This window comes from uncultured Bradyrhizobium sp. (genome assembly GCF_964252615.1).
GTDB lineage: Bacteria > Pseudomonadota > Alphaproteobacteria > Rhizobiales > Xanthobacteraceae > Bradyrhizobium.
Window position 1 is genome coordinate 1 of the sequence record NZ_CAXUNQ010000038.1, and the last position, 46,941, is coordinate 46,941.

Below are 46,941 nucleotides of genomic sequence, written 5' to 3' on the forward strand. Positions count from 1 at the left end.
AGCGGGGATAGGTATACATTCACAAGTGCGTGAACGCCGCTTTGAGCTTCACAAGGCGGATCAGCGTCTCGATCGTAACACCTCAACCATTAAACCCTCTCTCGTCATGCGCGGGCTTGACCCGCGCATCCATCCATCTTCGCAAGAGTCGTTTCGAAGGCGATGGATTGCCGGGTCAAGCCCGGTAATGACGGCCGAGATATGTGCATATGGGTCAAGCCCGGTAATGACGATGAGATGTGTGAATCCAGTAGGGTCAAGCCCGTCAATGAGGCCGAGATGCGCTACGCCGCCGGCGCTGCGGTCTGCTGCATGCGGTGGAAGCGCAGCACCTGCTGGGCGGTGGAGGTGCGCAGCCGTTCGTAGGTTTGCCGGCAGGCTTCCAGGTTGGCGCGGTCCATGCTCGACAGCTCGTCGCGCATGTTGATGATCGCCTTCACCGTCGACCACGACATCCCCGACACTTTCGCCAGGATCAGCAGGCCCTCGGAGCGGGATTCCACCATCATGGTTTCGGCCACCGCGATCGGCACGCTGGCGAGCGCCGCGATCGCCGCGTTGGCTTCGTCGAACCGGCCGGCCTGGGCAAACGCCGCCACCTGATGTTCGTCGAGCCGGCCGTCTTCGTACAGCGATTTGACGAGCGCATGGGCGATAGCGGTTTCCCGCGTGATCGCCGATGGCGCCGAACGCGCGCGCCGCGTCGCCTCCTTCACCGCGGCCGAAACGTCGCCCGCCAACGGCGGATGGGCCGCCTCCAGCCGCGCCCGCACCGTGGCCGAGGCTTTCGCGATCAGTTTCAGATAATGGTGCCGCGGAATCGAAGGCCGCAATCCGATGCAGGTCGCCAGATTGTCGTCGCCTTCGGCGCGCGCCACCAGCCGGCCATATCCGCGCTCGGTGAATTGCGCCCCCGGATTGTTGACGGTGCTCCGCACCACGTCGTCGTCGCCGCGCAGGATCAGCACGTCGGTGACCGCGCCGCTCAGGCTTTTGCGCGTCGAGATCGCCATCAGATGCGCCTGGCTCTTGTTGCGGGCGGTTTCGATCAGCGCGTCGTCATCGAGCCGCTCCGACTGCGACAGCACAGGTGCCGCGACATCGATGAGATCGTCGAACGCCAGCGCGCGGATGGTCAGCGGCGGCGCGGTGCTGACCGGGGCGAGGCGGTCGGCCAGCAGCGCCTTGGCCGATGCCTCGATGTGCCGCATCAGGCAGTTGAACACGTCGTCGAACAGCGCGATCTGTTCGTCGCCGTAATCGACGGCGCCATTGAGGAAAAGATCGGTGACACGGCGCAGCGTTTCCACGCGGCGCGCGACGGTGCCGTGCGCAAGCGTGGTCTGCAGCTCGTCGAGCAGATCGGATGATGCGTGGGCGGATTTCGAACTCATGACTCGGTCCCGGGATTGAAGGCGGTGAATCAGGCGCTGGCGATGCGGTTGCGTCCTCGCGCCTTGGCGGCGTAAAGCGCGCTGTCGGCGCGCGCGAGAAGGGCGTCCGGGGCTTCGTTTGCGGCCAGGGTCGCGACGCCCGCGGAAATCGTCACGCGCATGCCCGCCGCAAACGCGCTCCAGTCGAGATCCGCGACGATCTCGCGCTGGCGGTCGAGAATGCGCGCGGCGACATCGTGAGGCGTATCGGGAAGGATCAGCAGGAATTCTTCACCGCCATAGCGGCCAAGCCGGTCGATGTTGCGGATATTGGCGAACACGGTGATGGCGAAAGTCCGTAACACTTCGTCGCCGGTCGGGTGCCCGTAGGCGTCGTTGACGCGCTTGAACCAGTCGAGATCGATCAGCGCCACCGAAAACGGAGTCTTGGTGCGATGGGCGCGGGCGATCTCGTCGTCCAGCATCCGCATGATGCAGCGCCGGTTGAACGAGCCCGTCAGTTCGTCCAGTTCGGCCAGCTCCTCGATCCTTTTGTAGGCTTCCTTCAGTTGCAGGCCGCGCTTGTACAGCGATTCACGCAGCGAACTGGCGAAGATGCCGAGAAACATGCAGCGTCCGATGGTGAGGACGAACACCAGCATGGTGGCGAACCGCTCGAGATAGGTTCCGTGCGGCATCGATATCGGCTTGTCGGTCAGCAGAAACAGCGCCGCCAGGCCGAACGCCATTGCGGCGAAGGTCATCGCGGTCTGCCGCGGCGTCGATCGCAGCGCGCTGAAGCTGAATACGACGAAAAGCGTGCAGAGAAACAAAAAGCCCGCCTCGGGCACGAGATAGCTGAACGCCAGCATGATCGCGAGGCTGGCGATCGACTGCTGCACGATGAAGTAATGATCCTTGAAGCGGTCGTTGACGCCGGCTTCGGACAGCGCCACGAAGCAGGCGACCGATCCGAGGCCGCAGATTCCAAATGCCGGCCCGATGGCGACCGCGACGGTACCGGCATAGGCGTACAGCAGCAGGATCGCGGCATCGATGACGTAGCTGACGCCGATCACTCCCAGCATCTGGCGTCGTTGCCTGGCGCGGCGGGCAAGCACTTTTGGCGTCGGCAGGCGATCGGCGCCATCCAGTGCGCCGGCAATCGGATTGGGGAAAAAGGAGACGGTCGTGCGCATCATTTCGCCGGGGCTGAACTGGACTGGGAACTTTAGGGAGAAAAGCCTTTAGGTTTGGTATCTTCGACCGTCATTGCGGCCGTCGAACCGCCGGTGGCAGCGTTGCACAACCAGATTCCTTGATTCGGGTTCAGTGTTATGATACCTTCGTATGTTCTGCCTGTATCTGTATCGTCTCGCTGGAGGGGCAAATCCGGCCGGTTTGGGAAGAAATTTGCCGTATTGTCGAACCTTCGGGCATGCCAACCCGACTACACTTGCGAGCCGACATTGAGCGCGACCCAAGCGGCGCTGGACCACGTCCTGGTCGCTCCGATCGCCAAGGCGACCGGCTCGCCATGCCGGTCCTATACCGGGGGCCCCCTGTCAGGATGACAGGTTCGGGGTGCGGCTTGCGCGGAACGAACAGAGCGCTGAAGCCTTATCAGCGAGGTTTCCCCGATGGCTGGCGTCAAGCGGACAAATTCGAAGGCGATCTGCCGCTTCCCCTGGCTGCCGGCCGCTACGCGATACGGCAGCCGGCGCCCAACGAGGTTGGCCATGATGGCGATGAACAAGAAAATTCTGAAGCAGGGGCCCGAAGAAATCGAGGCGCTGCTGCCGTGGCACGCCGCCGGCACGCTCGGTGCGCAGGACGCCCGCCGCGTCGCGGATGCACTTGCATCCGATGCATCGCTCGCCAGTCAGTACGCAGCGGTTCAACAGGAATATGCCGAAACCATCGCGCTCAATCAGAGCCTCGGCGCTCCTTCCGCGCGCGCGATGCAGAAGCTGTTCGCCGCGATCGATGCGGAGCCCGCGCGCAAGCCGTCGATATCGTCGCCCGGTATCTCCACGCGGATCGCGGCGTTGTTCTCCGGCCTGTCGCCGCGCGCGCTGGCTTATTCGGCCGTGCTGGGCGCGCTGGCGCTGCTGCTGCAGGCCGGCGTCATCGGAGCAATTCTGGCGAAGCTGCCGGCCGGTGCCTTTCTGACCGCATCGCTGCCGGGTCCAATGGAAGCCATTACGCGTGCGCCCGGACAGCAAACCGGTCCCCGCGCGTTTGTCAGGTTCGTTCCGGATGCGCGCATGGCCGACGTCACGGCATTCCTGAATGCGAATCAGGCTGCGATCCTCGACAGCACGGCGGGCGGCCTGTTGCGCCTGCAGTTCGGTAACAAACCGATGTCGCGGCAGGAAATCACAAGCCTGATGACCCGGCTGCAACGTGAAAAGATCATCGATCTGGCGGCCCCGGCGCAGTAATCCGCCGCAGCTATCGCGGCTGTCCAGGCCTTAGGCGGTACCGTGGCTTCGGAACGGCCTGCCGTCGGCGACGCCGGCCGGCCGCCGCTCAGTGTGCTTCGATGGCCGATCGGGCCGAAATCGCCGGGCAAAAAAGTCAAAAAAATTTGCGGTCGGTTTGAACGTCCGACGCCTTGCCGCGACCAATAGAGGTGGGAGCGGAAATCCCTCCCCAACGAGGCTATGTACGGCGCGAGCGCCCATCCACCCCAGCGCTTATATAGCTTGACCCGCCCGGTTGTCCCCCCGGGCGGGTCTTCTCGTTTGAGGAGACAATACGCGGCGACGTTGCGGACCAACGGATTTCCGCGCACCCCGCAATTCCTCTCCATGGCTGACTGGAATTGGGTGGAAAAGGCCACACCTGCAGCGCTTTCTGTCGATGGCCGCGCCGTTATTCGCGCCGTCGCTGGACAACGAAAAAGTTTTCCACAGAATATCGATCGAAACTGGAGTGATTCGTTGCGTCTGCGTCCGTTTTTCTCCTGGCGGACTTTTTCATGGCACGACGACCGAACGCCGCGCGCGGTCAGGAAATCCTCGACCGCTGGTGCGCGCTCGCCGAGCAGCGGCTTGAGCATCTGACCGAACTGTTCGAGAGCGGACGCTGGCGCCGTTATCACAGCGAAGCGTCGCTTCTGGAAAACATCCAGGAGGCGAAATCTGCCGTCGAAACCTGGCGCAGGCTCGCGACGCGCGAGGCGTCCCTCGACAATTCGGCTGTCGACATCTCCTGGCTTGACAGCCCCAGGCCGGTACCGCCGCGCCGAAATCCGCTGTCGAACTATTATGTCCTGCCACCGCCGCGGCGTGTTGAAGCCCGCGCCAAACCGGTCGCTGCCGCTCCGATCGGGGCCGAGATGGCGGTTTTGGTGTATATTCCGGAGCAGGCTGCGCCGCCACAGCAGCAAACAAATGCACAAGATGCCGCCATGGAAACCGTCACGCCCGCGGCGCCGATCGACGACGGCTGGCGGCAGGCGCTCGATCTCTCCGCGATGAAGGAGCGCTATCCGCTGCTGAGGAACGCGCTGTAACGCAGGCGCGTCGCCCCGGCCATCCACGTCTTTGCTTCACGTCAGAAAGAAAGACGTGGATGCCCGGCACAAGGCCGGGCATGACGGCGAGATGTGTGCATCCAGTAGGGCTTGACCCGGCAATCCATCCCTTCGAACGACTCTTCCGAAGATCGGTGAATACGCGGGTCAAGTCCGCGCATGACGCGATATGTGCATACGCTCGCGCGAAGGCGGAATCCATGATCTCTTGGACGCCATGTTCAACGTCGGCGGTTGCAAGAAAGCATTATCGCCGCACCGCATTGGTCCCTACTACGACCTGCGCGAAACGCTGGGCGCCGTCGGCGCTAAGATCGGGCGTCACCGGCCGCGCGTGATCGAGTCCGACCACGGCGCCACGCGGTGCCTGCGAAATCATGTTGTTGTTGACCAGGGCCGAGCCCGCGCCCGCCATCACCGAGACGCCGATGCCGACGAAGGCATTGCGGATCACGTTACCCGTGATGGCCACGTCGCGCAGGTATTTGCCCCAGCCGGCGACGATGCCGAACGACGGTGCGTTCTCGATGACGTTGCCGGTCACCGAGGTATCGGCCTCGACATAGATGCCGATTCCGGCGTCGTCGTCGGGCGCGGTGCCGATCGGACGCTTCGGCCTGAGGTTGCGGATGATATTGCCCTGCACCACCGCGATCCGGCCGCCTTCGTTGAAATTGCAGACCGAAACGCCGAGCGCCGCCCCGTCCACGCTGTTGTTGGCGATCACGGCGCCCTCGAACGAGAATTCGGAATACAGCGCCACCTCGCGAACATCGCTTACGCTGTTGCCGGTGATCTGGATGTTGGATGCAGAATTGCCGCGCACCGCGGAATAGTCGCAGTTGCGGATCCGGTTGCCACGCACGATGACGTTGCCGGCCCGGAACGCGTTGATGGCATTGCCATATTGCCCGGAGCCGCCGGGACCGGCCTTGATGTCCTCGATGCGGTTGTCGAGCACCATCGTGCCGTCGTCGCCGATCGACGTGCGCAGGATTTCGATGCCGTTGTCGTTGGTGTCCGAAATGGTGTTGTGCGAGACCAAAAGACCCTGCGCGTCAAATGACGTGATCGCCGTGACCGCGATCTTTGAGATGATGTTGCCGCGGATGTCGCCGGAGACGTTTTCCAGCCAGATGCCGTTGCCGCCGCTGCCGGTGATTTCGCAATCGGTGACGCGGATATCGCGGCCGGCCAGGCAGTGCACGAGGCCGCGCCGGTCCGGCAGCTTGATGCCGCCGCCGTCGAGCGTGAGGTTGGCCAGCCCGATGCTGCCGGCGCCTTCGCCCAGCAGCATCGACGGCCCGCCGGTGAAGACAAGTCTGGTCGCGCCGCGCACGCCGACCAGCTGGGTGCCGTTCGAGAGGCGCAGCATTCCGGTGCGATAGACCCCGGGCGGCAGCGCGAGCGGCATCTGCGCGCGAGCGGCATCGTCGATCGCGCGCTGCAATGCCCGGGTCTGGTCGTCGGGGCTGCCGGGCCGCACGCCATATTGCGAAGCGTCCCGTCCGAATGCCGAGGCCGGCGGCGCCGCGCGCGCGGCGTCCGGCGTCATCGCCAGCGCACCGGCAACGCCGGCCGCGGAGGCCCCCATCAGATGCCGGCGATTGACGTCCATGATTGCGCTGTCCTCGCGAGTGGAGCGCCAAGACGTAACGCAGAATTGCGGCCACGCATGGTGAAGGAAGGCAGTGCCAGGCCGATTGTTGCGAGTAGGGTTAATCGTTGACCAGTCTGCAGGGCGGGTTGGCGCCAAAGGCGCGTAACCCGCCTGCCGAATTCGCTGCGAGTCCATGACCGGTTACGGCGCTTCGTGCCTGACCCATCCTACGGACCAAGCATCGCTTGCCTTGTCAGTTTCACGGTCTCCAGCAGCATCGCTTCACCGGCGTCGGCCAGCTGTTCCAGCGTGATGCGGGGCACCGCGCCCTTGCGCGGCGATGCGCCGTCGCGCGCGACCGCGGGCACGTGGACGAATGCAGCGAGACGGGGGCCGCTGTCGCTGCCGACAGCCTCGATCGCGCGCCAGCTCAGGTAATTGCAGAGATAGCTGCCGGCGTCGCGCGAGGCGCGGGCATCGACGCCGGTCGCCGCAGCGGCGCGCAGCAGTTTTGCAGTATGCGGGCCGAACATTCTTGCGTCGGCATCGCCCGCGATCGAGCCCTTGCGCACGGTTGCATGGGCAGCGTCAGGCCATAGCAGGGTGACGGCGTTGCGGGCGCGGGTCTCGATCCGGACATGGGGCGTGCGGGTGGCGAGGCCGAACATCAATAGCGCGTGCGGCCGGTGCTGGGCCAGCAGCCGCGGCAGATCGCGATCGACGGCCTGGTACGTCACCGGAAAAATATGCCCGGTGAATTCGACGCCGGCGAAAGCGGGACGGCGCAAGCGCAGCAGCCGCGCGACCAGCGGCATCGTCGGATTGAACGGCGCGCCGGGAAACGGGCCGAAGCCGGTGATGAGGATGCGGAGGCGGGATTTTGTCATGGCCGGGGCAGGCCCCTACTGGATTTATACATCTCGTCATACGCGGGCTTGACCCGCGTATCCATCCATCTTTGCAAGAGTCGTTTCGAAGGGGATGGAGTGCCGGGTCAAGCCCGGCAATGACGGCGAGATGTGTGCGTATGGTAGGTCAAGCCCGGCAATGACGATGAGATGTGTGCATCCAGCAGGGGCAGGTCCGGCCAGGACGGTGAAAGAGAGGCTCACCGCAGCAGCTCCGCAATCTGCTCGGCGGCAAGCGCCGGCGAAATGCGGCCCTCCGCCACCTCGGCTTCGGTCTTTTTCACTTTCGCGCGCACGGCCGGATCGGCGCGCAACCGCGCCATCGTTCGCTGCTCCAGCATCGACCACATCCACTTCACCTGCTGCTCCCTGCGGCGCGCGGCAAAATCGCCGGACGCCTTCATCGCGCTGCGGTGATCGAGGATCTTTTGCCATAGCGCGTCGACGCCGGTTCCGGTCAGCGCCGAATAGGTGAGCACCGGCGGGTGCCAGTGTTCCGAGCGCGGCGACAGGATATGCAGCGCGCCGCGATATTCGGCCGCCGCGAGATTGGCACGCTTGACGTTGTCGCCGTCGGCCTTGTTGACCGCGATCATGTCGGCCAGTTCGACCAGGCCCTTCTTGATGCCCTGCAGTTCGTCGCCGGCGCCGGGCAGCATCAGCGCCAGGAAAAAATCGGTCATGTCGCAGACCGCGGTCTCGGACTGGCCGATACCAACGGTTTCCACCAGCACCACGTCAAAACCCGCCGCCTCGCACAACAGCATTGCCTCGCGGGTTTTGGCGGCAACGCCGCCCAGCGTGCCGGACGCCGGCGAGGGGCGGATGAACGCGCCGTCCGAGGTCGACAGCCGGGCCATCCGCGTCTTGTCGCCGAGGATCGAGCCGCCGGTGCGCGCCGACGACGGATCCACCGCCAGCACGGCGACCTTGTGGCCGCGCTCGATCAGCGACATGCCGAGCACGTCGATGGTGGTGGATTTGCCGACGCCGGGCGAACCGGTGATGCCGACGCGGATACCGTGGCCGGTGTCGGGCAGCAGCGCCTGCACCAGATCACGCGCCGCGGCCTGGTGATCGGCGCGCCGGCTCTCGATCAGGGTGATGGCGCGGGCCAGAGCGGCGCGGGAGCCTGCGCGGAGGTCGGCGGCGAGGGCGGTAATGTCGTGGGGAGCGGGGAGCGCGGCCATTGGTGTCGCTTCTAAAGATCGACGCGGGCGCGCGCCATAGAATGCTTAGTCTCTGCTGGCTTTGTTTCGGCTCTCCGCGAAAGCTTTCAGCGCGGGCAAATCGTTTTGAACGATATCCCAAACGGTATCTGCTTTCGTTGAATGATAAGCGTGCCGGAGAAGATTACCGAAATCGATTATCTCCCGCCAAGGAATACCTGGATCAAGCTGCTTGATGTCATCCGGCAGCTTCCGCGAAGCCTCGCAGACGATTTCCAACAATCGTTCGGTGATAAGGCGGATCGGGCGCTCTGAAAGAAATTGCTCGCGGGTCTTTCCGGCCAATGTTGATTCGATTTCCGCAATCGCCTCGAGGATATCAAGTAGCCGATCCTCCACACTTGGCGGCATTCAGAACACCTCGGTCAAATCGTCGGCGATGCGCTCAGCCACTCGCGGTTTCAACGAATCGCGGATCGCGACCTGGACCGGAAGACCGGTCGCATCCTGGCACATAAGGCTAACTCCGGTCAGGTTTTTCCATCCAAAAGTTGCGGAGGAATCGGTCTCGATCAGGACGTCAAGATCGCTGTCAGGCCGCGCGTCGCCGCGCGCGCGCGAGCCGAAGATTGCCAGCCTTGTAACGCCCTCAGCCTTGATCGCGGGCGCAATCTCGCGCAGCCTGGCGATGATTTGCTCTAATGTGATGTCGGCAATGTCGTCCATGGTTCGATAGTAGCACATTTACGCGAGACGCATCCTCACTCCGCCGCCTCGCTGTGCCCCAGTCTCGCATTGAGCTTGCGGATCAGCTCCTCGGCGGCGTCCGCAATCACCGTGCCCGGCGGGAAGATCGCCTCGGCGCCGGCCTTGTACAGCGCCTCGTAGTCCTGCGGCGGCACCACGCCGCCGATGATGATCATGATGTCGTCGCGGCCCTGCTTCTTGAGCGCGGCCTTTACTTCCGGCACGGCGGTGAGGTGGGCTGCCGCCAGCGACGACAGCCCCAATATATGCACGTCGTTCTCCACCGCCTGCCGCGCCGCCTCGTCGGCGGTGGCGAACAGCGGCCCGATATCAACGTCGAAACCGACGTCGGCAAAGGCCGAGGCGATCACCTTCTGGCCGCGGTCGTGGCCGTCCTGGCCGATTTTTGCGACGAGAATGCGGGGACGGCGGCCTTCGGCATCCTCGAAGGCGTCGATCAGCGCCTGCACTTTCTCGACGCGATCGGACATGGTGGACGCCTCCCGCTTGTAGACGCCGGTGATCGATTTGATCTCGGCGCGGTGCCGGCCGAACACCTTTTCCATCGCATCGCTGATTTCGCCGACGGTGGCCTTTGCCCGCGCTGCGTCGATTGCGAGCGCCAGCAGATTGCCGTTGCCGTCGCCGGCACTGCGGGTCAGCGCTGCCAGCGCCGCATCGACCCCGGCCTGGTTGCGCTCTTTCCGCAGCCGCGACAGCTTGTCGATCTGCAGCCGGCGCACGGTGGAGTTCTCCACTTTCAGCACGTCGATCGGCGCCTCATCGACCGGCCTATATTTATTGACGCCGATCACCGCCTGCTTGCCGGCGTCGATCCGCGCCTGGGTCTTGGCGGACGCTTCCTCGATACGCAGTTTCGGCACGCCAGCCTCGATTGCCTTGGCCATGCCGCCAAGCGCTTCGACTTCGCTGATATGACCCCACGCCTTTACGGCGAGGTCGTGGGTCAGGCGCTCGACATAAAATGAGCCGCCCCAGGGATCGATGATGCGGGTGGTGCCGCTCTCCTGCTGCAGGAACAGTTGCGTATTGCGCGCGATCCGCGCCGAGAAATCCGTCGGCAGCGCCAACGCTTCGTCAAGCGCGTTGGTGTGCAGCGACTGGGTGTGGCCTTGCGTCGCCGCCATCGCCTCGATGGTGGTGCGCATCACGTTGTTGTAGACGTCCTGCGCGGTCAGCGACCAGCCCGAGGTCTGGCAGTGCGTGCGCAGGCTCAGCGATTTCGGATCCTTCGGATTGAACTGCGTCAAGAGCTTCGCCCATAACAGCCGCGCGGCGCGCATCTTCGCCACTTCCATGAAGAAGTTCATGCCGATCGCCCAGAAGAACGACAGCCGCGGCGCGAAGCGGTCGACGTCGAGGCCGGCGGCGAGCCCGGCGCGAAGGTATTCGACGCCGTCGGCCAGCGTGTAGGCCAGTTCGAGATCCTGGGTCGCGCCGGCTTCCTGCATGTGATAGCCGGAAATCGAGATCGAATTGTATTTCGGCATTTTTTGCGAGGTGTAGGCAAAAATGTCGGAGATGATCCGCATCGAGGGCGCCGGCGGGTAGATGTAGGTGTTGCGCACCATGAACTCTTTCAGAATGTCGTTCTGAATCGTGCCCGAAAGTTTTTCCGGCGGCACGCCCTGTTCCTCGGCGGCCGCGACGAACAGCGCCAGAATCGGCAGCACCGCGCCGTTCATGGTCATCGACACGCTCATGCGGTCGAGCGGAATTCCGGAGAACAGCGTGCGCATGTCGTAAATGGAATCGATCGCCACCCCGGCCATGCCGACGTCGCCGGTGACGCGCGGATGATCGGAATCGTAGCCGCGATGGGTGGCGAGATCGAAGGCGACCGAAAGGCCTTTTTGGCCGGCGGCAAGGTTGCGGCGGTAGAACGCGTTGGAATCTTCCGCCGTCGAGAAGCCGGCATATTGCCGGATCGTCCATGGCTGGTTGACATACATGGTGGGGTAGGGGCCGCGCAGATAAGGCGCGATGCCTGGCCAGGTTTCAAGGAAGTCAATGCCATCAAGGTCGGCTTCGCCGTAGCCGGGTTTTACCAGGATGCCTTCGGGCGTAAGCCAGGGTTCGGCATTGCCGCCGGCCACGGCCGGAGCGGTTTTCTCGAACGCGATTTCAGCGAAGTCGGGTATGCGGGTCATCTATTTCTTCCGTCATGGCCGGGCTTGTCCCGGCCATCCACGATTTGTTTTCCTGAAGCCAAGAAAGACGTGGATGCCCGAGACAAGCCCGGGCATGACGCGTCTATATTTCGTGCCGACAATATCATGATTTCGACCCGCTCAGTCATGGTCCGGATGCTGGTAGTTGGCGATTTCACCGAGCTTTTCCGGGCCGTAATTCTGCAGCGTGGTCTTGCTCGGCAGGTTGACGATGGTGCCGATCCAGCCGAGCCGCGACTCGGTCCCATATTGCAGCGTAGGCACCACCATGTCCGGCCGGTCGAACGCGCCGGTCATGATCTCGATCCTGGATCCGCTTATGCGGCGGAAACTGAGCGGCGTTCCGCACGCCGCGCAGAAATCACGCTCGGCCATCGACGACGACCGGAATGCCGCGGGCTTGCCGCGGGTCCAGGCAAACTGTTCATTCGGAATGTCGGCGAATGCGGCGAACGGCGCGCCGCTCGCCTTCTGGCACATCCGGCAATGACAGATACTTATTCGGACCGGGGCGGCCGACAATGCAAAGCGAACGGCGCCGCACTGGCAGCCGCCGGTCAGAACGGGTTTGGCGTCCGATGCCATGCTCACTCCATCCGTTCGTAAGCCGCCCGCAGCGTTGCCAGCGCATCGCCGCCCGCGAAGATGAAATCGTCGACGCCGGCGGCGCGCAACGCGGCTTCCTGCGCGCCGGGCCGTCCCGCCAGATAGATATGTTCGCCGCCGGCGGCTTGAAGGGCTTTCGCCGCGGCGGGCGCCTGCTCGGTATAGACCTTGTCCGAGGAGCACAGGCAGGCCATTGCGGCGCCTGAGGCCTGGAACGCGGCGGAGAGGGCGGCCGGATCGGCGAATCCCTCCGTATCCATGGCCTCGATGCCGCCGGTTTCGAAAAAGCTTTTGGCAAACGTCGCACGCGGGGTAAAATCTGCAGGCGTGCCGAGACTGGCGAGAAAGATTTTCGGCCGCGCCCCGGTTTTTTTCAGAATTTGGTCGGACCTGTCACGCAACTGCTCGAACGGCGCGGCAAGCCGGATCGGCCGCAGCGGGTCGAACCTGATCCCGGCCTCGCCGGGGCGTTCCATCGCAACCGGCTTTGCATCCAGCACGGCGACGCACGCCTCGTGAAGATTGGGAAATTCGCTGGCGCCGGTCAGGACTTCCTTGCGCCGGGCGATATCAGCCTCGCGGATCGCGCGAGTCGCTGCGACCTTGCTCTGGATCAGGTTCTGTTCAAGCGCCGCGACGATGCCGCCGGTCTTTTCGATCTCCTGAAACAACGCCCACGCCGCTTCGCAAAGCTGCCGGGTCAATGTCTCGATGCCGCCGGCGCCGGCGGCCGGATCGGCGACCCTGGCGAGATTGGATTCCTCCAGCAGCACCAACTGGGTGTTGCGGGCCGCGCGCCGCGCAAATCGGTCCGGCAATCCCAGCGCCAGCGTATGCGGCAGCAAGGTGATACTGTCGGCGCCGCTGAGCCCGGCGGCGAATGTCGCGACGGTTGCGCGCAGCATGTTTACATAGGGGTCGCGGCGGGTCAGCATCCGCCACGCCGCCTCCGCGGCGATGACCGGGTTGGCGGGCGCGAGGCCGCAGCTTTGTTCGACCCGCGCCCACAGCAAACGCAGCGCGCGGAATTTTGCCATGGTCAGGAATTGATCGGCGTCGGCGACCAGTCGGAAAGATATCGCTGCACGGGCAGCATCCAGCGCGATGCCGCCGGCCTCCAGCGCGCGCAGAACCATGACCGCAACGGCAAGCGTGAAAGCGAGTTCCTGCACCTCCGATCCGCCGGCGTCATGGACAGGACGGCCGTCCGCCAGCGCGAACGGCCCCTTGAAGCCGCGGTCCATCAGGACGTGGATCATTTTTGCGAAAGGGGCCGCCATTTCCGGCCACGGTGCCGGCGCCGCGCCGCGCACGGCCATGGTGCTTAGCGGTTGATAGTTGAATCGTATGTCGACGTTTGCAGGGTCGAGGCCGCGGGCCTCGACGAGATCGGCGAGGTTCATGCCGGCATTGTCGCGGCCCAGCACCGGATTGAGCGCAATGGCTATCCCGGCGTCGAATATGATGCCGTCGAATACGAGCGCCAGCGTTTCCCTGGTCGCGTCCGCAATGCCGAAGCCGCGCGCACCCGGCCCGCCGGCAAATTCGAGCTCTAGCCCATTGGCTCCGTTTTCGAGGTCATGCAGCGCCTGCGCATTGGCTTGTGCCGCATCCGGATGATCGATGCGCTGCATGATCAGCCAAGGCGCCGCGGCGGCGGCAATCGGCGCGGCGTTGCGGGCGCGCGGATAAATCGGCTGGATCGCCAGGCCGTCATAGGTCCGGGCGACGAGTTTCTCGAACGGCGCGCCCTTTAGCACACCATCGACCAGCATGCGCCAGTCGTCATAGCTCGCAGGCTGAAAGTCGGCGGCCAGCCGCAGGTCGTCAGGTCCAGATGTCATTCGGCGGGTCGCTCCCGGAGCGAGGTTTGCTCTCAACTCTCTGTTGCCCGGAAATTGCCACGTGAGGGCCGCCAATACAATGTCAGCCGAGGCCGGGCAGCCGCTCGATCCCCTCCGTTGAAAGATGCATAAGCGCTTCCCGCACGGTGCGCCCCGCAATGACACGGTCCGGCGCAATCTCCGCCAGCGGCACCAGCACGAAGGCGCGCTCGAACCAGCGAGGGTGAGGCAGTGTCAGTTCCGGCCTGTCGAGGACGACGTCGTCGTAGGCGATCAGATCGAGGTCGAGGGTGCGCGGACCCCAGCGCTTTTCCTGTTCCCGGTCGCGGCCGAACTTTTTCTCGATTCTGTGCAGCGTAAACAGCAGCGCGTGGGGATCGAGGGTGGTTTCGATCTCGATGCAGGCGTTGATGAAGCCGGCCTGCCGTTGCTCGCCCCAGGGCGGGGTTGCGTAATCGGAAGAGCGCGCGAGCAAGGCCGCCTGCGTCATGCCGCAGATGTGGGCGATCGCCTTGCGGAATGTGATGCGGACATCGCCGACATTGCCCCCAAGCGCGATCAGGACGTCGGCCATGCCGGTTATTTTCGCGTACGGGTCAGGACCACGCCGACGTCGTCGAAGATTGCCGCGATCGGCGCGTGCGGCTTGTGCACGGTGATCTTGACCATGCTGACGCGCGGAAATGCCGCCAGAACGGCGTCGGCGACGGCGCCGGCGGCGCGTTCCAGCAGCTTGTAATTGGCATTCTTGAACGCCGCGGTCGCGGTCGCCACCACGCTGGAATAAGAAACCGTATCGATCAGGCGGTCGGTGCGCGACGAATCGGAAAGGTCGATCGCCAGTTCGAGGTCGATCACGAAGCGTTGTCCGACCTCGGTTTCGTGGTCCATCACGCCATGACGTGCGTGGATCACGACGCCGGTGATGAAGATCGTATCGGTCATCGTCGGTCCTCGATCGCCTGCGCCACCCGAAGCGCCTGTACGGTTTCCGGCACATCGTGGGTGCGAATGATCCGCGCGCCGTTCCTCGCGGCCAGCACATGCGCGGCGATCGAGCCGCCGAGCCGCCGATGCGGCTCCGAAGGCGCGATCGTGCTGATGAAGCGCTTGCGCGACGCCCCCACCAAAAGGGGTAAACCGAATCTGCGCAATTCGTCGAGCCGGGCCAGCGCCGTCATGCTTTGTTCCGGCGTCTTGCCAAAACCGATGCCGGGATCGAGGACGATATGGCTGTCGGGAATCCCGGCCTGCGCCGCGATCTCGAGCGAGCGGGCAAAAAAGCCGGCGATATCCTTCATGATGTCGATGGTCGGGTCGGCGCGGTCGCGGTTGTGCATCACGATGACCGGCACCCCGTACGCCGCGACCACCCTGGCCATGTCGGGATCGCGCTGCAGGCCCCAGACATCGTTCGCGATCGCAGCGCCGGCCGCAAGCGCCCACGCCACCACCGCGGACTTCATGCTGTCGATCGAAACAGGGGCGCCAAGGGCGATCACGCCGTCTAGCACGGGCTGCAGCCTTTGCAGTTCTTCCTGCGCGGAAATCGGCCGCGCGCCGTAGGGCCGGGTCGATTCGGCGCCGATGTCGATGACGTCGGCGCCCTCCGTGATCATGTACCGGGCCTGCTCCAGCGCCCGCTCCGGTACGACAAACTGCCCGCCATCCGAAAAAGAGTCCGGCGTGACATTGAGCACGCCCATCACCGCCGGAATGGGCCGCGACAGCAGCGCGGTCAGCACCGGATGATCTGCCGCGGCAGGTCTGGAGGTGGTCGCGATCATAGCGGTCGCTTTGCGCGGTCCCACCATCGGAGTCAAGGCGCTGACAGCGCGGAGCGGTGTGCGTTCACCGCTCCCGCCCGCGGGGAGAGGCCGGATCGCATCGATGGATGTGATCCGGGTGAGGGGACCCTCAGCGAGTCCGACTGCCGGGAGAGTCCTCCTTATCCGAAGCCCTCGCTGCGCTCCGGCTTCGGCCTCTCCCCGCAGAAGGGCGGGATAAGCCATCCACGGCGCTTCGTGCCAACTCGATTCTCTAATAGGTGATCTTCGGCTGCAGCTTGCGGGCCTTCTGGATGATTTGCTCGACCGACTTTTCCGAAGGCAAGACGTGAACCAGCTTGCGCTTGGTATTCACGTCCTTCATGTTTTGCGCCAGGCGTGCCGGATTGCGCAGTCCTAGTTCGCGTACGGTGGTCACGCCGGCGGCGCGCAGCAGTCCGGTCTTGGCCTTTCCCATGCCGGGGATGCGCATGTAGTCGCAAATATTGGCCCATTCGAGTAGTTGCTGCTCGCCGATTCCGGTGGCTGCCGACAGCTCCTTGCGGCCCTTTACCGTACGCGCGGCTTCAAGCAGCGCTTCCGTCGTGCGAATGCCGAGCTTTTTCAGTTTGGATGCGGCGAAGGCGGTCATACCTTCGATCTGCGAGAGCGGATATGTCATGATGCTCGATATGATAAGGTGCTTAGATAAACGTGCTTGAAACAAGGTGCTTCAGGCGAACTGGCTGAGGCCCGGCGTCCCCGAAATGATCTCGCCCATCTGATCCGCCCCAATTTTGTCGCGGCCGAACTTGAAAAGTTCACGGGCGACGTTCTGGATTTCGCCCATGTTTAGACCTAGCCCCATCAGCCTGCTGCCGAGCGCCATCAGGCCGCCGCCCATCAGTCCACTGAGACCGCGGCCGCTGTTCGAAGCTTCTACCGCACGTTCCGCGCCGGGAATCTCGTCGATCAATGCCTGAACCTTGTCGGAGGGGCCCTCTCTGCGGAGGAAACCCAGAACGATACCGATGGTTTTTTCAGCGACAGCTCTATCGATGCCGGCCCTTGCAGCCAGCTGCTCCACCAGTTCGTCCATATTGGCCCGCCCTCAGCCGGTTGTTACCGGGATCCTTGTTTGTATTTTTATCTTGGTCTTGTGCGATCCGAATTACAAGCGACCAGCGTACGGGGACGCAGATTCATAATCGATCGCGCCGCGAGTGTTGCAGCGATGCAAGAGCGATCACGAAATTCATGCTGGTTTTGCCGCGGCGAGCGAGCGTGAAAGCCGTTGACCGGTTTCGCCGGGCTTGCAAGATGAGTTATGGGTGACGGCGCCTGATGACCGAAGCTCCTCCTGCACGCGATGAGGCGATCGATGGCAACGACCGAGACAAAAACCGGCGATACCGCCGAGAAAATTTTCATAGGCAAGGGCGAACAGCCGGCCTGGCTGACGCTCGGGCTTGCAAACCGGCACGGTCTCGTGACCGGAGCCACCGGAACCGGAAAAACCGTCTCGCTTCAGGTGATGGCCGAGGGATTTGCCCGCGCCGGAGTTCCCGTGTTCGCCGCCGACATCAAGGGCGACCTCTCCGGCATCTCCGAAGCCGGGGAAGCAAAAGACTTTATCCTCAAGCGCGCCAGGGAAATGGGCCTCAGCTTCCAGCCTGACCAGTTCTCGACGGTGTTCTGGGACGTGTTCGGCGCGCAGGGCCATCCGGTTCGCGCAACGGTTTCGGAAATGGGACCGCTGCTGCTCTCGCGCATGATGGATTTGAACGACGTTCAGGAAGGCGTGCTGAATATCGCCTTCAAGGTCGCCGACGAGCAGGGACTGCTGCTGCTCGACATGAAGGACCTGCGCGCTATTCTGTCGTTTGTCGCCGAGCATGCCGCCGATCTCACCACGCAGTATGGAAACGTCTCGAAGCAGACCGTCGGAACCATCCAGCGCCAGCTCCTGGTGCTGGAAAACCAGGGCGCCGACAAATTTTTTGGCGAGCCGGCGTTGTCGCTGAAGGATTTCATGCGCACCGACGGCGACGGCCGCGGCATGATCAACATCCTGGTAGCCGACAGGCTGATGCAGAGTCCGCGGCTCTACGCCACCTTTCTGCTGTGGATGCTGTCGGAGCTGTTCGAGGAGCTTCCCGAGGCGGGCGATCCGCCGAAACCCAAGCTGGTGTTCTTCTTCGACGAAGCGCATCTGCTCTTCAACGACGCGCCGAAGGCGCTGATGGACAAGATCGAGCAGGTGGTACGCCTGATCCGCTCCAAAGGCGTCGGCGTCTATTTCGTCACCCAGAATCCGGTCGATGTGCCGGACAAGGTGCTGGCGCAGCTCGGCAACCGCGTGCAGCACGCCCTGCGGGCGTTCACGCCGCGCGACCAGAAGGCAGTGGCGGCCGCTGCGCAGACTTTCCGGTCCAATCCGAAGCTCGACACCGCGAAGGTCATCATGGAGCTCGGCAAGGGCGAGGCGCTGGTGTCGTTCCTAGAAGGCAACGGCACCCCGGCGATGGTCGAGCGGGTCATGATCCGGCCGCCGACCGGGCGGATCGGGCCGATCACGCCGGAGGAGCGCAAGGCGATCATGGCCGGGAGCCCGGTGAAGGGCAAATACGACACCACCATCGATTCCGAATCCGCCTACGAGGTGCTGCAAAAGCGGGTCGCGGGAAGTGCGGCAGCGGCGGATGGCGCCGGCGGAGGCGTTCTCGGACAAATCGGCGCCATCGTCGGGACCATCTTCGGCACCAACGTCTCGCGCGGCAAGTTGTCGACCGGGCAGTTGATCGCCCGCAGCGTCACGCGCTCGGTCACCAACAAGGTGGTCGGCGGCGTGGTTGCCGATCTCGGCAAATCGGTGGGCGGCTCGCTCGGCAGTTCGGTCGGCCGCTCTTTGGTCCGCGGCGCGCTCGGCGGGCTGCTGCGGCGATGAATTCTATAACCTCTCCCCGCTTGCGGGGGAGGTGCAGGACCGTACCGCAGGTCAGCCCTAAGGCGTGGTCACGATCGTGCGCAGCTCGTTGACATAGCCGGTCCGCGCCACGAAGGATTCGTTTTCCTCCACAATCACGATCTTGGCGTCGCGCAGATGCGCGACGTCGGCGTCCTTCAAGTCGCGTTGCAGTTCGCGGTAGGGCGAGCCTCCGAAACGGCCGAGCCGCATGTAGTAATAGACGTTCAATCTGGACAGGCAATTATCCTCGATCAGAATTTGCCCGGGGAGATGGCTGAAGCTCGAGCCGACCAGGGCGGCGTCGATCGATCGTGCCGGATGATCGGCGCACGAAACCGCGGTCTGGAACTTCACCTTCGGCGTCAGATAGGACAGCGGCGGAAAGAACACGTTGAGCAGATCGACGAGGTCGCGGTCGACGCCGCTGGCGACGCCGGACAGGGTGTAGGTGAAGCTGAAGGGCGGCACCAGTTCGCGGCCGGCCTGCCGGTTGACGTCCTCGACCACGGCGGTTGCGGCCCGCGCCCCGCCGATGTCGTTCCAGTGCACGCCGCCTTGCGGAAACAGCTCGACCTCGTATTTTCCTTTGAGCGAATGGATCAGGCCCGCGGTATCGACGACGTCGATGCCGGCCTGCCGCAGCAGGCCGACATATTGCGGAACGAGCTGCGTTCGCGCCGCCGGCGTGCTCGGGCAGGGCACCCGGTCGACAAAGTATTCCGGCAGGTGCGCGGCTTTTGACGGCGTCACCAGATACAGGAAGATGGCGCCCCGCGCGCGATAATAGTTTTGGATGTCCTTCAGCTTCGGGATGATATCGGCGGCAAATCTCGCGGCCTGGTCGTCGGTACGCGCGCAGTATTCCTCCAGGTAGGATCGCTCGATCAACTGGCCGTTGGCGCCCCTGACCACGTAAGGCGCGGTCAGTTCGCCGAACAATTCCAGACGAATCTCATTGTTGATCCGGATCAGAAGCGGACGAACCGGCATCGCGTCGGTGACCCGGCCTGCGACCGCCTTCTGGAAACTGCCGTCGCGCAGCGATGCCCATGACAGCATCACGGGCGCCTCGCGGGTGACTCCGCCGAGCTTGGGTCCGATCCGGATCGCGAGCGACGGATGGTTCGGCGCCACCGCGAGATTCCAGGCGCTCGCCAGCGGCAGCGCGAGCAGAAACAGGCAGAACAGCGCGCGCACGAGGGGATGAGAGAAGGAAAGCCGGCTCATCGTCAGAACCTGAAATAGATGAAAGGCTGGAACGGCACCGTCACCGCCCGCGCGATCGCCAGCACGTAGATCACGACCAGAGCGGCGACAGTCGTCCCGCGCAGCAGGGTCCGCATTTCATGGGCGTGCGCCAACGGGCCGTACAGTCTAGTCGCGGGCAGCAGCGAAATGAATACGCCGAGGATCAGCGTGAACGGCACTTCCGCGGGGATTTCCAGCGCGGCTGCCCCTTGCGACCGACCGCCCAGCGCGCTCAGAAACGAAACCAGGTGCGCCGGAGAATCGGAACGGAAAATCGCCCAGCCGATCATGACGATGAAGAGTGTGATGGCAGTTGCGATCGTGCGCCCGCAGCGGGCCATCGCATCGCGCAGAAACAGCCGGTCGAGGGTGAGAAACAGGCCGTTATAGGCGCCCCATAGTATGAAATTCCAGCTTGCGCCGTGCCACAGTCCGGAGGCCAGGAAGCAGACCCAGAGATTGAAATAGGTACGCGCGCCGCCGCGCTGGTTGCCGCCGAGCGGCACATACAGATAATCCCGGATCCAGGTCGTGAGCGAAATGTGCCAGCGCCGCCAGAACTCCGTCATCGACTGCGCAATGTAGGGCGCGTTGAAATTCTCTTTCAGGCGGAATCCGAACATGCGCGCCAGCCCGATGGCCATGTCCGAATAGCCGGCGAAATCGAAATAGATCTGCAGCGTGAAGCAGGCGAGGCCAAGCCAAGCATGGCCGGCGCTCAAGGTCGCGGGATCGGCCGCGAAAATCTGGCTGACGAAGGAGCCGAGCGGATCGGCGATCAGCAGCTTGCGGCCGAGACCGCGGGCGAAGCGGAGAAATCCGGTCTGGAAATCGCTCCATCGGATCGCCGGGGGTGCGGCGATCTGGTGCTTCATCTCGTGATATTTGAGGATTGGTCCGGCCAGCAACTTTGGAAAGAACAGCACGAATAGGCAATAGTCCGCAAATGACGCCGCGGGCCGCGAAACTCCACGATACGTGTCAACCAGATATGTGATCTTTTCGAACACCACAAACGACACGCCGATCGGCAGCGCCAGGTGCAGCAGCGCGATCCGGCCGGCGCCGGCGGGCGCGAGCACGGCATTGATATTGTCGGCGAGAAAGTCGGCGTATTTATAGACGATGAGAATGCCGAGATTATTGGCGACGCCCGCGGCCAGCGCCAGCCGCCGCGTGCGCGCCGGTGCCGGATCGCTCAAGTAGAACGACAGCGCATGGTCGATGGCGGCGGATGCGAACAACACCAGCACGAACAGCGGTTCGCCCCACAGGTAAAACAGCGTGCTGGTACCCAGCAGCGCGGCTTTCTTGGCCGAAGCGCCTGACGCCAGCAAATAGAATGCATAGACCGCCGGAAAGATCGTCAAGAATAGCGGCTCGTAAAAAAGCATATGAAACCGGCGTGTTATCCCGGCGAAACCAGCGATCAGCGGCGCGACAGACGATCATGGGTGAAGCAGAATTTTCCGTGCAAGTCCAGTTGAGCACGCCGTCGCGCGGTTGGTTTGCAGCCCGTTTCCTTTCTGCTAACGGAAGGCGACGGCAGGCGCTGCTGCCTGTTCATGGCGGGAAGACCTCGTGCTCAGATGGCCATCGCTGCGACGACCGCTCGACGTGCTATTCCTCGTCGCCTGCATCGCGCTGACCGCCGATGTGCTGGTCCCCGAAATCTGGGGCAACGGCAAGACCAAGGATTATCCGCTGTGGTTCTGGGCCGGGCAGCAGGTGCTGCAGGGCAAAGCGCTCTATCCCGCCGATCCCGCCGCTACCTTCGAATTCATCTATCCGCCATTGCCCGCGATCCTGCTCGCGATACCGAGCTGGTTCGGGAAAATTCCGCTTTATCTGTGCCTGTCGCTTCTCAACGCCGCGGCGTGGTGGATGACGAGCCAGTTGTCGAACGCCATGACCGGGTCGGGCAGGATTCCCGGCCCGTGGGTAGCCGCACTTCCCGGCTTCGCCACGGTGACGTTCGTGTTCGACATGTTCGACCTCGGGCAGCCCAACCTCGTCCTGCTCGCGATGATGCTGCTGGGATTCTGGTGGCTGCAGAACGGGCGGCCATGGGCGGGGGGATGCATGTTCGCGCTGGCCACGGCGATCAAGGTTTTTCCGGTGGCGGTGCTGCCCTATCTGCTGTGGCGGCGGCGCTGGGCGACCGCGGCGAGCATGATTGCATTCGTCGGTATTTTTCTGTTCCTGGTTCCGGCCCCGGTCCGCGGCTTCGAGCGCAACATCGCCGAACTGTCGACCTGGTACCGCGGCATGGTCGGAACGAGTTCGGAAAAGGGATTCGGCCAGCGCGGCGAGCAGAACTGGTCGTGGGTCAATCAATCGATCATCGCGGTGACGCATCGGCTGACGCGGCCGGTCAATTATAACCAGGACGATCCGGCAAAACCGCCGCGCACCATGAACCTGATCGAGCTGGATTTCAGAACCGCGAACTGGGTCGTGCTTGCGGTGTCGCTTCTGATCGGGCTTGGATTCGTCGCGGTGTTGCCGCCGGCGTCGCGCGTCACCCGCCTGTCGAATGCCGAGGAAGTGGCAATCCTGTTCTGCCTGATGACGGTGGCGTCGCCGCTGGCGCGTCAATACTATTTCATGTGGCTGTTCCTGCCCGTGACCGTGCTGATCCACCGCGCCGTGGTTGATCCGCGGCCGGCGGCGCGCGCGGCGACCTGGGGAATGCTGGCGCTCGCGGGCGGCCTGATGTGCCTGTCGTTTCCCGTCTTTTCGGTTTATCTTCAGGCGATCGGAAACAACCTCGCCGCGACGGCCGTGCTGGTTGTGGGCCTCGTCTGGTACATCAAAAATCCGCCTGCGGTGAATAGTGATATTACGGATAGCAGAACCTAAACCATCATCATGGCCGGGCTTGTCCCGGCCATCCACATCTTGCCTCGCCAATAAAGAAAGACGTGGATGCCCGGCACAAGGCCGGGCCTGACAAGCAGGAAACAGGAACGACAAAATGTCCAGTTCGCAACTTCAGCCGGTCCTCGACCGCATCGACGCCGATTTCGACAACAGCCTCGAACGCCTGTTCGCATTGCTGCGGATCAAATCAATCTCGGCCGATCCGGCCTTTGCCGGGGATTGCAAGGCTGCGGCCGATCATCTTGCCGGAATTATCGCCGCGCTCGGATTTGCGGCCGACGTAAAGCCTACCGCCGGTCATCCGGCGATCGTCGCCAGGAACAACGGCAATGGCGGCCACGGCGCGCGGCCGCATGTGCTGTTCTACGGCCATTACGACGTGCAGCCGGTCGATCCGCTTGAGCTGTGGCACCGTCCGCCGTTCGAGCCGGCCGTTGCCGATCATGCTGACGGCCGCAAAATCATCGTCGCGCGCGGCGCCGAGGACGACAAAGGCCAGTTGATGACCTTTGTCGAAGCCTGTCGGGCCTGGAAAACCGTCACGGGTTCGCTGCCGTTGGACGTGACCATCGTGATCGAGGGCGAAGAGGAAATCGGATCGAAAAACTTCGTGCCGTTTCTGGAAGCGAACAAGAAAGATCTCAAGGCCGATTTCGCATTGGTGTGCGACACCAGCATGTGGGATCGAGATACGCCGGCGATCACCACGTCGCTGCGTGGCCTTGTCTATGACGAGGTGCGGATCAAAGCCGCCAACCGCGACCTGCATTCGGGTATTTTCGGCGGCGGCGCCCAAAATCCGATCCGTGTGCTGACCCGCATCCTCGGAAGCCTGCATGACGACGACGGCCGTATCGCAATCCCCGGCTTTTACGACGGGGTAGAGGATCTTCCGCCGGACATTCTTGAGCGGTGGAGGAATTTGAACCTGACGCCGCAGTCCTTCCTCGCGCCGATCGGACTGTCGATTCCCGCCGGAGAAAAGGGCCGGCTGTTGATCGAACAGGTGTCGTCGCGTCCGACCTGCGATATCAACGGCATCGTCGGCGGCTACACCGGAGAAGGCTCCAAGACCGTCATCCCGGCGCAGGCCTCCGCAAAAGTGTCGTTTCGTCTGGTCGAAGGCCAGGACCCGGCGAAAATCCGAAACGCGTTTCGCGAATACGTCACCGCGCGGCTACCCGGCGATTGCAAGGCCGAATTCACCGACCATTCCAACGCGCCGGCGATCGCACTGGACTGGAACATGAGACCGCTTGCCGCCGCCCAGCGCGCATTGACCGACGAGTGGGGCACCGAGGCGGTGTTGATCGGCTCGGGCGCCTCGATCCCGATCGTTGCGGATTTCAAGAAAACCCTCGGGCTCGATACGCTGCTGGTGGGCTTTGGTCTGGATGACGACAACATTCATTCGCCGAATGAAAAATACGACCTCAGGAGTTTTCACAAGGGCATCCGCTCGTGGGCGCGGATTCTGGGCGCGCTGGCGGAGGGCCCTGCGAAGACGGACGGATACGCGGGTCAAGCCCGCGTATGACGGGGTGTGTGGATTCGGCAGGACTCGGCCCGGCGTATGCACCGATCTCCGCGTATGCACACGTCTTGGCGCACACACGTCTCCGGCGCCATTGCCGGGCTCGACCCGGCAATCCATCCGCCTCGCAATGACGCCGCGGTAGTGGCAGGGCGGATTAGCGAATCATAAAAACGCCGCCCGGAATTGGGCGGCGTTTTGGATGGAAGTGCAGAGGTCGTGTGGACGGCACTCTACACGAAATCTCAGGTCCTGTAACCGGGATCGATCCGGTCGAGCTTGCGCAGCAGCGGCGGCCATACCAGGGTGGTCGAGCGCAGTTCGGCACGATCGGGATTGCTGAACAACGCTTCGTTCTTGTCGATCACCGATTGCTCGACCGGGTAGGCGGCCGGGCCGAGCATCCGGGTCCGAACCTGCATGGTGCAGGCCCGTTCCAGATGGTACATGCGCTCGAAGGCCGAGGCGACCGAGCGACCGACCGTCAGCGTGCCGTGATTGCGCAGCAGCATGTGGTTCCTGTTGCCGAGATCCTTCTGCAGGCGCGGACGTTCGTCGTGATCCAGGGCGATACCTTCATAGTCGTGATAGGCCAGATCGTGAGTCACCAGTTGCGCCGTCTGGTTCATCGGGAGCAGGCCTTCCATGCAGCTCGCCACCGCGGTGCCGTCGGGCGTATGCAGGTGCAGCACGCAGCCGGCATCCTCGCGCGCTTCGTGGATCGCCGAATGAATCGTAAAGCCGGCGGGATTGATGCTGTAGTCGCTGCGGGTGAGCTGGTTGCCGTCGAGGTCGACCTTGACCAGGCTTGACGCGGTGATTTCGTCGAACATCAGGCCGTAAGGGTTGATCAGGAAATGATGCTCCGGCCCGGGCACCCGTGCCGAGACGTGGGTGTCGACCAGATCGTCCCAGCCATAATGCGCGATGAGGCGATAGCAGGCGGCGAGATTGACGCGCTGGGCCCATTCGGCATCCGCCATGTCGGACGGCACTTCCTTCAGGCGAGCTTCCGCTGGTGACATGGCCGTGTTTCTCCCGTGCCGAGACCGTTGATGATCGTGGCGATTCTAGTCCTGTCTCCGGCGGGCAGCAAGACGCGGGCGCCGCGTGGCAGTCATGCCTGCCGAGGCGGCTACGGCGCGGGAATTGCCAGCAGGCCGGAAATGCTGCGGCCGCGGATATCGTAGACGCGCGCGAAGACCACGTCATCGCGCTTGATTTCCACCATCACCGGCGCGGTGAGCCCCTTGCAGTAGAATTCGCCCAGGGTCATGGCGAAATCCGCGGCATTGCTGTCCCAGCCGATGGTGAAATCCGGGCCGAGCGCCACCTGCGCGGGCCGCTGCGGCCCGCATACCGCGACTTTCCATTTACGGCCGCGGGGCGCGACTTCCTGTCGCTCCACGAGTTCCTCGCGCAGGCCGTCCGACGCCTGTTTGAAGGCGAGACCCCAATAATCCAGCATGAACAGATCGTCGGCGCCGCGAACCGTTCCGGCGATATGATTGAAATGCGTGTACTGGTAAGGGTGCAGCCGGATCATTTCGCCGAGCGGCAGCATCAGGCCGAACGCGAAGGCCGCGACAACCGCAGGCTGCCAGTTGCGATGGCGTTCTCTCAGCCAGTCCATCAGCCAGGCGAATGCGACGCCGGCGAGGACGGTCATCGGCGGAATAACGAAAATGAAATGGCGGATGCCGTTGTAGAGCGCCGGACGCTTCACCATCGCCACCACGAGCGGCAAGGTGGCGGCGAGTGTCAGCATCAGCAGGATGGTCTTGCGGCGCGCCGTCACGTCGGCGCGCGACAGCGACATGAACGTACCGACGATGCCGGCAAGGGTGAGGCCAAGCAGGATTTCCGGAAGCTGCAGCGCGAACAGCGTCGGCAGATATGACCACGGCATGTCCGGTACCGACACCAGCGCGCCGTCGAACATCTCCTTCCAGGGCTTCTCGAAGAAATGCGAAAAATAGGTCAAGGCCTGGAATGGATTGCCGGGCTCCATGATCGACCACGGCCAGATCAGTCCCATCACGAGATAGCCGAGGATCAGGCCGGGCAGCAGCACGTAAACCATGTGCGCGAAGCGGTGCGCGGCTTCGCGCGCATTGTGGGTGTGAATTTCCTCGAAAAACAAGGGTAGAAAACCTGCCACCGCATAGATCAATGCGAGGCCGCCGAGGATGCGCGAACCGATCGAGAGCCCGGCCCCCAGCCCGACGATCAAAATCGTCCGCGGCGAAGGCGAAGGATACTCCTCGGCGAGACGAACGAGGCCGAGCATCAGGATGACCATCGCCACCGCGAACGGAGCATCCTTCGGGTTCATGAACATATGCCCATAGAAGGTGGGGCAGAGCGCCAGCAGCAGCAGGCTGGCAAGACCGGCGAGCGGGCCGCCGACGCGCCGTCCCAGACGCCATGTCACCGCAAGCCCGATAAAACCCACGACGGCGCCGAGCAGGCGGCGGGTTTCGAACAGTTCGAGCGGAATGATCTTGTGCAGCAATGCGGCCGCCATGTCGAAGCCGCCGCCATACATGTAAAGATTGGCGAACGACAGCGCGGCGGTATCCTTGAAACCCGAGCCGTACATGCGCAGCAGCAGATCGGCATATTCGGCATGGGTATAGTCGTCCCAGCCAAGACCGTAGTCGCGAAACGTGAAGCTTGCGATCAGACCGACCGCAGCCAGTGTCATGATGGCGAGGTCGTCGCACGTCCGCGCCACCGAGCGCCGCACAGGCGTGTCGATGCTCGAAGTTGTTATGGATGACATGGCTATTCGGTAACCCGGTGTCCCCTGTGGCCCAGCGTCAGCGCTTTTGAGCCTCGTTTCCCCGGCATCCATATAGCGCAGTTCCACCGCCAAGTAATTGCGAATTGTGGCCGAATTTTCTGACGCAATGCAGCATATGGAACGGCGGATAACGACTCCTGGACGCCTTTCGAAGTGGCTTTATCTCACCGCCAATATGAACACAGTCTGAAGCCGCTGCCGTGCGGAATCGCAATGGCGATATCGGCAATATGACGATATCGTAACGTCGGTGCTGTGACTCGCTTGCGCGGGGTTGGGGGATTTGACGATGACTTTGATTGCCGGGATTGGCATTCTGGTGGCTGGCCTTGTAGCGATCGGCTTTGGAATTCAAGACAAGGAGTTCGAGGTCGGCAAGACGCTCATTCTTGCCGGGACGGTGGTGGCCTGCACCGGCGGCGTCATGCTCGTCCTTGCCGTGGTGGTCCGCGAGCTGCAGAACATTGCGCGGCGTCTCGGCCCTGTCTCGGCCGCAGCCGCGCGCGCCCAAACCGAACCGCAGCCTTCTGCGGCGGCGACCGGCAATCAAGCGGGCCCGGGTACGTTGGACGCCGCAGAGCCGATGGCAACGCCGGCGCCGCCTTCATCGCCGGCATCGTGGCCGGAGGAGGTCGCGGCGCGGGACACTGCACACCTGCGCGGCGACGGCGCCTCGGAGCCGGCCATGCCGGGGTCCGCAGCGGCCACCAAGCCGCGGCGCAATCTGCTGTTTTCGTCATCGTCCCGCCGGGAACGTGAACGCGCGATGGCGCGTGCGCCCGAGGCGCCCGCCGCCGATGCCGGGTCCGCGCCTGTCGCGGCGCCGACGGCGAAAGAAGCTGCATCCGCCACGTTCGAAGATGCATGGCCGCAATCGGAGCGGCCGCGGTCCGACCCGTTACGGCGCCCCCGCACGCCTTCGACGTTCGCCGAACCGGCTACCGCCGCGAGCACGCCGGAACGCGCTGCGGCGATGGTTCGGAACGAGGAGCCACCTCCGGTGACCGTGCTCAAATCGGGCGTGGTCGATGGCATGGCCTATTCGCTGTATTCCGATGGTTCGATCGAGGCGCAAATGCCCGAAGGCATGATGCGGTTTGCATCCATCGATGAATTGCGCTCGCATCTCGACCAGCGCCCGTAATATCTGACGTTCCCGGAATCCTGCTGCGAAATAAAGCGTGGTGAAACCGGCGCTGTTCTTGTCATGTTCAGAGCAATTCGCCCATACTGGCAAGTAAAGGCGGGCGCCGTCCGTAGGCTGTTCCTGCGAGATACTTTTTGATCCTCGTTGTTTACGAACGGACGATCTTCGAAAGATACACATCATGACCGAACCTGCTGGCAAGAACTTCATCGATCTGACCGCGAACATCGTGTCAGCCTATGTCAGCAACAATCCGACGCCGGCTTCCGAACTGCCGGCGTTGATCGGTCAAATTCACGCGGCGCTGCTGCGGGTGTCGGCGGGCCGTACCGAGCTGGCGCTTGAACCGGCCAAGCCCGCGGTTCCGGTGAAGAAATCGATGACCGCCGATTACCTGGTGTGTCTCGAGGACGGCAAACGTTTCAAATCGCTGAAACGGCACCTGCGGACCCAGTACGGTATGACGCCGGAGCAGTACCGCGACAAATGGAACCTGCCGGCGGATTATCCAATGGTCGCGCCGAATTACGCGGTGGCGCGCTCCCAATTGGCCAAGAAAATGGGCCTGGGACAGCAGCGGCGCCGCCGCAAATAGCCGGTTGCGTTTGATATTCCAGCCCTTTTTAGCGTCAGGGAACCGATCAAAAATTTTTTAGGATTACTATCCCCAGGGGTAGAATATCGGATAAGTTGTGGAAACATGTTTCTACAACCGGAAAGCTCCTTCGATGCTGCAGCACAGTCCTCTCGATCTCCCTCTCGGGAATTCATCCGCCCCCACGCCGTCCACGCCGGAACGGACCTGCCACTGGGTCGCGTTCTGCGTGGCGCGAGATTTTGGTTTCGACATGGTCGCGTTGTTCGCGCCGACGCGGGGCACGCCGCGCGTGGCTTTTGCAAGACAGGTCGCGATGTACCTGGCCCATACCGGCTTCGAGCTCAGTCTTGAAACGATAAGCCGGGTTTTCGACCGCGACCGAACCACCGTTTTTCATGCCTGTCATGTCGTCGAGGATGGCCGCGACGACGTCTGGCTGGACTGTCGGCTCGAGGCGCTCGAACTGTCTTGCCGCGCCGGATTTGATGCCCTCCGAGAAGCGATGCCGGAGATCAGCCGATGAAAGGTGCTCCGCGCACCGGGGACAAGGTCACGCCGAACTGCGCGAAAACGGCGCCTGCCGAAGCAATCGGCGCATTTCGCGCGCAGCATCTGGATCTTGTGGCCCGAAAGATCATCGGCGAAACCGGCGCCGTCAGCGTGCTGGTGAACGAGAGCGAAAGCCCGCTGGCCTGGCTTGCCCGCCGCAAGGGCCGGGACGGCCGCACCATGATCAGCCCTAACCAGTTCATCGCGGGAGAAAAACTGCGCGAGGATTTCACCCGCGGGCATTTGTCTCCGCGCGTGACATCCGATTGGTCGGCGCCTGCCGGCCGCTCGCGCTCGTTCGCAGCCGCAGGCGAGATGACCGAACTGATGGTCGCCGCGCGGCAGCGCGTGCGGCTTGCCATGGAAGCCTGCGGGCCGGAATTTGCCGGGCTGCTGATCGATGTATGCTGTTTTCTGCGCGGCCTCGAGGAGGTCGAGCGCGAACGCGGCTGGCCGCTGCGATCGGCTAAGATCGTGCTGCAACTGGCGCTCGATCGTCTCGCGCGGCATTACGGCCTGCGTGATGAAGCGAGAGGGGACCTGAGCGCGCATGTCCGCACCTGGCTTGCCGCGGACGCCGGGTTCACCAGCGAATAACTAACCTGTGGCGAGAGTGCGACAGGTTTCGCTTCGCTCTGCCCGCCCTGCGCGTTTTTGCGGTGGTCGCAGGACGGGCAGAGCAAAGCAAAATCAATATCCGCTTGGCAGGGACGTTCAGGAGGCCGCCGCCAGGGTCTCGCGCGCATCGGTCCGGATGCGCTCGACCATGGCGCGCAGGCCGTTGGAACGCTGCGGCGTCAGATGGTCGCGAAATCCGAGTTCGTCGAACACCGCAACCGCATCGGTGGAAAGAATATCCCGCGGCGCGCGGCCTGAATAAAGCGTCAGCAGGATCGCGATCAGGCCGCGAACGATGTGCGCGTCACTGTCGCCAAGATAGCTCAGCACCGGCTCGCCGGTGTCGTTGCAGGCAAGGTTGCGCGACAGCCAGACCTGACTCGCACAGCCCTGGACCTTGTTGGCGGCGGAGTGCTCGGCCTCCGGCATCGGATCGAGGGTGCGGCCGAGTTCGATGACGTACCGGTAACGGTCGTCCCAATCCTCCAGCAGCGCAAAATTGTCCCTGATCTCGTCGATCGTCGTCATCGCGGCCCGCATGTCGTCTGTAAGACATATATAGGACCGCCGGCGTGCGAAAGCGACGGGTAGAGATCGAAATATCCCGTCATGCACGGACTTGACCCGCGCATCCGTCACTTCGGAAGACTCTTTTAAAGGATGGATTGCCGGGTCAAGCCCGCCTATGACGAGATGTGCGCATCCAGCAGGGGTCAGGCCCGGCAATGAGGCCAGGCCTAATTCGCCGCCGCCAGGCCGGAGGCGGGCATCCGCCATTCGGCTTGCAGGTCGTCCGGGGTCAGGGTGTCGCGTGATGCGCCGATGGCTGCAACATCCGCGCCCTCGACGCCGCCGATCGAGCCGGTATGGTCGGATGACTTCTTGTCCGTGATGATCTGGTACAGCTTGCGCGCGCCGCCCTGGGCGCGCTGGCCGATCACGGTCGCAGCCTGTCCGCCGACTTCGCACGCCGCAGGTTGCCGCTTGCAGAATTGACTCATGTCGGAAACCGCGGCGGTCGCGGCCGACACCGCCTCCGACGCACCGACTTGCGGCAGCTTGTCCGATTCAGACGTTTTCTCTCTGGGCAACAGCACCAGCACCAGCCCGAGCCAGAATGCCATGCGAAGCAGGAAAAACATGTCGCGACCCCGTCCGTCTTCTTCATACGTTGCGGTTGATCTCGCAATCGACCTGTTCCGTAACAGGCATCGATAAACCGTAAGTATCCGCATTGAATTTAAATCGCGGAAAATTTGCAAATAAGCCGAGCGATTCGATTCGGCGTAAATTTTCAATTGATGCCCGTTGCGCGACCGGTAAAGGCCGCATCCACGGCGTCCACCATTTCGAAACCATACCCGTTCCTCCCCGGAAACTTGGCATTCACCATCAGCGCGGAATGCCGCGGTCCGGCAACGCAAAACCGTCTCCCGCGCGCCGTCTTTCGAGGCCGGCGCGGGCGCCTTAGCGTTCGCTTAAGTTCGCTCTGACACGGTGGGGGCAACGATAAAGGAGGCGTTCCGGCGCGTCAGTTGCGACGAGCAAGCCGAAGCGCAGGAGTTGTGACCATCTTGAAACTTATCCGCGACTGTCTCGATGCGTTGTTGCATCCATCGGCTCGCTATGACGCGCTGACCAGCGCGCGCCATCGCGCGTTCATGGCGCCGCGGATGCTGGGCAGTCTCGCGGCCTTCGCGGCCTTCCCGGTCTATCTTGCGACGCGCGGCGCGCCGACGCCGCTCGAGGCCGCGGCGTTTGCCTGGCTGATCGCGCCGATCCTGCTGTCCTGGTTCCTGTCGCGCACCGGACGCTACGAGAGCGCGCATGTGTTGTCATCGCTGGCCCTGACGGGTTTTGTCATGACCGTGGCCATCACCACCGGCGGCATCGAATCCTTTGCGGCGGTCTGGCTGATCGCGGTTCCGTTCGAGGCCTCGCTGTCCGCATCCCGCCGCGTCGTGGCTTTTGCGGCGGCGCTGGCGTTGTCATGCGCGGGCGCCCTCATCGTCATGGGACATCTCGGCGTGCTGCCGCCATTGGAAGCCGGCGCAGCGGGACGCGGCGTATTCACGGCGTTCGGAATCACATCGGCGACGCTCTATGCGGCGGTGCTCGCATTCGGTGCGGAATCCTTGTCCCGCACCGGCACCGCCCTGCTCAATGTCGAGGAAGACCGCTATCGCCTGCTGGCGCGCAACATGAGCGACGTGATCTCACGGCACCGCCGCAACGGCGCGGTGGAGTTCATTTCGCCGGCAGCCGAGAGCTTGCTGGGGACTGCGGTATCGCGCCTGCTCGGCCATGGTCTGTTCGACCGCGTCCATGTCGCCGATCGTCCGGCCTATCTGACCGCACTGTCGGATGCGGCCCGCGGCGGTGCGGTGCGCAGCGTCGAATTCCGCCTCAGGCGCGAGGTGCCGCGCGGACGAGGCCCCGCCGACTTCATCTGGGTCGAGATGCGTTGCCGCCCGCTCGGGCAGACGCTGGAAAAACCGGAAGCATCGGACTCCGAGGTGGTCGCGGTCATGCGCGACGTCACCGACCGGAAGATCCAGGAACAGGCTCTCGACGTCGCACGCGCCGCGGCCGAACAGGCGGATGCCGCCAAGAGCCGTTTCCTTGCCACCATGAGCCATGAACTGCGCACGCCGCTCAATGCCATCATCGGTTTCTCCGAGATGATCGCGCAGGAAGACGTGCTGATGATCAATGCGGTCAGACGCAAGGAATACGCGCAACTGATCAACGATTCCGGCCAGCATCTGCTTTCCGTGGTCAACGGCATCCTCGACATGTCGAAAATGGAGTCGGGCAATTTCGAAATATCGCCGGAACCGTTCGCGCCGCACGGTGCGCTGCTCGGCTGCTGCAATCTGCTCGCACTAAAGGCGAGGGAGAACGGCATCGATCTCGTGACCCGCGCACCGGAGGATCTGCCGGTCGTCACCGGCGACCCGCGCGCGTTCAAGCAGATCGTGTTGAACCTGGTTTCCAACGCCCTCAAATTCACCGAGCGCGGCGGCGCGGTAACGGTTTCCGCCGGGGTCGAGGGATCGCGCCTCGTCTTGCGAGTGGCCGACACCGGCGTCGGCATCGCGCCCGACGATCTGAAGCGGATCGGCGACCCGTTCTTTCAGGCCGGCAAGACCTATCAGCGGCGTCATGAGGGCACCGGTCTCGGGCTGTCGATCGTCAAAAGCCTGGTCGCGCTGCACGGCGGCGAGATGACGGTGCAGAGCAGGATCGATGAAGGCACCACCGTGGCCGTCGCATTGCCGCTGGCGTTCACGCCGGTCGAGCAGCCTTCCAGCAACATCGCCACGCTTGTCCCGGGCGTGCGATCCGGCCATCCCGACAAACCCCGGCAGGTGAGGAAAAGTGCCTAAGAGAACGACATCCGATGACGACATGCCGCGCCGCTGCGGGGCGGGTGCGGCTGCAATCGAGGCAGGCACGGAACGCAGTCTCGTGATGCGTATGCTGCTGCACAGCCCAAAGGACCTGATCGCGGGGACCCTGGCTTTTGCAGCCGTCAGCGCCATCGTCGCGAACGCGATGTTCATGCAGGCCGGCCACCATCCCGCGCCGATGTTCGGCGCAGCCGTCAGCCTCCCGCTGGCGTCGGGGCCCAGTCCATTGCCGCGGCCGCGGCCCGTCGAAGCGGCAGTGAAAACAGGCGACGTCAGGCTTGGTGACGCGCGGGCGGCCGACGTCAAGCCGGCGGAGCCGGCCTCCAGCGCCGCCAGGACGGCACCCGCGCCGGCGTCAGCAGCCGCTGCGCGGCCGCCGGCGCCGGTCCCGGTTTCGTCCCGCGGCGATCCCGTCGGAGATCTGATCGCCGCCTCGCGCCGGGTGGCCGCGGTGCAGCGGGCACTGACCGACTACGGCTACGGTCAATTGAAGCCGACCGGCACCGCCGGCTCCGACACGTCAGCCGCGATCCAGAAATTCGAGCGCGATCGCAAGCTCCCCGTCACCGGCCAGATGTCCGACCGGCTGGTGCGCGAACTCGGCACGATGACCGGGCGGGCGATCGACTAGCTTCAATCCGCCTGCCGGCCTATCGTCAGCTTATGCGTTTAAAATCCAGCATCTGGGTGGCGGCGTACCTGCGCCGCTGCCAGACCGAGGGCGTATTCGGCGCCGTGCGCAGGCGCGGCGCTGAAGAGGCCGGTGCGGTGTTCGTCAAGCTGGCGCTGCTCGACGGCAACGCGATGCTGTACGCACCGGCGCCGCAAACCGCCTATGACGACAGCCGTCCGATCGAGCGGGTGTTTGCACCGGCGTCACCGCGGCCGTTGCCTGAGCCGGCGGTAGAAGAGCGCCTCGCCAGGGAAATCCGGTTCGATCCGGATGTCTGGATCGTGGAGATCGAGGACAAAGCCGGGCGTCACTTTCTCGATCTGGCGCGGGCGCCGTCGGATTGAAAGTGGTTCACTCTCGTCATGGCCGGCTTCGTCCCGGCCATCCACGTCTTTCTTGCTTCAGCGTCATTTAAGACGTGGATGCCCGGCACAAGGCCGGGCATGACGAACCAATGGCGACGCCTGATTTCATTGGATCCTTTTCGGTCAGCCTCTCAGGATGACGGCTGAACGGGGGCTCGGAAGATGTGTGCATGCTTTAGCCCGCATGCGGGGGAGACAAGCAGCTTCAGCTTCCACTCCCGCGCGAGGTGTTGCGCGTCAGGATGTCTGTGCCCGGCTGCATGAAAGGACGGATTTGCGCCGTCGCGGAACGCGCGCGCTGGCGTTCGTCGTCGTGGAGCGCCGGCTTGTATTTCGCGCGTGTCACCGCCACCGTCGCGCCGCGCCAGGCGGCCAGCATGATCAAGGCGGAGCGTTCGCTCAAGCGGTCGTAGAGGCGCGACAGCCGGTAGACGGTGTTGACCGACGTGCCCAATCGCGGATCGAGAAACAGCAGCACGCGCTGAAACACGGCGCCCGGCATCTCCAGCGCTTTCATGGCGCAAGCCAGCGGCTCGCCGCCGGGATCGTTGACCACCTGGGCTGCGGTGCGCGACGGCAGGATCAGCGCCTCGCCGAGCTCCAGCGTGAAGTTTTCGACGTCGCAGGCAAATGCCGCCATCTCCAGCGTTTCGATCGCACGCGCGGCCCGTGCTGCGGGGATTCGTGCGGAAGGTTTCAGCGGAGCGTCCGCGAGATTGTGCAGGATCAAGGCGCGGTCGCCGGCGCCGGCTGAGAAGAACAGTTCGCTGATTTCCGCCGCGTCTTTCGGCTGCATCGACAACGCCGTCATGCGCAACTGCGCTTCGGTCGGAGGCCTGAGCGCCGGCGGGGCAGGCGGCTGCTCCGGAATGCTGCCGGCGAGCGGGACGGGTTGATGAAGGCCCGGCGGCTGCAGCCCCAGCTTTTTGACGATCGCGGCGGGCGTGCCTGGATAAATCGAGAGTCGCGCCCGCACCACCGCGCGGGTTGCATCGTCGACCTGGTCGATCAACCGCGAGGTCAACTCGACGAACTGCCGTTCTTCGTCCTCGGTGTGCGCGCTGGTCTGAACATACAGGTCGGTCAGCACCCGCAGCAGCGTAGGCCGTATATCGACGCCTTCGCGACGGGAGAGAGTCATCAGCCCGTCAAAGCCCGGAAACATTGGAGGTATGGTCATGTCAGGGTACGCGACTGAGGGGTGTTTCACGCGATTTTAAGCACGCCCCTTTAACATCACGTTAAGGAAAACAACGCGTGAATGCCCGCCGTCTGTATAGCTGACGCGGTGCGGGGTTCTTCACGCCGTTCGCACCGCCGCTTTCGTCCAGGGCACGAGACCTCGTTGCAACACATGACATTGCGCCGTCGTGCGGTCCCGAATTAACACGCCATTAACCATGCCCTGATCTTAATAAGGTCTGCCGCCGCCGAACCGAGGCGATGCGGTAAGGAGAGAACATGAGCACCATCATTGAATTTCCAGCGGATGCAGCTTCGCGGCGGCTGGGCTCAACCGTGGGTGCCGCCCAGCGCGAAGGCATGGGCACCATCCTGATCCTCCCCGTCATCCGAATCGAGCGCGACACCGATGGCGGTCGCGGGCCGGAAGAAGGAACCGCGCCGGGACGCCGCCGCCGCCGCCGGGTGCGCTCCTGACAGCGGATATTCTTCAATGCCGAAGTTGCCTTCCCCGACCAGGCTTCGGCGTCCTTTCGCGATTCTGAGTGCTGTAGCGCTTGTCGCCGGCGCCATGCTCGGCGGCTGCGCCGGCGGCGATTTCGGCCGGACCCGCGAGAGTTTTCGCAACGACGACATGCATCGCTGGATCGGCGCCGAGGCGACGGCAAGTGTCGGTCTGCGCGCGTCGCAATACCAGCTCACCGACAAGGAGCGCTTGCTGCGCGATCTTGCCTATCCGCTGATCGAGCCGCCGCATTCGCGGCCGGCCTGGAAAACGGTGTTCGGGGACTATCAGCCGCTGCCGGCGCCGTGGCGGCAGGCGCCGGCGTTCGACCGCACCGCCTATGGCCGCCTGCTGATCGACGAGCCGCATCGCTCGCAGACGTCGCGTTACAACCAGTTGATCGAAGACGTGCGCAACGACATCACGCGGTTCGATCCGTTCTTTGCCGATGCGGTCCAGGTTCTCGATCTCGACAGGAAGCGCAACGCCAGCCTCAGCCTGGTTTCCGAATTGTCGCCGCGCGAGCGCGCCGATGCGATTCTGCGGATGCAGGAGAACGCGCTGATCGTGCAGTGGGTTCAGCAATGCCTGGAGCAGCGGATTTCGTCCTATCGCTGGGCGCTGGAACGGCTGGTGGTGCAGGCCCCGGACAATATCGCGGCCGATGCCGACCGCCTGATCGGCGAACTCGCCGCGCAAACCGCGAACCCGCCGGTGATGACGGCCCCGGTGATCGGGCGTGCGGTGAGTACGCGGGGGTAGGCTGTCGCCGACATTGCAACATACTCCGTCATGCGCGCTTGATCCGCGTATCCATCCATCTTCGGAAGAGTCGTTTGAAGGGGATGGATTGCCGGGTCCCCGGCAATGACGACGAGATGTGTGCATCCAGCAGCGTCACGCCCGGCAATGACGATGAGCGTGTGAATCCAGCAGGGCCTACCCGGCAATGACAAATCCGCGGGAATCACCGCTTGGCTTGCGGCTGCTCGGCCTACTTTGCCGGCGGTTCGGTCTGCACCTTGCAGCTCGCGGCCGCGAGCGAGGCTTCCGCCTGCGGCATCAGGCCGGGCTCCGGCGCCAGCGCCTTGAGCACGATCAGTCCGGTCGCGGTCGGCGAATCGATAATCAGGCGGTCCGCCGCGGTCACGTCCTCGTCTTCGGGCAACTCCGCGTGCTGCGCTTCCGTCATCAGGTCGAGTTCGATCACGCGGCGTCCGGCGGAGCGGTCGTTGATCGCGTAATAGGCCACATCGTTGCGGGTGTAGAACGACACCGACGTATAAGCCTGGCTGACCGGAACCGCGAGCTTGATCGGACCGGTGGAAAGATCGTAGCGGCAGATCGCGACCGCGAATGCCGGATCCATGAAGGGCATCGGCGCATTGTTCGGACCGGCGGGCGCAAGCGCGGTGACGGCGTTTGATTTCGTCAATGGTGTAAGGCGCGAATAGGCGTCCTGGGTCGCAATGCGAGGCAGCGCCAGCACGCTGACGAGGTGTACGACGCCGCCGAGCAGCGCGCCTCCGATGATCGCGAAAAGCAGGCGGATCATGGACACCCCGCGGTCGCAATCGAAGGCATCGGCGCATCGCGCTGCGTCCGCGTCGCGACGCCGACCGGGGTATCATAGAGCCGGAGCATCAGCGAATAACGCTCGATGCCGCCGCTCGGCAGCCAGTTTCCGGAACGCGACCTCGACGCCACCCGCACCTCGAAGGCGCCGTCCGAACTGCGGATGATTTCCTGGCTGGTGAAGCCGTAACGCTGCAGCGCGTTGGCGACGAGATGCCCTTTCGAATCGTACAGCGTCAAGGTCCAGAATCGCGCCGCCGGCGTCACGCCGCTGACGATCACGTCGCATCGTCCGTCCAGCGGCCGCTTGCGGTCGTCGGTCGTCGCCGAGAACGCGACGCCGTCGCCGGTGCCGACCGGCAATTCGCCGCTGCGTGCAATCGACGCGCGCGAATAGGGATCGACCTCGGCGGTGCCGGTTTTCGGCCGCGCGGTCCACGCGCCGATGGTCAGCGTGCCGAGATCGGTGCCGCGCGTCGCGGTCATCCACGTCGCACCCAGGCCGACGGCGGTGGCGATGACGAGCGCCAGCAGGGTAAAGAAGATCAGCCGCACGATTAGTTCTTGCGCGGCGCCGGCGTTGCCGGTTCACCCGGCGCCGCCGCCGCAAAGCTGTCCGGAAACGCAAGCGAGCCGGATGAGACCGGCTTCGCCGGCTGGACCGGATCGCCGGACGAGGTATTGCCCGCATCGTCGAGCATCTTCTCCACGCGTACCAGAATATCGGCACCGCGCCTGGTAAGGATCGGCGGCGGTCCGGGCTTGGTCTCGAGAACTTTCGGCGCCGCGTTGGCCGCGACGGGACCGGGCGCGGGCGGCAGCTTCGTTCCCATTCCGATGCCGGGGATTTCCTTGACCTCGACGCCCTGATGCGCCGCGACCATGATGTCGTGCCAGGTCTGCGCCGGCAGCGAGCCGCCGGTCATCCGGTTGGTGGGCGAATAGTCGTCGTTGCCGTACCAGACCGCGCAGGTGAAATTGCCGGTGTAGCCGACGAACCAGGCATCCCGATAGGCGTTGGTGGTGCCGGTCTTGCCCGCGGTCGGAATGCCGTCAAGCGCGGCGCGCCGCGCGGTGCCTTCGCTGACGACGTGGCTCATCATGCCCGCCATGTCGGATGCGACGGAGGCGGGGATCGCCTGCAGCGGCTTCTTGCCGTCGCGGTCGAACCGCCAGACCAGATCGCCGGCGCCGGTGCGAACTTCCAGCACCGCATGCGGCGGCACCGATTTGCCCTTGTTCGGAAATGTCGCATACGCCACCGCATGTTCGACCACCGAGACTTCATCGGAGCCGATCGGCAGCGACGGCGTGTCCGGCAGCGGCGCCTTGAGGCCGAAGCGTCGCGCCACCTCTACGATCTTGGCGCGGCCAGCCTTCGGTCCGGCCTTGCCGCCGAGCGCAATCGACAGCTTCACCGGCACCACATTGATCGAGCGGGTGATCGCTTGCGTCAGCGTCACCGAGCCTGAGTAGGAGTGGCCGTAGTTCTGCGGACACCAGTTGCCGATGCAGACCGGACCGTCGACCACGATCGAGGTCGGCTTGAATCCGTTCATCAGTGCGGTGGTGTAGACATAAGGCTTGAACGACGAACCCGGCTGGCGCATCGCGTCGACCGCGCGGTTAAACTGGCTGGCGCCGTAGTCGCGTCCGCCGACCATCGCCCGCACGCCGCCGTCGAGATCGGCCACCACGGTCGCCGCCTGCGTGGCGTGATAGTCGCGGCCGAACTGGCGCAACTGGTTCTCGATGGCGTCTTCGGCCGCGTGCTGAACGTTCATGTCGATGGCGGTCCGCACCACGAAGACGCGCTCGACATAGGATTTCGGAAACGTGTCGACCAGCTTGCGCATTTCGTCGAATGCCCAGTCGAGATAATAGTTCGGCGAATTTTCGTCGCGGCGGTCGACCGCGTTGGCCGGATTGCGCCGCGCGCCGAACACCTGGCCTTCGGTCATGAAGCCGGCATCGACCAGGTTGTCGAGCACCACATTGGCGCGGGCGCGGGCGGCGGGCAGGTTGATATGCGGCGCGTATTTGGTCGGCGCCTTGAACAATCCGGCGAGCATCGCGGCTTCGGCAAGGTTGACGTCGCGCGCGGATTTGTTGAAGTAGAAGTGCGCCGCACCGTCGACGCCGAAGGTGCCGCCGCCCATATAGGCGCGATCGAGATAGAGTTTCAGGATCTCGTTCTTGGTCAGCCGCGTTTCCAGCCAGACCGCGAGAAACGCTTCGTTGACCTTGCGTTCGATGGTGCGCTCGTTGGAAAGAAACAGATTCTTTGCAAGCTGCTGGGTGATCGACGAGCCGCCCTGGCGCACGCCGCCGGCCTGGGCGTTGGTCACCAGCGCGCGCGCGGTGCCGGCGATGTCGATGCCGAAGTGGTCGTAGAAGCGCCGGTCTTCGGTGGCGAGCGTCGCCTTGATCAGATTGTCGGGAAAATCCTCCAGCGGAATCGAATCATTGTGCTTGATGCCGCGGCTGCCGATCGGATTGCCGTAGCGATCGAGGAATGACACCGCAAGATCGGATTTCTTCAGCCAGTCGTCGTCGGCGGTTTCGCGGAACGCCGGCACCGCGAGCGCCAGCATCAGGATCAGGCCGCCGAGCCCGATGGTCGCGGCTTCCGACAGCGGCTCGATGAACACCCAGCGCTTCCAGCGGCCGACATAGAAACGGTCCATGAAGGTCGCGTACCGCTCATACAATTCGCGCGCGCCCTTGGCCGACGAGAACAGCGTCGAATCGATGCGCGCATCAAGGTCCAGCAGGAAATGCCGGAGTTTTCTGTTCCAGTCTGGCGGGACGATCTGGCGCACCTCAAGCCCTTGGTCATATGCGGCGCTCAAAACGCCCGGCCGGGGGCGCCTTCAAACGTCTTGCGGAAGTGTTGCGGCAAACCCAAGGCGCTTTTGCGGCCGCCGCGGTTGCGTCGACCTTGTAGCCGAGCACAGGGCATAAACCAATGGCCGGGCTCGGGATTTCGGCTGCGAAGGCTAACGCGGCGGCGGCCGTTGCGGTCCCCGCGGCTCTTAAGTGCTTGCAGAGCCTGCACGACACCCCATAGAAGACGGACCGCCCATGGTATGGATCGATCGCTTCGGCATGACGTCGCGCCCCCCGCCGCCCTCGGTTCAAGAGGGATTGTTCTGGAAAACCAAGACGTTGGAAGAGATGTCCAGCGCCGAATGGGAATCGTTGTGTGATGGCTGCGCGCGGTGCTGCCTGGAAAAGCTCGAGGATGAGGGCACCGGCCGGATTTATTTCACCCATGTGTCCTGCCGTCTGCTGGATGCCGGGCTGTGCGCCTGCAAGGATTATGCGAATCGGTCCGCCCAGGTTCCGGACTGCGTGCGGCTCACTCCGGAGAACGTCCGCACCATCAACTGGCTGCCGCCGAGTTGCGGCTATCGTCTCGTCGCCGAGGGCCGCGACCTGTATTGGTGGCATCCGCTGATATCGGGCGATCCGAACACCGTGCATGAAGCCGGCGTCTCGGTGCGCGGCCGGGTGCAGGGCACCGAGACCGAAATTGCCGACGCCGATCTGGAAGACCACATCGTGCAATGGCCGGCGCTGCTGCCCAGGCGCGCGCGGGCCAAGAAGCGGCCGGCCTAGCAAAAGGCGGTCGCCCTCTGCGTCGGTACGACCGACGGCGGCAGCCGATTGCGGTGCGTCCGGCTGGCCGGTTCTTTTTACGGCGCATTCGAACAAAAGCCGGCCATTGAGGTTTTCCTCGCAGGAGCGACCTTAAGTCGAGGAGAAACATGATGCTGAAGAAGGTTATGATCGCCGTCATAACACTGCTCGTCGTAGGTTCGGCGCCTCAAACGGCTTCCGCCCGAGGCGGCGGGTTTCGAGGCGGCGGGTTTCGGGGCGGCGGCTTCCGCGGCGGCGGCTTCAGGGGGGCCGGCCTTGGGCTTGGCGTCGGACTGGGGTTGGCGGGCGCAGGCGCTTACTACTATGGTGACGGCGGGTGCATCCGCCTGCGCCGGATCTGGACGCCGTATGGCTACCGTCTGCGGAGGGTGAACGTTTGCTACTGAGATGACCATCTCGCGCGATATAAAAGCCCGCCGGCAATCCGGCGGGCTTTCCAATTCCTGCCAGGTCAGCCGGGGTGCCTTTGCTAAAGAAGCGATCGAGTCCCTTGAGATTTCGACGAAGCGTCGTGCGCGACCTTCGAAATCGTCTGCGCTTTGCTCTGGCCGGATTGATCGTGCTGATCGGCCTGCATGTGGTCGCGATGATGACGCTGGAGGGCCTCAGTCTCGGCGACGCGGTCTGGCTCACCTTCACCACCATCACCACGACGGGATACGGCGATTATTCCGCCAGGACCGGCGCCGGGCGCGCCGCCACCATCGTATTGATCTACCTCAGCGGAATTTTTCTTCTGACCCAGGCCGGCGGCGCGCTTTTCGAACTCAGGGCGCTTCGCCGCATCCGAATGCGGCGCGGCGAGTGGAGGTGGGATATGGAAAATCACATCGTTTTCATCAATACCCCGACCGATGAGCCCGGCGATTACCTGCGGCGGCTGCTGGATCAACTGCATCGCTCGCACGCCGCGCTCAAGGGCGTCAAGTCGATCGTCCTGACCGAAGCCTTTCCCGATGGGCTGCCGCCGACGCTGGAAGACGATCCTCTCGTGGTCCAGGTCAAGGGCCGCTTCGACGATACCGCGGCGCTGAAGGCGACCTGCGTGGACAAGGCCCGGGTCGTCGTGATCCTGGCCGAACGCGAGGGCGACCGGCTGTCGGACTCCAGGACCTTCGACATCATCCACCGCCTGCGCGAGTCGTCCTGTCACGCCCGCATCGTCGCCGAATGCGTCGACGACGACAATCGCGAACGGTTCAGGAAGGCCGGAGCCACCGCGGTGGTGCGGCCGCTGCGCGGTTATCCCGAAATGATCGTCCGCGCCATCGTGGCGCCGGGAGCCGAGCGGATCGTCGAAAGCCTGTTTTCAAGCGAGGGCGACGAGTGTCTGCGCTTCGATGTCGCGATCGGCGGATTGAAATGGTCGGACGTGGTCCGGAGCGTGATCGAGGCGAATTTTGGAACCGCGCTCGGCTATGCCGATGCCGGCGGACGGTTGCGCGCCAATCCGCCTCCCGGCGATGTCGTCCACGCCAACGCGTTGTTCGTCGTGGTCAACGATTCCCAGGCTCCCACCGCGGCGTCGATCGAGGCTGCGCTGAACAAGCTGGCCGCCGGGATGCCCGGCGGCGGCAAACTTCCCCGCGCCGGCTGATGCAGCGCTTCGTGCCGATGGGCGAACGAACCGAGGTTGCCGTCATCGGCGCGGGCGGGCGCGTCGTGGTTTCGACGCGGATTCATGGACACGATTTAATCTGCGGCGGTGAAATTATTTTGCCGCCCGGGCGTAGCTCGAAGGTTGGCGTGAAGTCCTTCTCGACAACGTGGCCAGCCTTACGGCCCCATCCTGGGTCGCTCCTGATGGGGTCGTCTGGGGCTTTCAAGGACGCAAGTGGGAAATCGACATGCTGACCGACCGGCACATCGCATTGATGTGCGACGTGGCTGATAGCGGCGCCGCCGACATCAGCCCGGAGCATCTCAACGAGATGCTCGACCTGATCGCTGACGACTATGTGGAAAGCGACGACAGCACGAATGCCAGATACCGGCTTACGGCCAAGGGTCGAAAGCTGCTGGAGGATCGCGCTGTCGAAGCCAACAAACGCGAGGCCTGACATGAACCGAATTCTTCGACATGCCCTTTGTTTGACCGCCGCACTGACAGCCATTGGGTTCATTGGATGCGAAGCGGCTCTTGCGCGCGGCGGAGCGGCAAATATCATGAACTCGCCCGGTTATCAGCGGCGCCTGCAAGAGTCCCGCGGGTATGTAACCAATCAATCGGGGTCGATCTTTGCTCCGCCGTCACCGCGGATTTACAAGCGTCCGAAAGTCCGCCGCCATTATTGACGGGAAGTCATCCCGGCCGTCCTGACGGGCCGGCCGAGGCGACCTTCGATCGCGCGGCCGCCGCAGAAATGCCGCACGGAAAGACCGCGGCGGTCGAGTCTGCCGGCGTTGTGCCGCGCGTTTCAGATCGTCTGATGATCGGAAGGGCATGTTGAACCGCGCGCTTCATCGCCCAGCCCGCGCCGAAGCAGTCCGCGGTTGCGATCCATCGATCGAAAGCGCGGTCCCGCGCGCAACCGCGACCAGCACGGAACGGATTTGGCCGGCCGAACGTTCAATTGCAGGAGCTCGCGGTTTGCGTCAGATAACCAGGAACGAGTTCCGCGGGCCATGGCAGGCGAAGGGATACGCGCCAGGCAATGAGCCCAACCCTGGGCGCGAACCCTGGGCAGGACGACGCTTGAAGTGAACTTTTGTGCCCTGTGCCGTCATGTACGGGGGAGTGAGGTCCCGTGGATCAAAGAGCGACCCTGCGGATCAAGGCAGAGAAATACCGCGGATACGCCCGGCGGATCAACGACCCGGACACGGTCGAACGCATCCTGCATCTTGCCTGGGAACTGGAATGGAAAGCCATGCAGCCCGATGACGAAGATATCCGGACCCGTGCTTATGATCTTTGGAAGCAGGCCGGCGAGCCCGAGGACCGCGACGAAGAGTTCTGGCTTCTGGCGGAACAGGAACTGCGCAACGAGGACGGGTCCTCACCGCTGCGAACTCCCGACAATCTGTAATTGTTTGCCGCGGCTGATGCGCGAGAGAATCGCAGCCCTCGGGCCCCCGCGCGAACTCATCATCCCTTGAGTCATTCCCGCGAAGGCGGGGATCAGGCGTCCCATCCGGTTCGTCATGCCAGGGCATCCACGTCTTAAAGGCGCTGAAGCACAAGAAAGACGTCGATGGCCGGGACGAAGCCCGGCGATGACGGAAAGTGAATTATTCTCCATGTGTAAATTGAGTACCGCTTGCGCGGGGACGGCGGGCTTTTTGCAGTTCAAGCCGAATGGGCGAGCCAAAGCACCGCGCTCGCGGGATGCACCCATGCGCGCGACCCGCTGCCTGCGCTGCGATGAAGCGTTTACATACGAGGTCAGCCCGAATCCGCCTCGCGCGCGCCGCGACCAACATCGATTCCTTAAAACGTCCGCATGAACAAGTTCGAACGCCAGCGCCGTGACACGGCTGAGACACAGCCGTTGCCGCAAGCGGCGGCGCGCGACCTTGCGCGCCCCGCCTCCGACATCATCGACCTCCCCGATGCGCCGCCGATCGCGCCGCAGGTGCCGCTGACCCAGGGCGAGGTCCGCACCATCCTGATGAGCCTGATGCTGACCATGTTCCTGGCCGCGCTCGACCAGACCATCGTCGCCACCGCGCTTCCCACCATCGGCCGGCAATTCCACGACGTGTCCAGTTTGTCGTGGGTGATCACCGCCTATCTGCTGGCTTCGACCGCGGTGGCGCCGGTGTTCGGCACGCTCAGCGACATCTACGGCCGCCGCGCCATGATCATCGCGGCGCTGTCGCTGTTCATCGCCGGCTCGATCCTGTGCGCGCTGGCGCCGAACATGCCGGTGCTGATCGTGGCGCGCGGCCTGCAGGGCCTCGGCGGCGGCGGCATCCTTCCCATCGTGCAGACCGTGATCTCCGACGTCGTCACCCCGCGCGAGCGCGGCCAGTACCAGGCGTATTTTTCCGGAGTGTGGACGGCGGCCGGAATCGGCGGCCCGATCATCGGCGGCGTGTTCGCCGAGCATCTGCACTGGTCGATGATCTTCTGGATCAACGTGCCGCTCGGCGTTGCCTCGCTGGTGCTGCTGCTGCCGAAGATGGGCAAGATCCCGACCTTTCATCGCAAGCGCCGGGTCGATCTCGCCGGTGGCCTGCTGCTGATGGCCTCGGCGGTCGTCTTCATGCTGGTGCTGACCTGGGGCGGCAACCGGTATCCGTGGCTGTCGCCGGCGATTACCGCGATGATCGGCGCGGCCCTGGTGCTGGCGCTGGCCTTCGTGATGCATGCGCGGCGCAGCGACGAACCGTTCTTGCCGCTGCCGCTGATGGGCGGCCGCGTGGTGCCCTATGCGATGGCCGCCGGCGGCTGCGCCCTGGGAGCCATGCTGGGCCTGACCGTGCACATGCCGCTGTATTACGAGGCGGTCTATCATTTGAGCGCCAGCGAATCCGGCCTTGCATTGATTCCATTGGCCGCGGTCTCCACCGGCGGCGCCGCCATCGCCGGCAAGGCGATGGCGCGGATGAAGCATTACAGGCGCGTCGCCGTCGTCGGCACCGCGTTCTCCGCAGCCGTCGCCGGCTTGCTGGCGGCGACGACGCCGCTGCCGCTGTGGGTGCTGCTGGCCGCCTTGTCGCTGTTCGCGCTGGGGCTGGGCACCACCTTTCCGATCAGCGTGGTGTCGATCCAGAATTCGGTGGCGCGCTTCCAGGTCGGCACCGTCACCGGCGCGCTGAACTTCTTCCGCGCGCTGATGGCCTCGTTCACGGTGGCGGCGTTCACCGCCATTCTGCTGATGGCGCTCGGCACCGAGATGTCGATCGGCGAGGGGCGCGGCGCGGCCAGCGGCATCGCCGCTGCCGACATGGTGGCGGCTTTCCGCTACGTGTTCGCGGCGGCGGCCGCGCTGATGGCCGGCGCGACGGTGCTGATGATGCTGATGGAGGAGCGGCCGCTGGCCGGACCGGCCACGGTGCCGGCGGAGATGGCGGAGTAGGGAGGCGGGGACGGCTGAAACCGGCGTTCCCTACGCATCCGGAAATCCCGCAAGTCGATTCCCGCACCCCCGCGTCATCCAGTAGGTCAAGCCCGGCATGACGTAGACCGCGCTGCCCGGCCCTTGGCCGCGCATGATGTAGACCACGCCGTCATGCCCGGCCTTGTCCCGGGCATCCACGTCTTTCTTTCTGATGTGGGGCAAAGACGTGGATGGCCGGGACGAGCCCTACTGGATGCACGCATCGCACCGTCATTGCCGGGACATCAAGCCCGGCAATCCATCCTGCTTCGCAAAAGCCTTTTGCCAAGAGCGATGGATACGCGGGTCAAGCCCGCGATTGACGCAGTGTGTGGTGCGGCGTGTTGCAATATCGCGCTCCACGGGGTGTGCGTTCCCCGGACGCAGCGCAGCGCGCAGCCCTTGCGGAGCGGTGCGCTGCAG

General features: G+C 63.9%; 47 protein-coding genes. 19 read left to right on the plus strand and 28 right to left on the minus strand.

What is annotated here, in order from left to right; translation table 11 throughout:
• Positions 1-284 precede the first annotated feature (284 nt).
• Both ACFE72_RS17285 and ACFE72_RS17290 read right to left on the minus strand, forming a co-directional pair.
• Positions 285-1,394 carry a DUF2336 domain-containing protein gene (locus tag ACFE72_RS17285; RefSeq protein WP_375414344.1) on the minus strand — a complete coding sequence of 370 codons (1,110 nt, stop codon included), beginning with the start codon at positions 1,392-1,394 and terminating at the stop codon, positions 285-287.
• A gap of 29 nt (positions 1,395-1,423) precedes the next feature.
• On the minus strand, positions 1,424-2,572 hold the full coding sequence (locus ACFE72_RS17290) for a GGDEF domain-containing protein (RefSeq protein ID WP_375414345.1): 1,149 nt from the start codon (positions 2,570-2,572) through the stop codon (positions 1,424-1,426).
• 540 nt (positions 2,573-3,112) lie between these two features.
• Between ACFE72_RS17290 and ACFE72_RS17295 the strand changes: the two genes are divergently transcribed.
• Both ACFE72_RS17295 and ACFE72_RS17300 read left to right on the plus strand, forming a co-directional pair.
• Positions 3,113-3,817 (plus strand): hypothetical protein, encoded by a 705-nt coding sequence (locus ACFE72_RS17295; protein WP_375414346.1) that lies wholly within the window; start codon positions 3,113-3,115, stop codon positions 3,815-3,817.
• A 539-nt stretch (positions 3,818-4,356) separates the two neighbouring features.
• On the plus strand, positions 4,357-4,893 hold the full coding sequence (locus tag ACFE72_RS17300; protein WP_375414347.1) for a TIGR03809 family protein: 537 nt from the start codon (positions 4,357-4,359) through the stop codon (positions 4,891-4,893).
• Positions 4,894-5,161: 268 nt separating this feature from the next.
• On the opposite strand, the gene ACFE72_RS17305 is transcribed toward ACFE72_RS17300, so the two are convergent.
• The 13 genes from ACFE72_RS17305 to ACFE72_RS17365 all read right to left on the minus strand — a co-directional run bounded on the left by ACFE72_RS17305 (position 5,162) and on the right by ACFE72_RS17365 (position 16,845).
• Entirely contained in the window at positions 5,162-6,532 is a 1,371-nt protein-coding gene (locus ACFE72_RS17305; RefSeq protein WP_375414348.1) for a TIGR03808 family TAT-translocated repetitive protein, read from the minus strand.
• Positions 6,533-6,741: 209 nt separating this feature from the next.
• Complete coding sequence (locus ACFE72_RS17310; protein ID WP_375414349.1) at positions 6,742-7,401, minus strand: pyroglutamyl-peptidase I; 660 nt, start codon at positions 7,399-7,401, stop codon at positions 6,742-6,744.
• Positions 7,402-7,622: 221 nt separating this feature from the next.
• Entirely contained in the window at positions 7,623-8,612 is a 990-nt protein-coding gene (gene meaB, locus ACFE72_RS17315; protein ID WP_375414350.1) for a methylmalonyl Co-A mutase-associated GTPase MeaB, read from the minus strand.
• Between the two features lie 45 nt (positions 8,613-8,657).
• Entirely contained in the window at positions 8,658-9,002 is a 345-nt protein-coding gene (locus ACFE72_RS17320) for a DUF86 domain-containing protein (RefSeq protein ID WP_375414351.1), read from the minus strand.
• Positions 9,003-9,335, minus strand: coding sequence for a nucleotidyltransferase family protein (locus ACFE72_RS17325; protein WP_375414352.1), 333 nt, complete (start codon positions 9,333-9,335; stop codon positions 9,003-9,005).
• 17 nt (positions 9,336-9,352) lie between these two features.
• Entirely contained in the window at positions 9,353-11,509 is a 2,157-nt protein-coding gene (gene scpA, locus ACFE72_RS17330) for a methylmalonyl-CoA mutase (protein ID WP_375414353.1), read from the minus strand.
• Between the two features lie 141 nt (positions 11,510-11,650).
• Positions 11,651-12,115 (minus strand): GFA family protein, encoded by a 465-nt coding sequence (locus ACFE72_RS17335; RefSeq protein ID WP_375414354.1) that lies wholly within the window; start codon positions 12,113-12,115, stop codon positions 11,651-11,653.
• Positions 12,116-12,117: 2 nt separating this feature from the next.
• On the minus strand, positions 12,118-13,980 hold the full coding sequence (locus tag ACFE72_RS17340; protein ID WP_375414355.1) for a methylmalonyl-CoA mutase family protein: 1,863 nt from the start codon (positions 13,978-13,980) through the stop codon (positions 12,118-12,120).
• Between the two features lie 82 nt (positions 13,981-14,062).
• On the minus strand, positions 14,063-14,554 hold the full coding sequence (folK, locus tag ACFE72_RS17345; protein ID WP_375414356.1) for a 2-amino-4-hydroxy-6-hydroxymethyldihydropteridine diphosphokinase: 492 nt from the start codon (positions 14,552-14,554) through the stop codon (positions 14,063-14,065).
• 5 nt (positions 14,555-14,559) lie between these two features.
• Positions 14,560-14,925 carry a dihydroneopterin aldolase gene (folB, locus tag ACFE72_RS17350; RefSeq protein ID WP_375414357.1) on the minus strand — a complete coding sequence of 122 codons (366 nt, stop codon included), beginning with the start codon at positions 14,923-14,925 and terminating at the stop codon, positions 14,560-14,562.
• A complete protein-coding gene (gene folP, locus ACFE72_RS17355) occupies positions 14,922-15,767 on the minus strand; it encodes a dihydropteroate synthase (RefSeq protein WP_375414358.1) in 846 nt (281 codons plus the stop codon). Before folP ends, folB begins: the two co-directional genes overlap by 4 nt.
• A gap of 253 nt (positions 15,768-16,020) precedes the next feature.
• Entirely contained in the window at positions 16,021-16,428 is a 408-nt protein-coding gene (locus tag ACFE72_RS17360; RefSeq protein ID WP_375414359.1) for a DUF4332 domain-containing protein, read from the minus strand.
• 51 nt (positions 16,429-16,479) lie between these two features.
• A complete protein-coding gene (locus ACFE72_RS17365; RefSeq protein WP_375414360.1) occupies positions 16,480-16,845 on the minus strand; it encodes a DUF2267 domain-containing protein in 366 nt (121 codons plus the stop codon).
• 282 nt (positions 16,846-17,127) lie between these two features.
• Between ACFE72_RS17365 and ACFE72_RS17370 the strand changes: the two genes are divergently transcribed.
• On the plus strand, positions 17,128-18,693 hold the full coding sequence (locus ACFE72_RS17370) for a helicase HerA-like C-terminal domain-containing protein (RefSeq protein ID WP_375414361.1): 1,566 nt from the start codon (positions 17,128-17,130) through the stop codon (positions 18,691-18,693).
• A gap of 57 nt (positions 18,694-18,750) precedes the next feature.
• On the opposite strand, the gene ACFE72_RS17375 is transcribed toward ACFE72_RS17370, so the two are convergent.
• Positions 18,751-19,941 (minus strand): alginate O-acetyltransferase, encoded by a 1,191-nt coding sequence (locus tag ACFE72_RS17375; RefSeq protein WP_375414362.1) that lies wholly within the window; start codon positions 19,939-19,941, stop codon positions 18,751-18,753.
• 2 nt (positions 19,942-19,943) lie between these two features.
• Complete coding sequence (locus ACFE72_RS17380) at positions 19,944-21,356, minus strand: MBOAT family O-acyltransferase (protein ID WP_375414363.1); 1,413 nt, start codon at positions 21,354-21,356, stop codon at positions 19,944-19,946.
• 187 nt (positions 21,357-21,543) lie between these two features.
• Between ACFE72_RS17380 and ACFE72_RS17385 the strand changes: the two genes are divergently transcribed.
• Both ACFE72_RS17385 and ACFE72_RS17390 read left to right on the plus strand, forming a co-directional pair.
• Positions 21,544-22,824, plus strand: coding sequence for a glycosyltransferase family 87 protein (locus ACFE72_RS17385; RefSeq protein WP_375414364.1), 1,281 nt, complete (start codon positions 21,544-21,546; stop codon positions 22,822-22,824).
• Between the two features lie 115 nt (positions 22,825-22,939).
• Positions 22,940-24,382 carry a M20/M25/M40 family metallo-hydrolase gene (locus ACFE72_RS17390; RefSeq protein ID WP_375414365.1) on the plus strand — a complete coding sequence of 481 codons (1,443 nt, stop codon included), beginning with the start codon at positions 22,940-22,942 and terminating at the stop codon, positions 24,380-24,382.
• Positions 24,383-24,624: 242 nt separating this feature from the next.
• On the opposite strand, the gene ACFE72_RS17395 is transcribed toward ACFE72_RS17390, so the two are convergent.
• Both ACFE72_RS17395 and ACFE72_RS17400 read right to left on the minus strand, forming a co-directional pair.
• Positions 24,625-25,404, minus strand: a complete 780-nt coding sequence (locus ACFE72_RS17395) for a class II aldolase/adducin family protein (RefSeq protein ID WP_375414366.1) — start codon at positions 25,402-25,404, stop codon at positions 24,625-24,627.
• Between the two features lie 110 nt (positions 25,405-25,514).
• Positions 25,515-27,164, minus strand: coding sequence for a glycosyltransferase family 39 protein (locus ACFE72_RS17400; RefSeq protein WP_375414367.1), 1,650 nt, complete (start codon positions 27,162-27,164; stop codon positions 25,515-25,517).
• Positions 27,165-27,474: 310 nt separating this feature from the next.
• Between ACFE72_RS17400 and ACFE72_RS17405 the strand changes: the two genes are divergently transcribed.
• The 4 genes from ACFE72_RS17405 (at position 27,475) to ACFE72_RS17420 (ending at position 30,076) form a co-directional block, all read left to right on the plus strand.
• Positions 27,475-28,329, plus strand: a complete 855-nt coding sequence (locus ACFE72_RS17405; protein ID WP_375414368.1) for a DUF308 domain-containing protein — start codon at positions 27,475-27,477, stop codon at positions 28,327-28,329.
• A gap of 184 nt (positions 28,330-28,513) precedes the next feature.
• Complete coding sequence (locus tag ACFE72_RS17410; RefSeq protein ID WP_375414369.1) at positions 28,514-28,927, plus strand: MucR family transcriptional regulator; 414 nt, start codon at positions 28,514-28,516, stop codon at positions 28,925-28,927.
• Positions 28,928-29,060: 133 nt separating this feature from the next.
• Positions 29,061-29,453, plus strand: a complete 393-nt coding sequence (locus ACFE72_RS17415; protein ID WP_375414370.1) for a helix-turn-helix domain-containing protein — start codon at positions 29,061-29,063, stop codon at positions 29,451-29,453.
• Positions 29,450-30,076 (plus strand): DUF6456 domain-containing protein, encoded by a 627-nt coding sequence (locus ACFE72_RS17420; RefSeq protein ID WP_375414371.1) that lies wholly within the window; start codon positions 29,450-29,452, stop codon positions 30,074-30,076. The genes ACFE72_RS17415 and ACFE72_RS17420 overlap by 4 nt, the downstream gene beginning before the upstream one ends.
• Before the next feature lie 117 nt (positions 30,077-30,193).
• Here the strand turns inward: ACFE72_RS17420 and ACFE72_RS17425 are convergent, their stop codons facing one another.
• From ACFE72_RS17425 to ACFE72_RS17435, 3 genes are all read right to left on the minus strand, one after another.
• On the minus strand, positions 30,194-30,625 hold the full coding sequence (locus ACFE72_RS17425) for a SufE family protein (RefSeq protein WP_375414372.1): 432 nt from the start codon (positions 30,623-30,625) through the stop codon (positions 30,194-30,196).
• A 209-nt stretch (positions 30,626-30,834) separates the two neighbouring features.
• On the minus strand, positions 30,835-31,239 hold the full coding sequence (locus tag ACFE72_RS17430) for a DUF5330 domain-containing protein (RefSeq protein ID WP_375414373.1): 405 nt from the start codon (positions 31,237-31,239) through the stop codon (positions 30,835-30,837).
• Between the two features lie 22 nt (positions 31,240-31,261).
• Positions 31,262-31,456, minus strand: coding sequence for a hypothetical protein (locus tag ACFE72_RS17435; RefSeq protein WP_375414374.1), 195 nt, complete (start codon positions 31,454-31,456; stop codon positions 31,262-31,264).
• A 206-nt stretch (positions 31,457-31,662) separates the two neighbouring features.
• Between ACFE72_RS17435 and ACFE72_RS17440 the strand changes: the two genes are divergently transcribed.
• The 3 genes from ACFE72_RS17440 to ACFE72_RS17450 are packed head-to-tail and all read left to right on the plus strand — an operon-like array spanning position 31,663 to position 34,527.
• The gene (locus ACFE72_RS17440; RefSeq protein WP_375414375.1) at positions 31,663-33,486 is read left to right on the plus strand and encodes a PAS domain-containing sensor histidine kinase; all 1,824 of its coding nucleotides are present in this window, start codon (positions 31,663-31,665) and stop codon (positions 33,484-33,486) included.
• The gene (locus ACFE72_RS17445) at positions 33,479-34,141 is read left to right on the plus strand and encodes a peptidoglycan-binding domain-containing protein (protein WP_375414376.1); all 663 of its coding nucleotides are present in this window, start codon (positions 33,479-33,481) and stop codon (positions 34,139-34,141) included. Before ACFE72_RS17440 ends, ACFE72_RS17445 begins: the two co-directional genes overlap by 8 nt.
• Before the next feature lie 32 nt (positions 34,142-34,173).
• Positions 34,174-34,527, plus strand: coding sequence for a DUF1491 family protein (locus ACFE72_RS17450; RefSeq protein WP_375414377.1), 354 nt, complete (start codon positions 34,174-34,176; stop codon positions 34,525-34,527).
• 226 nt (positions 34,528-34,753) lie between these two features.
• On the opposite strand, the gene ACFE72_RS17455 is transcribed toward ACFE72_RS17450, so the two are convergent.
• Positions 34,754-35,728: a DUF2336 domain-containing protein gene (locus ACFE72_RS17455; protein WP_375414378.1), complete on the minus strand. Its 975-nt coding sequence runs from the start codon at positions 35,726-35,728 to the stop codon at positions 34,754-34,756.
• A gap of 281 nt (positions 35,729-36,009) precedes the next feature.
• On the opposite strand from ACFE72_RS17455, the gene ACFE72_RS17460 reads away from it, so the two are divergent.
• A complete protein-coding gene (locus ACFE72_RS17460; protein WP_375414379.1) occupies positions 36,010-36,207 on the plus strand; it encodes a hypothetical protein in 198 nt (65 codons plus the stop codon).
• Between the two features lie 16 nt (positions 36,208-36,223).
• A complete protein-coding gene (locus ACFE72_RS17465; RefSeq protein WP_375414380.1) occupies positions 36,224-36,997 on the plus strand; it encodes a hypothetical protein in 774 nt (257 codons plus the stop codon).
• Between the two features lie 232 nt (positions 36,998-37,229).
• On the opposite strand, the gene ACFE72_RS17470 is transcribed toward ACFE72_RS17465, so the two are convergent.
• The 3 genes from ACFE72_RS17470 to ACFE72_RS17480 are packed head-to-tail and all read right to left on the minus strand — an operon-like array spanning position 37,230 to position 40,632.
• A complete protein-coding gene (locus ACFE72_RS17470) occupies positions 37,230-37,790 on the minus strand; it encodes a DUF1254 domain-containing protein (RefSeq protein WP_375414381.1) in 561 nt (186 codons plus the stop codon).
• Positions 37,787-38,365 carry a DUF1214 domain-containing protein gene (locus ACFE72_RS17475; protein ID WP_375414382.1) on the minus strand — a complete coding sequence of 193 codons (579 nt, stop codon included), beginning with the start codon at positions 38,363-38,365 and terminating at the stop codon, positions 37,787-37,789. The genes ACFE72_RS17470 and ACFE72_RS17475 overlap by 4 nt, the downstream gene beginning before the upstream one ends.
• 2 nt (positions 38,366-38,367) lie before the next feature.
• Positions 38,368-40,632 carry a transglycosylase domain-containing protein gene (locus tag ACFE72_RS17480; protein ID WP_375414383.1) on the minus strand — a complete coding sequence of 755 codons (2,265 nt, stop codon included), beginning with the start codon at positions 40,630-40,632 and terminating at the stop codon, positions 38,368-38,370.
• A 286-nt stretch (positions 40,633-40,918) separates the two neighbouring features.
• On the opposite strand from ACFE72_RS17480, the gene ACFE72_RS17485 reads away from it, so the two are divergent.
• The 5 genes from ACFE72_RS17485 (at position 40,919) to ACFE72_RS17505 (ending at position 46,497) form a co-directional block, all read left to right on the plus strand.
• On the plus strand, positions 40,919-41,431 hold the full coding sequence (locus ACFE72_RS17485; protein WP_375414384.1) for a YcgN family cysteine cluster protein: 513 nt from the start codon (positions 40,919-40,921) through the stop codon (positions 41,429-41,431).
• A 553-nt stretch (positions 41,432-41,984) separates the two neighbouring features.
• Entirely contained in the window at positions 41,985-43,070 is a 1,086-nt protein-coding gene (locus tag ACFE72_RS17490) for an ion channel (RefSeq protein WP_375414385.1), read from the plus strand.
• Between the two features lie 250 nt (positions 43,071-43,320).
• On the plus strand, positions 43,321-43,533 hold the full coding sequence (locus ACFE72_RS17495; protein WP_375414386.1) for a hypothetical protein: 213 nt from the start codon (positions 43,321-43,323) through the stop codon (positions 43,531-43,533).
• 687 nt (positions 43,534-44,220) lie between these two features.
• Positions 44,221-44,502, plus strand: a complete 282-nt coding sequence (locus ACFE72_RS17500) for a DUF2934 domain-containing protein (RefSeq protein WP_375414387.1) — start codon at positions 44,221-44,223, stop codon at positions 44,500-44,502.
• 414 nt (positions 44,503-44,916) lie between these two features.
• Entirely contained in the window at positions 44,917-46,497 is a 1,581-nt protein-coding gene (locus tag ACFE72_RS17505; RefSeq protein WP_375414388.1) for an MDR family MFS transporter, read from the plus strand.
• A 30-nt stretch (positions 46,498-46,527) separates the two neighbouring features.
• On the opposite strand, the gene ACFE72_RS17510 is transcribed toward ACFE72_RS17505, so the two are convergent.
• Entirely contained in the window at positions 46,528-46,677 is a 150-nt protein-coding gene (locus tag ACFE72_RS17510; protein ID WP_375414389.1) for a hypothetical protein, read from the minus strand.
• Positions 46,678-46,749: 72 nt separating this feature from the next.
• Positions 46,750-46,941 (minus strand): hypothetical protein (locus ACFE72_RS17515; protein ID WP_375414390.1); only part of this gene is annotated, 192 nt, incomplete at its 5' end.

Excerpts from the sequence above, each read along its gene's own strand:
- ACFE72_RS17285 (WP_375414344.1), bottom strand. The coding sequence starts at position 1,394 with ATGAGTTCGAAATCCGCCCACGCATCATCCGATCTGCTCGACGAGCTG.
- ACFE72_RS17290 (WP_375414345.1), bottom strand. The coding sequence starts at position 2,572 with ATGCGCACGACCGTCTCCTTTTTCCCCAATCCGATTGCCGGCGCACTG.
- ACFE72_RS17295 (WP_375414346.1), top strand. The coding sequence starts at position 3,113 with ATGATGGCGATGAACAAGAAAATTCTGAAGCAGGGGCCCGAAGAAATC.
- ACFE72_RS17300 (WP_375414347.1), top strand. The coding sequence starts at position 4,357 with ATGGCACGACGACCGAACGCCGCGCGCGGTCAGGAAATCCTCGACCGC.
- ACFE72_RS17305 (WP_375414348.1), bottom strand. The coding sequence starts at position 6,532 with ATGGACGTCAATCGCCGGCATCTGATGGGGGCCTCCGCGGCCGGCGTT.
- ACFE72_RS17310 (WP_375414349.1), bottom strand. The coding sequence starts at position 7,401 with ATGACAAAATCCCGCCTCCGCATCCTCATCACCGGCTTCGGCCCGTTT.
- meaB (WP_375414350.1), bottom strand. The coding sequence starts at position 8,612 with ATGGCCGCGCTCCCCGCTCCCCACGACATTACCGCCCTCGCCGCCGAC.
- ACFE72_RS17320 (WP_375414351.1), bottom strand. The coding sequence starts at position 9,002 with ATGCCGCCAAGTGTGGAGGATCGGCTACTTGATATCCTCGAGGCGATT.
- ACFE72_RS17325 (WP_375414352.1), bottom strand. The coding sequence starts at position 9,335 with ATGTGCTACTATCGAACCATGGACGACATTGCCGACATCACATTAGAG.
- scpA (WP_375414353.1), bottom strand. The coding sequence starts at position 11,509 with ATGACCCGCATACCCGACTTCGCTGAAATCGCGTTCGAGAAAACCGCT.
- ACFE72_RS17335 (WP_375414354.1), bottom strand. The coding sequence starts at position 12,115 with ATGGCATCGGACGCCAAACCCGTTCTGACCGGCGGCTGCCAGTGCGGC.
- ACFE72_RS17340 (WP_375414355.1), bottom strand. The coding sequence starts at position 13,980 with ATGACATCTGGACCTGACGACCTGCGGCTGGCCGCCGACTTTCAGCCT.
- folK (WP_375414356.1), bottom strand. The coding sequence starts at position 14,554 with ATGGCCGACGTCCTGATCGCGCTTGGGGGCAATGTCGGCGATGTCCGC.
- folB (WP_375414357.1), bottom strand. The coding sequence starts at position 14,925 with ATGACCGATACGATCTTCATCACCGGCGTCGTGATCCACGCACGTCAT.
- folP (WP_375414358.1), bottom strand. The coding sequence starts at position 15,767 with ATGATCGCGACCACCTCCAGACCTGCCGCGGCAGATCATCCGGTGCTG.
- ACFE72_RS17360 (WP_375414359.1), bottom strand. The coding sequence starts at position 16,428 with ATGACATATCCGCTCTCGCAGATCGAAGGTATGACCGCCTTCGCCGCA.
- ACFE72_RS17365 (WP_375414360.1), bottom strand. The coding sequence starts at position 16,845 with ATGGACGAACTGGTGGAGCAGCTGGCTGCAAGGGCCGGCATCGATAGA.
- ACFE72_RS17370 (WP_375414361.1), top strand. The coding sequence starts at position 17,128 with ATGGCAACGACCGAGACAAAAACCGGCGATACCGCCGAGAAAATTTTC.
- ACFE72_RS17375 (WP_375414362.1), bottom strand. The coding sequence starts at position 19,941 with ATGAGCCGGCTTTCCTTCTCTCATCCCCTCGTGCGCGCGCTGTTCTGC.
- ACFE72_RS17380 (WP_375414363.1), bottom strand. The coding sequence starts at position 21,356 with ATGCTTTTTTACGAGCCGCTATTCTTGACGATCTTTCCGGCGGTCTAT.
- ACFE72_RS17390 (WP_375414365.1), top strand. The coding sequence starts at position 22,940 with ATGTCCAGTTCGCAACTTCAGCCGGTCCTCGACCGCATCGACGCCGAT.
- ACFE72_RS17395 (WP_375414366.1), bottom strand. The coding sequence starts at position 25,404 with ATGTCACCAGCGGAAGCTCGCCTGAAGGAAGTGCCGTCCGACATGGCG.
- ACFE72_RS17400 (WP_375414367.1), bottom strand. The coding sequence starts at position 27,164 with ATGTCATCCATAACAACTTCGAGCATCGACACGCCTGTGCGGCGCTCG.
- ACFE72_RS17405 (WP_375414368.1), top strand. The coding sequence starts at position 27,475 with ATGACTTTGATTGCCGGGATTGGCATTCTGGTGGCTGGCCTTGTAGCG.
- ACFE72_RS17410 (WP_375414369.1), top strand. The coding sequence starts at position 28,514 with ATGACCGAACCTGCTGGCAAGAACTTCATCGATCTGACCGCGAACATC.
- ACFE72_RS17415 (WP_375414370.1), top strand. The coding sequence starts at position 29,061 with ATGCTGCAGCACAGTCCTCTCGATCTCCCTCTCGGGAATTCATCCGCC.
- ACFE72_RS17420 (WP_375414371.1), top strand. The coding sequence starts at position 29,450 with ATGAAAGGTGCTCCGCGCACCGGGGACAAGGTCACGCCGAACTGCGCG.
- ACFE72_RS17425 (WP_375414372.1), bottom strand. The coding sequence starts at position 30,625 with ATGACGACGATCGACGAGATCAGGGACAATTTTGCGCTGCTGGAGGAT.
- ACFE72_RS17430 (WP_375414373.1), bottom strand. The coding sequence starts at position 31,239 with ATGTTTTTCCTGCTTCGCATGGCATTCTGGCTCGGGCTGGTGCTGGTG.
- ACFE72_RS17435 (WP_375414374.1), bottom strand. The coding sequence starts at position 31,456 with ATGGTTTCGAAATGGTGGACGCCGTGGATGCGGCCTTTACCGGTCGCG.
- ACFE72_RS17450 (WP_375414377.1), top strand. The coding sequence starts at position 34,174 with ATGCGTTTAAAATCCAGCATCTGGGTGGCGGCGTACCTGCGCCGCTGC.
- ACFE72_RS17455 (WP_375414378.1), bottom strand. The coding sequence starts at position 35,728 with ATGACCATACCTCCAATGTTTCCGGGCTTTGACGGGCTGATGACTCTC.
- ACFE72_RS17460 (WP_375414379.1), top strand. The coding sequence starts at position 36,010 with ATGAGCACCATCATTGAATTTCCAGCGGATGCAGCTTCGCGGCGGCTG.
- ACFE72_RS17465 (WP_375414380.1), top strand. The coding sequence starts at position 36,224 with ATGCCGAAGTTGCCTTCCCCGACCAGGCTTCGGCGTCCTTTCGCGATT.
- ACFE72_RS17470 (WP_375414381.1), bottom strand. The coding sequence starts at position 37,790 with ATGATCCGCCTGCTTTTCGCGATCATCGGAGGCGCGCTGCTCGGCGGC.
- ACFE72_RS17485 (WP_375414384.1), top strand. The coding sequence starts at position 40,919 with ATGACGTCGCGCCCCCCGCCGCCCTCGGTTCAAGAGGGATTGTTCTGG.
- ACFE72_RS17495 (WP_375414386.1), top strand. The coding sequence starts at position 43,321 with ATGCTGACCGACCGGCACATCGCATTGATGTGCGACGTGGCTGATAGC.
- ACFE72_RS17505 (WP_375414388.1), top strand. The coding sequence starts at position 44,917 with ATGAACAAGTTCGAACGCCAGCGCCGTGACACGGCTGAGACACAGCCG.